The organism is Streptomyces sp. NPDC002577 (assembly GCF_053594815.1).
This window is the reverse complement of record NZ_JBSFWK010000047.1, coordinates 1-56,347: the sequence shown is the minus strand read 5'-3', so window position 1 is coordinate 56,347 and position 56,347 is coordinate 1. Positions and strand designations below refer to the sequence as shown.

Here is a 56,347-nt window from a genome sequence, read left to right as displayed (position 1 = left end):
CACGGGAGAGGGGACGCGCCATGCGCACGAGCCTGTGGGCTGCGGTGAAGGAGCGGGCTGACGCGACGCCGGACGCCGAGATGCTGGTCGACGAGCGCGGGCGCCGTATGACGTTCCGTCAGTACCGTGACGCCGCAGAGGAGGCCGCCGCTGGGCTGGCCGCTCTCGGCGTCGGTGAAGGCATCCGGGTCACCTGGCAGCTCCCCACCTGGATCGAGTCCGTCGTCCTGGTCGCCGCGCTCGCGCGCCTCGGCGCGGTGCAGAACCCGGTCATGCCCAGCTACCGGGAGCGGGAGCTGGCCTTCGTCACCCGGCAGACGAAGGCGCGCCTCCTGATCGTCCCGCCCGTCTGGCACGGGTTCGACCACCCCGCCCTGGCCCGTGCTGTCGCCGCGGGGCAGGACGGGCTGCAGATCCTGGTCGTCGACGGCGCGCTGCCCAAGGGCAACGCCGAAACCCTGCCACCGGCCCCGGAATCGACTGGTGTGCGCTGGCACTTCTACACCTCCGGCACCACGTCGGAGCCCAAGGGCGCCCGGCACACGGATGCCACGGTCATGGCCGCCGGCTACGGCATGGCCGAGCGGCTGGAGGCCCGCGGTGACGACCGCGCGGCCATGGTCTTCCCGTTCGCCCACATCGGCGGATGCACGACCTGGCTCACCACGTGTCTGGCGAGCGGCCTGACCATGATCCTCACTGAGGCATTCGACCCGGTGGCCACCGTCGAGCAACTCGGCCGCGAGGGCGTCACGCTGGCCGGCGCCGGCACCGTCTTCCAACTCGCCTACCTGGCCGCCCAGCGCCGGACCCCCGACAAGCCGGTGTTTCCCGCGATCCGCTACGGCCTGGCGGGCGCCGCGCCCAAACCCCCCACCCTGCACGCACAGTTCAAGGCCGAGATGGGCGGCGCAGGCGTGGTTTCCGGCTGGGGGCTGACCGAGGCCCCCATCCTCACCATGAGCAGTCCGCACGATCCCGACGACGTCCTCGCGCGCTGCGAGGGCCGCCCCACAGCCGGAGTGCGGCTGCGTGTGGTGCGAGCCGACGGCACCGAGGGCGGAGTGGGGGAGGAGGGCGAACTGCGCGCCAAAGGCCCTCAGGTCATGCTCGGCTACCTCGACGCGGCGCTCGACGCCGAGGCCTTCGACGCGGAGGGCTGGCTGCGCACCGGTGATCTCGGCCGCCTCGACGAACACGGGAACGTCACCATCACCGGCCGCCTCAAGGACGTCATCATCCGCAAGGGCGAGACCATCAGCGCCAAGGAGATCGAGGACCTCCTCGCCGAACACCCTGACGTCGCCGAGGTCAGCGTCATCGGCCTGCCCGACCCGGCCACCGGCGAACGCGCCTGCGCCGTCGTCGTCCCCGCCGACCCGGCCGCACCGCCGAGTCTGCGGAATCTGACCGACTATCTGCGCGGGCGCGGCCTGATGCCGCAAAAGCTCCCTGAGCAGGCCGAATCAGTCGCCGTGCTGCCGCGCAACCCGGCCGGCAAGGTCATCAAGACCGAGCTGCGCGACCGTTTCACCCCGCACTGATCCCACGTGGCCGACACGGCCACCCGGCAGGAAGGACACCCGTGCGCATCGGAGAGACGGCCAACCAGCAGGCCGCTGCCTGGGGCAAACCGCTGGACGGCGTTCGCGTCCTGGCCATGGAGCAGATGCAGGCGCTGCCCTACGCGACCCAGTTGCTCGCCCGGCTCGGCGCCGACGTCGTCAAAGTCGAGCCGCCGGTCACAGGTGAGTCCGGACGCGCATCCCTGCCCGCCATGCTCGACCCCGAGGGCCGCAAGGTCGGGGTCACCTTCACCCGCAACAACTTCGGCAAACGCAGCGTCGGGATCGACCTCAAATCCCCCGAGGGACGCGACCTGGTCCTGCGTCTGGCCCCTCGCTTCGACGTCATCGCGGAGAACTTCAAAGCCGGCACCGCGGACCGCCTCGGACTGGGCTATCGGGACATCGCGGCCGTCCACCCCGAGGCCGTCTATCTGTCCGTCTCCGGCTTCGGCGTCGGCGGGGACTCGCCGTACGCCGGTTGGCCCGCCTATGCGCCCATTGTGGAGGGCATGGCCGGACTGTACGACTTCAAGCGCGATCCCGAGACGCCCCCGGTCACCTCCCCGCTCGGTGCCCTTGGTGACACGGGGTCGGCGCTCTTCGCGGTCGTCGGAGTTCTGGCCGCGCTGCGCCACCGTGACCGGACGGGTGAAGGGCAGCATGTCGACATCGCCATGTACGACGCGATGGTCGCGTTCGGTGACGCCGGGATCAACTACTGGTCCATGGGCCTCGAGCGGCAGCCGGGCAACGCGCCAGGCATCAACCACTCCTTCCGGTGCGCCGACGGATTCTTCGTCCTCCAGTGCGGCCGCCCGCACATGTTCGCCGGCCTCGCTCGACTCGTCGGGCATGAAGAATGGCTCGAGGACGAGCGACTGACCGGTCCGCAGGAGTGGCTCGACCACGTGGAAGACGTCATTCGGCCCGGCGTCGAGGGGTGGGCGGCCGGACTCACCCGTCTCGAGGCCAGTGCCGCCCTCGGCACCGCCGGTGTCGCGGCCGGCCCCGTCCACTCCCCGGCCGACGTGGTCGCCGACGCGCATGTCCGTGAGCGCGCCATGCTCGTCGAGATGGCCCGTACCGACGGGGTGGAGCGGCCGATCCTGTCCCCGGGCAACCCGGTCAAGCTCTCCAAGGTGACGGAAGGCCCCGAGACGCGCATGCCCTGGGTGGGTGAGCACACCGCCGCGGTCCTCGGCGCCGAACTCGGCCTGGGCGACAGCGAACTCCGGCGTCTCGCCAAGACCGGGGTCATCACGCCCGCTGCTGAAGACCGCTGACCGGTTTCGTTTTCCGCCTCCGCGGCCCATGCCGACGCGTGCTGCCCGTGCTAAGGTCGAGTCATGTCTATCTATATAAAGATAGCATCTTTGTGTCGCCTGAGGACTCGGTGATGACGGCCGAACAGAGTGTCAAGAGACCTGCCCCACCGTTGACGGAGCGAACGGCCGGCTACTGGACTTCTGGTGCCGACGGCGTGCTGCGCATCGCCCGCTGCTCCGCCTGCGGCCACTACCAGCACCCGCCGCTCCCGTTGTGTCCTCGCTGCCACGGCAGCGAGACGCGCTTCGAACCGGTCGCCGGCCGGGGGACGGTCTATTCCTTCACGATCAACCGCTACCAGTGGAACCCCGACATGACACCTCCTTATGTTCTGGCCGAGGTCGAACTGCCCGAGCAGCAGAACCTGCGCGTCATGGCGGCGATCACCGGCTGCGAACCCGAAGAGGTGTACGTCGGCCAGCCCGTGACGGTCGCCTTCGAGCGCGCGGGCGAGACCTGGATCCCGGTGTTCCGCCCGTGAAGCGCCCCGTCGAGACCCAGGCCGTCATCACCGGTATCGGCGCCTCGCGCATCGGCCGCCGGTTGCACTGTGACCCGTGGACGCTCACCAGCGACGCCGCCCTGGCCGCCATCGCCGACGCCGGACTGGAACCCGCGGACATCGACGGGCTGTCCACGTATCCCGGCGCCACCGGCTCGACCCCCGGTATCACCGGAGCCGGAGTGGACGACGTGCGCGCCCTGCTCGGCCTGCGCCTGCGCTGGCACACCGGGGGAGCGGAGGTGCCCGGCCAGCTCGGGTCGATCGCCAACGCCGTCCTGGCCGTCGGCGCCGGGTTGGCCGAGCACGTCCTGTGCTTCCGCACGGTCTGGGAGTCCTCCGCTCAGGAACGACTCGGCGGACGCTCCGAGACCATGCGCAGCAGCACCGCCCGCGAGCGCACCCAGTGGACCGCGCCCTACGGCGCCGGCTATCCCACCTACGGCGGTCTCGCCATGCAGCGCTATCTGCACGAGAGCGGTTCCACCCGCGAGCAGATCGGCCAGATCGCGGTCACCGCCCGGGCCCATGCGGCACGCAACCCGTCGGCGGTCTACCGGAACCCGATGACCCTCGACGAGTACCTCACGGCTCGTATGATCTCCGACCCGCTCTGTATCTACGACTGCGACGTTCCCGTCGACGGCTCGATCGCCGTTGTCGTCTCCCGGGCCGGAAGCGGCACCGTCGACCCGCGGCGGGCCATCACCATCCAGGCCATGGGTACGGCCTCCGGTTTCGAAGCCTGTGCCGACATGATGTGGTCGCGTACGGACCTCGCTCCCGCCGATGTGGACGTCGCCGAGCTGTACGACGGCTTCTCGATTCTGGCGGTCCGCTGGCTGGAGGCGCTGGGTCTGTGCCCACGCCTGGAGGGCGGGCGGTTCATCGAGGGCGGCAAACGCATCGCCCTGGACGGGGAGCTGCCACTCAACACCGGCGGTGGACAGCTCTCCGCCGGCCGCCTGCACGGCTACGGCGCGCTGTACGAGGCGTGCCTGCAGCTGCGGGAAGTGGCGGAGGGCCGCCAGCTACATCCCCGCCCGCAGGTCGCCGTGGTCTCCAGCGGCGCCGAGAACTTCACCTCCTCCCTCTTGCTCGCGCGCTGAGCGCGAGTCGGCAGAAAGGAAAGGCGATGCTGCCTCCCGACACCAAACTCATCTCCGCCGACGACCACATCATCGAGCCGGCGAACCTGTGGGTGGACCGGGTGCCCGTCGGCTACCGAGACCGTGCCCCGCGCGTGATCGAGAAGGACGGCCGCCAGGCGTGGCTGTACAACGACGAGCTCACCTACATCCCCATGGGCAGCTGCCGCCCACTGCCCGGCCACCCCGAGAAGGGCTACCCGCCCGCCCCCGGGACCGCCCGTTTCGACGAGATCCGCCCCGGCTGCTACGACCCCGTCGAGCGGCTGAAGGACATGGACATCGACGGCGTGTGGGGCCAGCTGACGTTCCCGAACTACGCCCGGTTCGCCGGGCACCGCTTCTTCCTCGGCGTCCAGGACCTCGACGCGGGCCTGGTCTTCCTCAAGACCTACAACGACTACCTGATCGACGAGTGGTGCGCCACCGATCCTGCCCGCCTGTACGGCGCCGCGATCCTGCCCCTGTACGACATCGACCTGGCGGTCGCCGAGGCCGAGCGGGTCATCGACAACGGCGCCAAGGCCATCGCGTTCTCCGAGAACCCCACAGTCCTCGGGCTTCCTTCCTTGCACACCAGGCACTGGGACCCGCTCTGGGCGGTCATCGACGAGGCCGGCCTGCCGGTGTGCCAGCACATCGGCAGCTCCTCCCGCCTGGTGACCACCTCCGACGACGCCCCTCCCGGGGTGCTGGTCACGCTGAACGGCGTCAACTCGATGATGGCCGCGGCCGACTGGCTGATGTCCGACGTGCTGGAGCGCTTCACCAACCTGAAGGTCATCCTCTCCGAGGGCGGCGCGGGCTGGATCCCCTACCTGCTGGAGCGCGCCGAGAAGGCCTTCAACGACGCCCGTCTGGGCCGGGATCTGTCCATCGGCCAGGCCGGTATGGGCCGGCGCGCCCCGCGCGAGCTGTTCGCAGAGCACATGTACGCATGCCTCGTCGACGAGCAGTTCGCGCTGCGCTCGCTGGGCGACATCCCTGTGGACAACCTGCTGTGGGAGGGCGACTACCCGCACGGCGACGGCCGTTGGCCCAACAACCGCAAGGAGCTGTCCGAGGCCCTGGTCGACGTGCCCGACGCCGACGCGGTCAAGATCGCCGAGACCAACCTGAGCGGACTGCTGGGGATATGAGCTACGACGTACTGCAAGGCGTCAAGGTGGTCGAGGTGGCGATGTACGCGTTCGCCCCCTCGGCCGGCGCGGTGCTCGCCGACTGGGGCGCCGACGTGATCAAGATCGTGCCCCCCGGTACCGCCGACCCCATGAACGGCACCCCCGTGGCTGCCCTGCCGGCCAAGGACGTCGGGGTCAAGTTCATGTGGGAGATCCTCAACCGCGGCAAGCGCTGCATGGGCCTGGACGTCTCCACCGACGGAGGCCGAGAGGTCCTGTACGACCTCGTCCGCGAGGCCGACGTCTTCATCACCAACCTGCTGCCCAGCGCCCGGACACGCTTCGGACTCGACCTGGACGACCTCGACGCGGTCAACGACCGCCTGATCTACGCCCGTGCCACCGGTCACGGCGACCGCGGGCCGGAGCGCGAGCGCGGCGGCTACGACATGACCGACTTCTGGAGCAGGTCGGGCATCGGCCACGCGGCCAGTCAGGTCGCCGACGAGTTCGTCCCGCTGGTCTCCCCGGCCCTGGGCGACCTGACCTCCGGAACCTTCCTGGCCGGCGCCGTCGCCGCGGCCCTGTTCCGCCGCGAGCGCACGGGGCGCGGCGCGGTGGTCGACGTCTCGCTGCTGTCCTCGGGCCTGTGGGTGCTCTCCCCGGGCGTCGTGGCCGCCCAGTTGTACGGCGTCGAGGGCATCCCGCGGTTCCGGCATGCCCAGTCGCCCAACCCCACGGTCAGTGCGTACCGCACCCGCGACGGACGCTACATCAACCTGTCCGGCATCCTCACCGAGGGCAGCTTCGAGAGGTTCTGCGAGGTGATCGGCCGCCCGGAGCTGGGCGCGGATCCCCGTTTCAACAGCGGTGAGGCCCGACTGGCCAACGCCGCCGAATGCGTTGCGGCCCTCGACGCCGTCTTCGCCGAGCGGGATCTCGCCGAGTGGACCAAGATGCTGGCCGGCCTCCCCGTGCCGTGGAGCGTCGTGCAGTCCGCCCGCGAGGCAGGCGAGGACGTACAGGTGACGGCCAACCAGTACGTCACCCAGGTCCAGGGACCGGCCGGTCCCTACCCCCTCGTCGCCAGCCCGGCGCAGTTCGACGACACCCCGCCGAGTCTCACCCGCGCGCCCGAGCACGGCGAGCAGGGAGACGAGATCCTGCTGGAACTCGGCCGCGACTGGGACACCATCCTGCGGCTCAAAGCGGCGGGAGACGTGCTGTAACCACGCCCGGTCCTCGCGAGCCTCACCGCGCTGCGGGTGGCGCGGCGGGGGCACCGCGGCCGTTCACCACAACGGCCGCCCGACATCATCCAGGAGTCGAACCATGGGTCGAGTTGCCGGCAAGGTCGCTTTCATCACCGGCGCGGGCCGCGGACAGGGTCGCGCGCACGCGGTCCGCCTCGCCGAGGAGGGCGCCGACATCATCGCCACCGACATCTGCGGCCCGGTGAGCGACCGTGTGCTCTACCCGATGGCCACGCCGGACGATTTGGCGGAGACCAAGGAGCTGGTGGAGAAGCTGGGCCGCCGCTGCGCGACCGCCGTGGCCGACGTGCGCCGCATCGGCGAGCTGAAGGCCGCCGTGGCTGCCGGCCTGGAGGCGTTCGGGCACATCGACGTGGTCTGCGCCAACGCGGGCGTCATCACCTTCCACCCCAGCGCGCTGGAGATCCCTGAGGACGCGTACGACGCGGTCGTCGACACCAACCTCAAGGGCGTGTGGAACACCATCCAGGCGACCGCGCCCGCTATGATCGAGGCGGGGCACGGCGGTTCGATGATCCTCACCAGCTCCGCCGCCGGCATCCGAGGTCAGGTGCCCTACGCGCACTACGTCGCCTCCAAGCACGGTGTGGTGGGACTGATGAAGGCGTTCGCGAACGAGCTTGGGCAGCACCGGATTCGCGTGAACACGGTGCACCCGACCGGCGTGGCGACGCCGATGGGCAGCGACGGGAGCGCGCTGGAGATGGCCGCGGCGGTGCCGCTGTTCGTCTCCGGAGCGGCCAACATTCTTCCCGATCTGGACAGTCCGACGGACGCGGCGGCCCCCCTCGGCGTCGGAGTGATCCAGCCGCGGGACGTGTCGCAGGCCGTTCTGTGGCTGGCCTCGGACGAGTCCCGGTACGTCACAGGCCTCCAGCTGACCGTCGACGCGGGCAACACCAACAAGCCCTGACCGACCGCCGGGATGACATCGTCACCGACCCGAGGAGTCGCCATGCCGTTCGTGCCGAGGCCCGGCAGGCTCATTCCGGATCTCACGCCCGCCCAGGAGATCGTGCTACTGGCCCGTACGCTCTGGCGAGAGGGCTACGACGACCACCTCGCCGGACACATCACCTGCAACCTGGGCGACGGCACGCTGCTGTGCAACCCGTGGCTGCTGGCGTGGAACGAGATCCGGGCGAGTGACGTGATCCGTATCGACCTGGACGGCAACGTCGTGGCGGGGGACTGGCCGGCGCCGCTCGGTATTCCGCTCCACCTCGAACTGCACCGGATCCGCCCCGACGTGCAGGTCGCGCTGCACCATCACCCCAGGTACGGGACCACGTGGGCGGACATGGGGGAGATCCCGCCGGTCTATGACCAGAGTTCCAGCCTCGGCGGCGGCGACCTCGTGCTCGTCGACGAGTACGAGGGCGGCGTCGACGACTCGGCGGTCGCCGCGAAGGCGGTCGCGGCGATGGGTGGCGCCGAACTGGCTCTGCTGGCCGGACACGGCGTCTTCGTGCTGGGCTCGACCGTGCGGGCGGTCCACCAGCGCGCGGTCGCGTTGGAGCAGCGTTGCCGCAGTGCCTGGATGGTCCGGGCGGCCGGCTGCCAGGCGCCGAGCCGGGTGCCCGATTTCTGGCTCGAACGCTCCCGCCGCAGCGACGGCAACGGATTCCACGGCTTCTGGGAGGCGAGTGTGCGTGCGGAACTCGCCGCTGACGCAAGGGTGTTGGACTGACCGCGTGTCTCGGCGACCTGGCCGCTCGCGAGGGGGCCCGGGGGCCAAGAGCTGTACGGGCTGTCGCATTCAGCCTGTGCGGAAAGCCTGCTGAAGGGAGTCACCCGAGGACATGGAAAATACGGACAGCGAAACCACCCCGAAGGACCTGGCCGCCTGGCGTCTGCCCGCGCTGCGAGAGGGTCACGCGGCTCCGGCCGACCTGGTCGAGATGCGCCGGACGGCCGAGGCGGCCGCCGCTGTTCCGAACGGCGTCCCCTGGCATCGCGACAGCATCGGAGGCATCCCCTGCGTGGTGGTCGAGCCCGAGCACGGGGCTGTGGGCGGCTCGGCGGACGGGGCGCAGCCGCCGGTGCTGGTGCACCTGCACGGTGGCGGCTACCGCTTGGGCGCGCCGGTCATGTGGGTCGCCTTCGCACACCGCCTGGCCCGCTCCACCGGACACCGAGTGGTCGTCCCGGACTACCGGCTCGCGCCGGAGCACCCCTTCCCGGCGGCCCTGCACGACGCGGCTGCGGTCTGGCAGGCGCTGGCCCCGGAAGAAGGGGACGGGCCGGTGCTCTCCGGCGACTCGGCAGGCGGTGGACTCGCGGTGGCGCTGGCTCTGTGCGCACGGAGCGCCCCCGTGTCGCCACCGAGGCGGCTGGTGCTGTTCTCCCCGTGGCTGGACCTGACCGCGGCCTCGGCCTCCTTCGATTTCAACGCGCAGAGCGACGCTTTGTTCTCCCGCGAGTCCGCCCAGGCGGCCGCCGACGGGTACCTGCAGGGGCTGGCCGCGGCGACCCAGCCGCTGGCCTCGCCGCAGGAGGCCGACCCGACCGGCCTGCCGCCGGTGCTGCTCTTCGCCGGCACCGGCGAGGTGCTGCTCGACGACGCCGCCGTCTTCACCCGGCGGGCGGCCGGCGCCCAAGTGCCCGTACAGACGCACCTCGTTCCCGACCTGCCGCACGTGTGGCCGGTGGTGGTTCCGGACGACCCCCGGTCGGCCGCGGCGTTGCAGGCGGTTGCGCGCTTCGTCGGTGAGTGACGCGCCGCCACGTGGGAGGACGGGCACGGGCACGGCAGCGCGCGCCCGCACAGCCCGCGGCTCCCGGACGTAGCAGCGTCCGGGAGCCGCGGGCTGGGCGGCCCTTCCGTTACTGGTCGGAGGAGCCGAGTCGGAAGCGGGCGGTGCGGTGCACCGGGTCGGGGTCGATCACCGGGATCACGTGCTCACCGAGGAGCCGGATGGTGGTCAGCGTGTCCTCGACGGGCCCGCCCATGGGCAGCGACAAGGCCGCACCGACCTCGCTCGCCTGTACGGCGCCGCGATCCTGCCGCTACCGCAACCTTCCTGGCCGGCGCCGTCGCCGCGGCCCTGTTCCGCCGCGAGCGCACGGGGCGGGGCGCGGTGGTCGAGGTCTCGCTGCTGTCCTCGGGCCTGTGGGTGCTCTCCCCGGGCGTCGTGGCCGCCCAGTTGTACGGCGTCGAGGGCATCCCGCGGTTCCGGCATGCCCAGTCGCCCAACCCCACGGTCAGTGCGTACCGCACCCGCGACGGACGCTACATCAACCTGTCCGGCATCCTCACCGAGGGCAGCTTCGAGACGTTCTGCGAGGTGATCGGCCGCCCCGAGCCGGCCGCGAATCCCCGCTTCGCCGGTGGCGAGACCCGGCTGGCCCATGCAGCGGAATGCGTCGAGCTCCTCGACGCCGTCTTCGCCGGTCGTGATCTGGCGGAGTGGACCAAGGTGCTGATCAATTTCCCCGTCCCCTGGTCCGTCGTGCAGTCCGCCAGGGAGGCGGGCGACGACCCGCAGGTGACGGCCAATCAGTACGTCACCCAGGTCGAAGGGCCTGCCGGAGCCTATCCCCTCGTCGCCGGCCCGGCGCAGTTCGACGACACCCCGCCGAGCCTCGCCCGCGCGCCCGAGCACGGCGAGCAGGGAGACGAGATCCTGCAGGAGCTCGGGCGGGACTGGGACGCGAATCCTGCGCCTCAAGGCGGGAGGAGACGTGCTCTAGGCGAGTCGGCAGGTCTGGGACGGCCAGACGCAGTCCCAGACCTGCCTATGCCCTTGGCCGCATCGGCACCGGTGATCAGGGTCGGTTCGCCTTCGCATGACTCCCCGGCTGTCGAACGCCTGCCACTCGCGTCGCCGGTGTCTGCGGGCGGTCAGGCACTCAGCACGCGCAGGAGGAGCTCGGCGACGGCCTCGGGTTCGCTGATCATCAGGTCGTGGCCGGTGTCGATGTCCCAGACCTGGCCGATCCCGCGGGCCTTCGTCAGGCGCGCGGCGTCATGGTAGAGCGGGGAATCGGTGCAGATGATCTGGGTCTGAGGGATCTCTGACAGCTGTGCCTCGTTCGCAAGGCGCAGCTTCTGGACGAAGCACTTGCTGGGGTGGGGGGTCAGTTTGGGAGCCATCCAGGCGATGGCGTCGGGGTCGGTCACGCCGTAGTTCGGGGTCGGTTCCTGGCCGGGTTGGAGCAGGACCTCGACGCCGTTGACGAACTCGCCCTTGATACGGGTCTCTGCTATCTGCGACGGCCAGGCGTCGGCGAGGGACATGCCATTGATCGGCGTGACGGAGTCCAGGTATACGAGGTGGCCGATCCGGTCCGTGGCGCGGTCGGCGACGCCGGTGACGACCACGCCGCCATAGCTGTGGCCGGCCAGGACCACGTCGTGGAGGTCTTCGTACTTCAGGACCTGGAGGATGTCGTTGATGTGGAATTCGAGGTCGATGTCGTTGCTCAGCAGATGGGATCGCTCGCCGAGGCCGGTCAGGGTCGGGGTGTAGACGTCGTGTCCGGCCTGCCGCAGGATGCGGGCGACCCACTGGTAGCACCAGCCGCCGTGCGCGGCTCCGTGGACGAGGACGTACGTGGCCATTGTCGTTCTCCTCGACAGAAGTTCCTGCTCTTCAGTGGGGTCCCTGGTGGGGGTTTTGGGCGATGCAGGACGTACCGGGCGGGTGGGCGGTGTGAACCTCGGTCCACGGGCCCGGGCGGCGCTCGCGGACCGGGGACCGGGGACCATGCCGACCAGGTCCCGGAGTAGCCGTAGCAGGCCCAGGGCAGGCGGAGATCGCCGGCCACGGGTGGACCGGGTCGGCCGCCGTGCCGAGGCCGCCGACCAGGTCGAGGTGTCCGCCGGTGCGCGCCTGGGACTCCGGCACGAGCATCAGGGCCGGGCGGTGTCGGAACCCAGCCGGAAGCGGGCGGTGCGGTGCACCGGGTCGGGGTCGATCACCGGGATGACGTGCTCGCCGAGGAGCCGGATGGTGGTGAGCGCGTCGTCGACGGGCCCGCCCAGGGGTACCGACAGGGCCATCTGGTCGGCGCCCGCCTGGTCCCACCGCCGGCACTGTGCGACCACCTCGGAGGGGTCGCCGCACACCAGCGCGCCCTGGGCGATGGCCGCCTCGACGACCTCCGTCGTGTACTCGGGGAGGACCTCCGGCCAGGCGGGCACGTCACTGGGCCGCGGGAAGGTGTCGTGGTACCGGAAGACGAGTGACCGCACATAGCCCAGGCCGCTGCGGACCGCCATCTGCACCGCCTCCTCGTGGGTGGGCGCGCAGAAGGCGGGCATACAGACCAGGACGTTGTCGTTGACGTAGGCGCCGGCCGGGTCGGGATCGGCGATCGCTGCCCGATAGCCGTCGACGACCTTCTCCATGTCGCTGACGCGCGCGATGCTGAAGCCGAGCACGCCCAGCCCCTTGCGGCCCGCCATGGCGTACGAGGACGGCGATCCGGCGGCGTACCACATCGGCGGGTGGCTCGGGCCGTACGGCTTGGGCAGGATCCGGCGCGGGGGCAGGGACCAGTGCTTGCCTTGGAAGCCCTGGTACTCGTCCTGGAGCCACATCTTGGGGAACTCCGCGATGGTCTCCTCCCAGTACTCCCGAGTGATGTCCATGTCGGGGGCATCGGGCAGGAAGCCGAGGATCTCATGGCTGCCGGCGCCCCGGCCGGTGCCGAACTCGAAGCGGCCACCGGAGAGCTGGTCCAGCATGGCGGCCTTCTCGGCAACGACGGCCGGATGGTTGACCGGCGCGAGCGGGTTGAAGATGCCCGAACCCAGGTGGATCCTCTCGGTGGCGTGGGCGAGATAGCCGAGGAACACGCTGTTCGCCGACAGGTGCGAGTACTCCTGCAGGAAGTGGTGCTCCGAGGCCCAGGCGTACTTGAAGCCGCTGCGGTCGGCCTCGATCACGATGCGTGCCTCGTTGAGGAGTGCGTGGTGCTCGGCGAGCGGACCGCGCTCGGCCCGCATCTTGGGAACGTACCCCTGCACGAACAGTCCGAATTCCACGATGCCTTGCCCTCCTGACAGTCCGAGGCAGTGTCATCACGCGCGGCGCCACTGCCGGTTCCGGACTCCGTGGCGACGCCCTGCCTTCATCTGTAGCTAGTATTGCTATCCTGTAAAAGATGGCAATACTTGGCGGAGGGTTCTGCGGACCGCCACGGACCACTTCGAGAAGACCATGGCCGCCGTCTGGACGGAAGTGACCGATTCATGAGCCAGGATGAAGAGATCAGGCGCACTGCCGACGAACTGGCCGTGCGCAACACCATCGCCAAGGTGTCCCTGTACACCGACGGTGGCGACGTGGACTCCTATGTGGAGCTGTTCGCGAAGGACGCCGTCTGGGAGATGCCGGGCAACCAGCGGACCGGCCACGACGAGATCCGCGCCGGGAACGTCAGCGGGTATGCTGCCGGGCTTCTCGGCCCGGGCACGGGCAGTCGCCACATCGTGGGCACCACCGCCGTGGACATCCAGGGCGACACTGCCACGGCGGAGTCGCAGTGGGTGTTCGTCACCGGCGGGCCCGGCACCCCGGCCATCTCGGCGGCTGGTCACTACCTCGACACCTTCCGGCGTACGAGCGAGGGCTGGAAGATCACCCGCCGACAGCTCACCCCCGGCTGACCTGGGCACGGGCGGCGTCGCGCCGTCGGTCCTGCCATGCAGGCGGCGCGTCACGCGAGAGGAACAAGGCATGCCGACGAATCGTCCAGGCGGAGCGTTCGCCCTTCGTTTCGACTTCCGCAACCCGGAGCTCGCCGGGACGACCATGGCCGACCGCTATGCGGCCGCCCTGGACATGGTCGAGTGGGCCGACCGCCTCGGCTTCGTGAGCGTGACCGTGTCCGAGCACCATGGTTCTCCGGACGGCTATCTTCCGTGCCCGGTTCAGATGCTCGCGGCAATGGCGGCCCGTACGACGAACATCCGCTTCCTCATCGCAGCGCTGATAGCCCCGTTCCACGACCCGCTGCGCCTCGCCGAGGAAATGACCGTGCTCGACAACCTCAGCAGGGGGCGGGCCGACCTGGTCGTCGCCGGCGGCTATGTGGCGGACGAGTTCGCGATGTTCGACGTGCCGATGGACGAACGGGTAAGGCGCGTGACCGAGGTTGTCACCACCTTGAAGGCCGCATTCACCGGTGAGCCGTTCACCTACAGGGGCCGGACGGTACACGTCACGCCTGCCCCGTTCCGGCCCGGCGGCCCGACCATCCTGCTCGGCGGCAGCAGCGAACCGGCCGCACGCCGCGCCGCCCGCATCGCCGACGGCTTTCTCCCCTCGGTGCCCGCGCTCTGGGAGTTCTACCGGGACGAAGTCCGGAAACTCGGGCGGCCGGACCCCGGCCCGGGCTCCCTGGGCGACACCCGGGTCGTGGCGCTCGCCGAGGACCCCGACAAGGGCTGGGAGCAGATGGCGCCGTACTTCCTCCACGAGACGAACGCCTACGGCACCTGGCACGTTCCGGGCGACCTCACTGCCCCCTACCGCACTGTTGCCGACGTCGACGAACTGCGGGCGACCGGGCAATACAGGGTCCTGGCGCCTGAACAGTTCGCGGCAGAGCTGGCGGCATCGCCGTACCCGTTCGCCCAGTTCCATCCGTTGTGCGGCGGCATGCCGATCGAGCTGGCGTGGTCGAGCCTGCGCCTGTTCGAACGCGACGTGATGCCCTCGTTCGCCAGTTGACCAGTGGTCAAGGGGCACTACCGAAAGGAGGGTTTCCCGTGGACGACATCGAGGCCATCAAGCAGCTCAAGGCCAGGTACTTCCGCACGCTGGACACCAAGGACTGGGACGGCATGCGTCAGGTGTTCACAGACGACCTGGTGATGGACACAACCGAGTCGGGCGGCATCGTGACCACCGGCGGTGACACGTTCATCGCCTACGTCAGCGACCTCCTGGGCGACGTGTCGACCGTGCATCAAGGTCACACACCGGAGATCAGCCTGACCTCCCCGTCCAAGGCCACCGGAATCTGGGCCTTGGAGGACCGCCTCTGGTACCCCGACGGCCGGGAGGTGAGGGGCTTCGGCCACTATCACGAGACCTACGAGAAGGCCGAGGGCGTGTGGCGCATCAAGACCTCGAAGCTGACACGCCTCCGCATGGACACTTCGAAGAAGCCGTCCCCGGATGACCTCGCACCCGCCGAGCAGCTGACAGCCTCAACAGGGCGCAGCTGATGGATGAACCCGTCGGCCTGAGCGGCGACGATCTGGGGAGTCCCTACCTCCGGCTGGAGCGCAGGGGCCCGCTGGCGTGGTGTGTCGTCGACCGGCCGGACTCGCGAAACGCCCTTACCAGCTCGATGTAGTTCGGTCTGCGTCGGGCGGTGGATCTCGTCAACCGTGACCCGGACCTGGCGGCCCTGATCATCACGGGTACCGGCGATGTGTTCATCCCGGGCGGGGAACTGCGCGGCCGCGAACCGGACCGATGGATGGACTTCCCCGATCTGCTGGGCCTTGATGCGACGCCCTTCGAGTCGATCCGTCGATCCGCGAAACCGGTGGTCTCCGCGGTCAACGGCCTTGCGCAGGGCGGCGGCCTTCTCATCGCGATGCTGTCCGACGTTTCCGTCGCCGCACAGAGCGCCACCGTCCGAGCCCCCGAGCTCCTGCGCGGCATAGCGGACATGGGCTACGCCGCCTACCTGCCCACCCAGATCGGAGTCGCCCGCGCCCGCGACATGCTGCTCACGGGACGAGTCGTGACAGCTGAGGAGGCCGAGCGATGGGGCATCTTCACACGGGTGGTCCCGGGCAACCAAGTGCAGGACGTGGCAACGGAAGTCGCCACCCAGATCTGCCGAACGGCGCCGGAGGCGCGGTTCCAGGTCAAGCGGGTCATCAACGACCACTACGCGCCCGTCGACTGGATGACGTATGACGCCAGGCTCCAGTCCGAGGAAATGGCCGAAGGGCTACGTGCTTTCGCAGAGAGGCGCGAACCGTCCTGGGTCCCGAAGGAGTTCCGCACCGGCCGCAGGCTATGACCGCGGATCAGCACGCAGCCTCGGTGTCGGCGTCCGGGTACTTCGGGGCGAACAGGCCGCGCTCGGTGAACAGCCGCACCACCAGCTCGCCCTGTTGGCGGAGCATGCCTGCATACGCCTCGCTCGCCGCCTCGCCGTCGCGCCGGGACAGCGCTTCGACGATGGCCGCGCCGCCCGCGCGCTCCACCTCGATCGCGCCGGAGACGAGGGCGAAGAAGTTGCCGGGGATGAGGCCGACCATGGCGCGCAGCAGCGATCGCAATCGTGGGGAGCTGGCCGTCCCCCGCACCAGGCGGTCGAACTCGAGGCTCAGCCGGGCGAACGCCTCGGGGTCGTTCTCGGCGGCGAGCAGCCCGGAGAGCTCGCGCAGCCGGGCCAGGGACTGCGTGCTGATCCGGCCCGCCGCGCGGCGGGCCGCGAACCCGTGCATGAGCCCGTACAGCGCGTAATGGTCGGCGACGACGGTCTCGTCCAGCGGGGCGATGAACGCGCCGCGGTGCGGCCGGATGGCGACCCAGCCATCCTGCTCCAGGGACAGCAACGCCTCCCGTACCGGGAGGCGGCTGACGCCTAGTGCCCGCGCTATGTCGTTTTGGGGCACCCGGTCCCCCTGCCGCAGTCGGCCGTCGAAGATCAGCCGGCGGATGTACTGGGCGGTCTTCTCGCCGCTGCTCTGCCGGACGACCTCCATCTCCGGGGGCGGTAGCGGTCCCTCAGCGGCGGCGGCTTCGTCTTCGCTCAACAGAACCCCTTGGATCGGAGAAGAACTCTTCTCACAAGTTCTGACATGTGGTCAGCTCCGCCGTGCGGCCCGCTGGGCGTGACCGGCTTGACCGCTGCACATGAATGCCGGTCTGGTTCACGGACCACTCCTGGGCGGCTGATGCCGGACGGGTGCGCTGAACAGTCACTATCCCGCCGAGCCGCAGACCAAGCTAGTATTTTATCTAAAATAGAATCTCCAAATCGGCTCCCTGTACTCAGCGTCAGCCGGGGGCCACACCACCCCGAGGAGACCCCCTGCGCCCGCCGCCTGAAGAGCGGGCCGGCAGCGTGGCAGCGCTGGTCGGCCTGCTGCGTCATGAGGCCAGGGAGCCGGAGCGGAGTCTTCCGCGGAAACTCTAGGGAGTGAGACCGATTCCTCGCCGTCAGCAGTCTCTTGAGTCCCCGCTTCCGCCCGCGGAGCGGTCGAGCGTGTCTCTGCCGGGTGAGCAGTTGCATCGGCTGAGCAGTGGTGAGCAGGTTCGGCTGTACGTCCGGCGGTTGATATTCGCGGGCGTGCTGAAGCAGGGGCAGCGGGTGCCGCAGGATGCCATCGCGCAGACCTTGGGCGTCTCGCGGGTACCTGTCCGCGAGGCGCTGCTCACTCTGGAGCGCGAAGGCTGGATGACCATCGTCCCGCACCGCGGGGTCTTTGTGAACGGTCTCGACGAGCCTTCGGTACGGGACCACTACGAGCTGTACGGGTTGTTCTACGGGTTCGGGGTCAAGCGGGCGGTGGAGCGGCAGGGGCCGGAGCTGGCGCGGTTGCTCGAACCGATCCGGAAGGAGATCGCGCGGACCAAGGATCCGGTCAACCTCTACGAGTACACGCTCAGTTTCCACCGTACGGTCATCGACGCGGCGAGGTCACCGCGGCTGCGCACCATGCTGCGGCAGATGACGGACCTGGTGCCGGGCAACTTCTTCGAGCTGGTGCCGGGCACCGACGTCGTCGCCCGCGAGGGCGCCGCGGCGATCCTGGCGGCAATCGAGCGCAATGATGCCGCGGGTGCCGAGCGCGAGTACGCGGCCATGCTGCGCCGCCAGGGAAGCCTCGTGGTGGAGTTGTTCCGCGGCCGCCACATGTTCGACTCCGACGAGACCGTCTTGAATATTTTATAAAACATCACGTAGCCTGGATTCATGCATGGAATTCTGGCCTGGGGCGGCTACCTGCCCTACCGGAGACTGGACTTGGGTTCGATCACCGCCGTGGCCGGTACCGGCGGCGGCCGGGGCACCCGTACCGTCGCCTCATACGACGAGGACGCGACCACCCTCGGCGTCGCCGCGGCGTCGCTCGCGCTGCGCGAGGCGCCCATCATGCCGAGGGCCCTCTGGTTCGCCACCACCGACCCTCCCTACACGGACAAGACCAACGCCACCGCGCTGCACGCCGCCCTGCGGCTGGACCGGGACGTCCCGGCCTACGACGCGGCCGGGTCGGTGCGCTCGGCCGTCGGGGCGCTGCGCGCCGCGCTGGATGCGGCGATGCCGGTGCTGGTGGTGGCCGCCGACCTGCGCTCCGGCCGCCCGGGTTCCCCGGATGAGGCTGCCGGAGGCGACGCGGGCGCGGCGCTGCTGGTCGGCAGCGAGGCCGACGGCCCCGTGCTGGCCGAGCTGGTGGCCGCGGCCTCGGCGACCGAGGAGTTCCTGGACCGTTGGCGCATTCCAGGCGAGCCGGCGTCTCGGCTGTGGGAGGAGCGGTTCGGCGAGAGCCGGTACACCGCGCTCGGGACCGAGGCGCTCAAGCGGGCGCTCGGCGACGCCGGGGTGGACCCTGCCGAGGTCAGGGCCCTGGTGGTGGCGGGCTTGCACGGGCGCGCGGCGCGGGCGGTCGCGGCGGCCTCCGGGGTGCCGGCGGACCGGGTGGCCGATCGTTTGGAGAGCCGGGTCGGCAACCCCGGGGCCGCCCAACCCGCGCTGCTGCTGGGCGCGGCCCTGGAGCAGGAGGCCGCCACCGGCGAGGCAGGGCGCATCCTGGTGCTGCTCACCCTGTCCGACGGCGCGGACGCCGTGGTGCTGCGCACCACCGACGCCCTGGCCGCCAGCCGGCCCGCCCGCCCCCTGGCGGCGCAGCTGGCCACTGGCGGTCCGATCGACTATGGCCGCTTCCTGGCCTGGCGCGGCTTCCTCCCGGTGGAGCCACCCCGCCGTCCGGAGCCCGCGCGGCCGTCCGCCTCGGCCGCCAACCGCAACCGGGAGTGGAAGTACGGCTTCGTCGGCTCGTCCGGCACGGACGGCATGGTCCGACTGCCGCCGTCGCCGCTGGACGGCGCCGCGGCGCCGATGGCGGACACGCCGGGCACGATCGTGACCTTCACTGTGGACCGGCTGGCGTACTCGCCGAGTCCGCCGGTCGTCTTCGCCGTGGTCGACTTCGACGGCGGTGGACGCCTGCCCATCGAGCTGACCGATGTGGACGAGTCCGAGATCCGCATCGGGGGGCGGGTGGAGCCGACGTTCCGGCGGCTTTTCACCGCCGAGGGCGTGCACAACTACTTCTGGAAGGCCCGGCCGCTGCGGGAGCCGGAGAGGGGTGCGTGACATGGGTTCGCACGGCATCAAGGACCGGGTCGCCATCGTCGGCATGGGCTGCACCCGGTTCACCGCGCACTGGGACAAGGGCGTCGACGAGTTGCTGATCGACTCGACCGGTGAGGCGTTCACCTCGGCCGGGATCACCCAGGCCGACGTGGACGCCTACTGGCTGGGCACCGCCCAGTCGGGGATGGGGGGCCTGACCCTGGCAAAGCCGCTGCGCCTGCACGACAAGCCTGTGACCCGGGTGGAGAACTACTGCGCCACCGGCTCCGAGGCGCTGCGGCAGGCCGCCTACGCGGTTGCCGCCGGAGCCTACGACGTGGCCATGGCGGTCGGGGTGGAGAAGGTCAAGGATTCCGGCTACCAGGGCCTGAACGCCTTCCCCATCCCGAACGACGGCACCCAGCGCACGCTCACCGCGGCAGCCATGTTCTCCATGGTGGCCCCTGCCTACGCGCACCGGTACGGCGTCTCCGACGAGGAGATGCGCACCGTCCTGGCGCGCATCGCGTCGAAGAACCACGCCAACGGCGCCCGCAATCCGCGCGCGCAGTTCCGCAAGGAGATGCCGGTCGAGCAGCTCTGCACGATGCCGGCTGTGGCGGGCGGCCTGTCCGTGTTCGACTGCGCCGGCGTGGCCGACGGCTCGGCCGCGGCCATCGTCGTCCGGGCGGAGGACGCCCACCGCTACACCGACAAACCGCTCCTGATCAAGGCTCTTTCGCTCGTGGCCGGTGACGGCTCCGGCCTGATGGACCCCGCCTACGACTACACCACCTTCCCGGAGGTGGCCGCGTCGGCCCGCGACGCCTACGCCCAGGTGGGCATCACCTCACCCGCCGACGAACTCGCCATGGCCGAGGTGCACGACTGCTTCACCCCCACCGAGCTGGTACTCATGGAGGACCTCGGCCTCGCCGAACGCGGTACTGCCTGGAAGCGGGTGCTTGACGGCGACTTCGACCTCGACGGCCGCGTCCCGGTCAACCCCGACGGCGGCCTGAAGTCCTTCGGGCACCCGGTCGGCGCGTCCGGCCTGCGCATGATGTTCGAGGCGTGGCTCCAACTCCGCGGCGAGGCCCCGGCCGACCGCCGTATCTCCACCTACGGTTCCCGTTCCCTCGCCCTCACCCACAACCTCGGAGGTTATCCGGGCGAGATGGTCAGCTTCGTCTCCATCCTGGGTACTCCCTGAACCCGACCCGAGCACACAGGCGCCAACCGGGCTGCACCTCCTGCCCGTTGGGAGCGTCGCCGATATCCGTCTTTCAACTGTGAGGAAAGGTGGTGGATGCCCGTGGCCGATCAACCGAGCGAGTCGGAACTGCTGCGGACACAGAGCGCCGATGGGGTTGTCCGGCTCACGCTGAACCGCCCGCGCGCGGGCAACGCCCTGTCGCCCACGCTGCGGCAGGCGCTCATCGACCGTCTGGCCGAGGCCGGCCGTGACCCCCTCGTGCGGGTCGTCGTACTCACCGCCACCGGCGACCGGCATTTCTGCACCGGCGCTGACCTCGGCTCATCCGCGCCGGTGGCCGACGAACAACCGGAGGACCTGCCCCAGCAACCGGCCGGGTCGGTGGCGCGAGCCATCTCCGACGGGGCCCAGCGACTGATCAACGCGGTCCTTGACTGCGACAAACCGGTCATCGCGGCGGTCAACGGCGCCGCGGCGGGCATCGGCTGCCACCTCGCCTACGCCTGCGACTTGGTGCTGGCCGCGGAGTCCGCGAAGTTCATCGAGGTCTTCGCCCGCCGCGGCCTGGTGGTGGACGGTGCGGGTGCGTACCTGCTGACCAGGCGGATCGGTACTCACCGGGCGAAGGAACTGATCTTCTTCGGGGACGACCTGCAGGCGGCGGACGCCGAGCGCATCGGCCTGGTCAACCGGGTGGTGCCGGGGGAGAAGCTGGCGGAGACCGCCGCCGAGTGGGCGGCGCGGCTCGCCGCCGGGCCGACCGTGGCGCTGGGTCTGGGCAAGCGGCTGGTCAACCGGGCGCTCGACGTGGACCGGGCGACCGCACTGGCCGAAGAGGCGATGGCGGCGGAGATCAACATGACCAGCGCCGACGGCCAGGAAGGGCTGCGCGCCTTCCTGGAGCGCCGCCCCCCGCGATTCCGCGGCTGGTGAACCCCGGCGCCGGCCTCCCGGCGTGACGACAGGATCGGGCCGGGGCCGGCCCAGGAATACCGACAGGAGCCCGCGAGGACCCACGTGCTCGCGGACGAACTGTCGCATCAGGGTTTATCTGTGTCCGTCAGCGCGGCCGCCACCCGATGCGCCGCCCGGAGCGGAAGGCCCGCTGTCCCTCGGCGAGGGACTCCTGGTCGGTGCCGAGCATGACGAGGGTTCGGCCGACGTCCAGCGCCTGGCGGTAGCCCAGCTCCTGCGCGTACCAGATGGCACGTACGGTGGCCTGGACGGCCAGAGGTGGTTGAGAGGCGATGACCTCTGCCGCCCGCTGGGCGGCTTCGTGCAGTCGCTCGGCGGGAACGACCTCCTGGACCAGACCGACTTCGTAGGCCCGCTGCGCGGTCATGCGCTCGTGCGAGCCCATCAGGGACAGCCGCATGATCTCGCCGATGGGCATCCGCTGGAGCATCATCATCGGTTCCATCACCGCGGCCATGCCGAAGGTGGTGTGAGGGTCGAAGAATGTGGCGTGGTCGGCGGCGATGATGAACTCCGCCTCCCCCAGCAAATAGAAGGCGCCCCCACAGGCCATCCCGTTCACTGCCGCGATGACCGGCTTCCACAGGTCGGCGGCCGTCTTCGGCGGAAGGAATTCGTCCGGTTCGTTGTGGTGGAACGGTGTCGCACCGCGCTGTCCGATGTCGTTCAGCAGACCCGGTGCCCCGACGTGAGCCGCCTTGCGGTCCAGACCGGTGCAGAACGCCTCGTCTCCGGAGCCCGTGAGGACCACGACACGGACGTCGTCGTTGTCCCGCAGCTCCCGCCAGCAGGAATGCAGCTCCTGCATCATCGTGAGATCAAAGGCGTTGTGCACTTCCGGCCGCTGCAGAGTCACCCACGCCACCGGCCCGTGTTCCTCGTATTTGAGCGTCTTGTACGTGGACAACAGCTCACCTCCTGGCAGGCGGGACGATTTGTATCATGTATATTTAATTGCGTCCAGAGCGCTGAGACCAGCCTCGACGGTCAGCTGGCACCATGTCGTGCTCAGTGGTGCACTCCTGATGGGGCACGCTCACCGTTCCCGCCCCCGTGCCTCGCTCAGTCCGGTCTCGACGGCGGCCCACAGGGCCCGCTTGGTCGCAGCCACAGCTTGGGGATCGTTGTCCGCCAGCCGTTGTCCCAGTTCCTGAGCGGCGGCGCGCAGCCGGTCGGGGGCGACGACGTCGCTGACCCAGCCCAGACGCAGCGCGTCCGCAGCGCTGACACGTTCGTGCGACCCGGTCAGCGCCATACGGGCCACCGAGCCGAACGCGGCGCGGCGGACCATCCCGATCGGCTCGAAGGCGCTGGCCTGACCGATGCTCACATGAGGATCCAGGAACACCGCGTCGGTCGAGGCGATCACGATGTCGGAGTCGACCACGAAGTGCAAGCCGCCGCCTGCGCAGACGCCGTTGACCGCGGTGACCACTGGCTTGGCCACGCCGAGGTGCCACGCCGTCAGGCCTGGGTCGGCGCGGCGGGTGCGGCGGGACATCTCGCGCAGCGCCGCGGGATCGCGGCTGAGTTGCTGTACGTCGAGGCCGGTCTGAAAGGCCTGGCCGTTGCCGGTGACGACGATCGCGCGCACGTCCGCGTCGGTGTTCAGCTCGGTCCATGCCTCGGGTAGCGCGGTCATCATCTCCGCGTCCATGGCGTTGCCGACGTGGGGGCGGTTGAAGATCAACCAGCCGACCGGGCCGTGCCGTTCCAGATGAAGGACGCCACTCACGCCTCCCCCTAAGGTATTTATCATTTATTCAATATCTATCATAGTGGTCACGTGCAGACGAGGAGTCTCGCCGGCGAACAAGCCGTGCAGAGGGAGGCTTGATGGGTTACGAGACGTTGGAACTCTTGCGACGCGGCCACGTCGGCTGGCTGGTCTTCAACCGTCCCGAGCGCGGCAACGCGATGAACAACGCGATGCGCGACGAACTGCGCCTCGCCTGGACCGAGCTCGCCGAAGACCCCGAGGTACGGGTCATCGTCAACGCCGCCAACGGCCGGTCCTTCCAGACCGGGGCCGACGTCATGGAACTGGCCACAGACGGACTCGGCATGGAGCGGTACCGGGACTCGGTGCAGCGCTGGGACATGGGTTTCACCTCGTGGCAACTCGGCATCGACAAGCCGGTGGTCGCTGCGGTCAACGGCGTCTGCGCCGGCGGCGGCCTGCACTTCGTTGCTGACGCCGACATCGTGCTGGCCGCCGCGGACGCCACCTTCACCGACCCGCACGTGTCCGTGGGCCAGGTCAGCGCGATCGAGACGATCGGTCTCATGCGGCGCATGCCCGCCGAGGCGGTCCTGCGGATGGCACTGGTCGGCCGCTATGAGCGGATGAGCGCACAGCGGGCGTATGAGCTCGGCATGGTCAGCGAGGTCGTCGATCCGCCCGAGCGGCTGCACGAAGCGGCCCAGGAGCTCGCGGAGAAGATCGCCCGCAACTCCCCGGCTGCCCTGCGGGCGACCAAGCGGGCCCTGTGGGGCGCACTCGAGATGGGCCTGACCGATGCCTGCAAGGCCGGGGCGGCGGAGATGATCAGTGTGTGGGGCCACCCCGACCAGGCCGAGGGTCCCAGGGCCTTTGCCGAGAAGCGCGCACCGCGTTGGGCGGTGGACTGATCCGCTCCGCCGGCCCGTCACGTTTCGTCCGTACCAACAGGAGGGGTTTTTGTGTCCGACGCGCTGGAATTGGTGGGTGGCAGCCTCCTGCGGGGCCTGCGAGTGGTCGAGTGCTCGATGCTGGGTCCCGGCGCCGTCTCCACACCGCTGGCCGATCTCGGGGCCGACGTGATCAAGGTCGAGCCGCCGTCCGGTGACTACATCCGGTCCATGAGCTGGCCCATCGTCGAGGGGAGTTCACTCCTGCACCTGCACATCAGCCGGGGCAAGCGGAGCATCGCTCTCGATCTGCGCACGGAGGCGGGGCGCGAGGTGTTCCTGGACCTGGTGGCGGGCGCCGACGCGGTGATCGAAGCGATGCGTCCGGGAGGTCTTGACCGGCGCGGCGTCGGATACGAGCGTCTCCGCCAGGTGAACCGGGCCGTGGTGATGTTCACGATCAGCGGGTACGGGATGACCGGCCCCTACCGTGAGCTGCCCAGCCATGGAATCGCCTACGACGCCTGGGCAGGCACCGTGGCTCCCGTCGCCGGGCCGGACGGCCTGCCGTCGATCCCCGACCACACCTCGATCGGTATCGCGGCCGGCCCGCTCTTCGGGACCGCGGCGATCCTGGCAGCGGTACTGCGTGCGCGCGCAACCGGAGAGGGGTGCCATCTCGAAGTCGCGCAGTCAGACGCGGCCGCGGCTTTCGACTGGCTGCGCAGTGAAGGCCATCGCGCTTACGCGCGGCCGCAGAGCGAGGTCACCGGCAATGCGGCCGACGGCTACGAGCGGCGGCCCCCGGGTACGGCCGGCATGGCCGACAGCGTCCGCTACCAGTTCTACGCATCGGCGGACGGGCACGTTCTGTTCATGGCATCGGAACGGAAGTTCTGGCGCAACTTCTGCTCCGCCATCGGCCGGGACGACCTGTTCGAGGCGCACCCCGGCTCAGAAGTGGCGGACCACGCACGTGGCGATCTCGCACTGCGCCGCGAACTGGCGGCCGTCTTCCGTCGCCGTACCACTGAGGAATGGGTGGAGTTCGGCCTCGACCACGACGTGCCCCTCTGCCCGGTCAACACCCCGGCCACCATCGGGACCGACCGGCAGTTCGCGGACCGCATGCCATGGCAGCCCTCCGACCGTTTGGTCGCCGAGCAGCTGCCGTTCCCCGTACGGGTGGCGGGTGAGGCTCCGCCCGCCGCCGGGCGCCGGGCTCCCGCTGCCGGCGAGCACACCGAGGAGATCGCCCGCGAACTGCTCGGATATGACGAGGAGCGGTTCGAGCGCCTGCGGAAGGCCGGTGCGTTCGGCGGCTGACGTCGGGCGAGGCGGGCCGGTCAGCTCCCGTCGGGGGCGCCTGCGGCAGCGGCCAGCCGCTGCCGCAGCTCGTTCTTCAGCACCTTGCCCGATGCGTTGACCGGCAGGTCGTCGACCACGTGCACCTGGCGGGGCACCTTGTAGTTGGCCATGTGCCGGCGCGCCCAGGTGATCAGCTCGGCAGCGGCGATCGCGGCCCCGCGCCGCGGTACGACGAATGCGGCGCCCACCTCGCCCATGCGTACGTCCGGGACACCGATGACCGCGCTGCGCGCGACGAGCGGGTGGCTGTCGAGGATCTTCTCGATTTCGGCAGGGTAGGCGTTGAACCCGCCGACGATGAACATGTCCTTGAGGCGATCGGTGATCCGGATGCGGCCTTCCTCGTCGAGGACTCCGATGTCGCCTGTGTGCAGCCAGCCGTCCGCGTCGACGGTCGCAGCGGTCTCCTGCTCTTCGTCGAAGTAGCCTTTCATGACGGTGTAGCCGCGGACGACGATCTCTCCCTCGGTGTCCGTGGGTACGGGTTCGCCCGCCGGGTCCACGACGCGGACTTCCAGTCCCGGCAGCGGCCGGCCCGCCGTGGCGGCCACGACCTCCAGCGGGTCGTCGTAGCGGCACATCGACACGATCGCGCACGACTCGGTCAGCCCGTAGCCCGTCACGATGTGTTCAAAGCCCAGCTCCTCGCGGATGCGGTACAGCAGACTCGGGGGCACGTTCGCCGCGCCGGTCACGGCGAGGCGCAGGTGCGATACGCCGTCGGGGCTGAAAGCGGGGTGCTCCAGCATCGTCTGGTAGAGGGTCGGTGTGCCGGGCAGTACGGTCACCCGCTCATCCCGCACCACCTTCAGGACGTGCGGCACGTCGAGGGTCCGCTCGGGCAGCGCGGTGGCGCCCACGATGAACGAGGCCAGCCACCCCGATTTGTATCCGAATCCGTGGAAGAACGGGTTCACGATGAGGTAACGGTCGCCCTCGCGCAGCCCGACCACCTCGCACCACACGCTGTACGCCCGCAGCGTCTGCCCGTGGGTGCACATCGCGCCCTTCGGGTGGCCGGTGGTGCCGGACGTGAACAGCATGTCGGACAGGTCGTCGGGCCCCAAGCCGGCCGCCGCCTGTCGCAGATCCTCGTCACCGACCGCCGCTCCGGCAGCGACGAAGTCGTCCCACGCCGTCATACGAGGGCCGGGACTGCCCTCCAGCACGATCACATCCTCCAGATCCGGCAGTTCGGCGTAAGGACGGCCGTCGCCCGGGCCGCCGGCCCCGCTCTCCAGCGAAGCCGGGTAGTCGCGGCCCAGGAACTCACGGACCACGCACAGGACGCGGGCCTGGCTCTTGGCCAGGATGTAGGCCGCTTCGGCCCCTTGGAACCGGGTGTTCAGCGGCACCAGCACACCACCGGCGCGCTGAAGGCCAAGAGCCGCGACGATCCATCGCGCACTGTTGGGAGACCAGACGGCCACCCGATCGCCCTTGGTGACACCTGCTTTGACGAAGGCGCGGGCCGCCGCCGTCACCGCGGTGTCGAGGTCGGCGTAGCTCAGCCGCGTGTCGCCGTCGACGATCGCTTCGGCCGGCCCGAGGCGGGCGGCGGCGTCGGACAGCAGCGCGCTGGTGGTGCCCCAGCGCAGATCACCGCGCGGGTCTGTGAAGGCACGGGGGCCGGTGGCAGAGGATGAGGAAGCCATGAGTACCTCCAAGGGGAGAGCCTTACTCTGGCGAGGGCATTGATAATGTATATATTCTTCACTTGGGGTCGGGCCAGGTCCAGACCGCCGTAGCGTCCGATCGTCAGGGAGGGCTTGTGGAGCGTCTGCTGGAGGGCAAGATCGCCATCGTGACGGGCGCGGCCCACGGCATCGGCCGTGGGCATGCGTTCGAGCTGGCCAAGCACGGTGCCACGGTCGTGGTGGCCGACTTGGGCAGCGACGTGCGCGGCAAGGGTTCGGGTGGCGACGCGGACGAAGTCGCCGAGCTGATCACCAAGCGTGGGGGAACGGCGATCGCCGACTACGCCGATATCGCGGACGAGACGCAGGCCTCCGCGCTGGTCGAGCGGACGGTCAGCGAGTTCGGGCGCCTCGACATCCTCGTCAACAACGCCGGGATCGTTCGCGACAAGGTCATCTGGAACATGCCAGCCGAGGACTTCGACGCGGTCATGCGGGTGCACGTCCGTGGGACCTGGCTGATGACGCATCTGGCCGCGGTGGAGTGGCGCAGGCGGGCCAAGACGGGGGAGAGGTTCACCGGCCGGGTGATCAACACCACGTCGGGTGCGGGGCTGTTGGGCAACTTCGGCCAGTCCAACTATGCGACGGCGAAGGCGGCGATCGTCGGCCTGACCCTGACCACGAGCCTGGAGCTGTACAAACTCGGCATCACCGTGAATGCCGTCGGCCCCGGCGGCATGACCCGTCTGACGGCCACTTCGGGCAAGGACCTCAAGGCTTTCGAGCCCGACGAGCTGCCGGAAGGGCAGTACCACCCGATGGACCCCGCGGGCAGCTCCCCGCTGGTGGCCTGGCTCGCCAGTGACGAGGCGCAGCACGTGACGGGTCAGGTGCTGCGCGCGATCCACGACAAGATCTATCTGATGCGCGGCTGGCATGAGGCCGCCACCATCGGCAACGCCGAGAAGAAGTGGGACGCCACCGAGCTCGGCATGCGGATCGCGACCGGTCTCTACGGCACCCGTGCACCTGGACTCGGCGCCTGAGCCGTGCCCTCCGCAAAGGCTGTGTCCCAGTCCGTCCCGGGTGTCCCAGCCCGTCTCGGGCCGGTCGAAGGGAGTCACATCACCATGACCCAGGCAGCCGTGCCCGAGATGGTTCCGGGCCCCGATGACCGGGTCGGCGCTGTCGCCGACGAGTTGGCGATCCGCAATGTGATCGCCCGCATCGCCCACTACTCGGATGCGGGGGAGCTGGACGACTACGGAGCCCTCTTCGCCGAGGACGCCCGCTGGGAGATGCCGGGCGTGCCGGTCAAGCGAAGCCGCGACGAGATCGTTGCGGCGGGCGCCGAGCGGCGTGCCGCCGGAACCACCGGGCCCGGTAGCGCCACCCGCCACCTCGTGGGCACCACGGCGGTGACCGTACGAGGCGACACCGCCGTTGCGGACTCGTACTTCCAGTTCTACGGCGACACCGGAGGGACTCCGGTGCTGCAGCAGATGGGTGCCTACCGCGACTGCTTCCGGCGCACGCCCGACGGCTGGCAGCTGACGGAACGGCTGATCACGCCGGGCTGACGACGGGCTGGGAAACCACGCGCCCAGGCGGCGCATGAGACTCATGATCGAAGGAGGCCCTGATGACGGAGACCACGATCGGCCGCGACGTGCTCGACGAGCGGCTCGCGAAGATTCCGCAGCTGATCGACGTGGACGCCCATGTCGTCGAGCCCTCGGGGGTGTGGAGCGACCGGCTTCCCTCCCGGCTGCGTGACCGCGGACCGCACATACTGCATGCGCCTGCGGGCTCGGTGAAGCTGGTGGACGGCCGGTACATCGAGACGCCCGGCACCGACGGACCCGACGTCGCCTGGTGGGCCTACGAGGACACCTTGGCCCAGATCAAGCGCTACATCGCCGCTGCCGGTGTGCCCGCCGACGAGGTGACCAACGACGGCATCACGTACGCGGACATGCGCCCCGGGTGCTGGCAGCCCGCCGAGCGGATCCTCGACATGGACATCAACGGCGTCGAGGCGCAGATGTGCTTCCCGAACTATCCGAGGTTCTGCGGGCAGATCTTCCTCTGGGCCAAGGACAAGGAGCTCGCCCACCTGTGCGTGAAGGCGTACAACGACTGGATGGTAGAGGAGTGGTGCGGTGGCAGCGGCGGCCGCCTCATCCCGCTGTGTCTGGTCCCGCTCTGGGATGTCGAGCTGGCCGTGGCGGAGCTGCGGCGCAATGCCGCACGCGGCGTGCGTGCGGTCGCGTTCAGCGAGCTGCCCGGCTACCTGGGCTTGCCCAGCATCCACTCCGGTCACTGGGACCCGTTCTTCGCCGCCTGCGCCGAGACCGGGACCGTACTCGCCATGCACATCGGTTCCGGTACCAAGACGCCGCAGACCTCGCCCGATGCTCCGCCGGCGGTGGGATCGACGATCATCTTCGGCAACAGTGTCGCCAGCATGACCGACTTCATGTTCTCCGGTGTGCTCCACCGATTCCCGAACCTGAAGCTGCTGTACGCCGAGGCGCAGATCGGCTGGATCCCCTACCTGCTGGAGCGTATCGACGACGTCTGGGAGACCCACCGGGGCTGGGCGCGCGGTCAGCAGAACTGCCCCGAGCCGCCCTCCACGTACTACCACAGGCAGATCTTCAGCTGCTTCTTCAAGGACGCCGTGGGCGTGGAGCTCCTGGAGAAGGTCGGTCGCGGCAACGTGATGTTCGAGACCGATTACCCGCATCAGGACGGGACGTGGCCACGCTCACGTGAGGAGGCCGCCCTGCAGTTCGGTCACCTTGCTCAGGCGGACATCGACGGTATCGCGCGGGGCAACGCGATCGCGTTGCTGGGGCTCGAGATTCCGGAGCATTGAACGGGGTCAGCGCGGGAATGCTTGCCGTCTTCGGGGCCATCGGCGCCTCGGCGAGCACGGCGGTCCTCACCTCCATCCTGGTACGACACCCGTTCCAGGTCGCTACCCAGACGTCCGCCGGCAAGGTGGTGACCGACATCCCGCAGGTCTACGCCGACGCCGGCTACACCCAGGTGTACCTGTTCGTCGGCGGGATCGGTGCCGTCATGGCCCTGCTACTGGGCATCGCCCTGCGCTTCAGCAAGGCCCCCGCGATCGATCAGCCCGTCCCCGCTGGAGCGGCCGACGCGGCCGCGGCTTCGCCCACCGCGCTGGCCTGACGGCAGGTCAGGCCGTCAGGCCGGCGCCCAGCCTCGGGAACCGCGGGCACGGAGCGGCTCCTCCGGTCATCCACGCCCGCCCGAACCGCTCCGGCGCGGAAGGCAGGACGCGATGGTGAATCGAGCGGTGTGCATGCGAAGCCGACCCGTTCGCCGAGCTGTCACTCACCCCGCCAAATGGGCCGCCGCCGCTCGTTGAACGCCCGCGCTCCTTCCACCGCGTCCTTCGACTGCAGGACCGGGCCCGCGATCTCGTCCTGCTTGGCGAAGGCCTCCGCACGGCTCCAGTCCGCCGACTCCACGATGATCCGTTTGGCAGCGACGGTGGCCAAGGGCGCGTTTTGCGCAATGTCTGCGGCAAGCTGCTTCGCGGTCGCCAGCGCCTCTCCCGGCTCGGTCAACCGATTGACCAGGCCCAGGTGGTACGCCCGTTCCGCCTCGAGCGACCCGCCCGTCAGCACCAGTTCCATTGCCACCTGGTAGGGCAACCGTTCGGGGAGCCGCAGCAGACCACCTGACGCAGCGACAAGGCCCCGCCTGGTCTCGGGCAGACCGAACCGGGCGGACCGAGACGCGACGATGAGGTCGCAGGCGAGCGCGATCTCGAGACCGCCAGCGAGCGCATGCCCCTCGACGGCGGCGATCAGCGGCTTTTTGGGGGGCCGTTTGGCGATGCCGGCGAACCCCCGGCCACGTATATACGCGTTTTCACCGGCGACGAACGCTTTCAGGTCCATTCCCGCGCAGAAAGCCCCGTCTGCTCCGGTGAGGATACCCACTCGCAACTCCGGGTCCTTTTCGAGCAGTTCCATCGCGGCGGCGATTTGCTCGGCCATCGACCGGTTGACCGCGTTACGTACCTCTGGGCGGTTGAGGGTGGCGACGACAACGCCGTCCAAGACCTCGACGAGTACTTCGGCCTGGGTCATACGGGACTCCCGTTCTTGGGTATCTGCCGGGTTGGGCGCGGTGGCACCTTGAGTGTGCCGAGGGCCACGCCGGCGCGGGTGGCAACGTCGCGCATTTGGATCTGGTCGTACTCCTGCTCGTTGAGAGAGGCAGCGGCGGCGGAGACGATGCGTCGGCGAGATCAGAAACGTCGACTGTTGGGCACTTGGCCGGAGCCGCAGAGCGTCCCTGCGTGACTACGGCGCCCGAGCAGCACGTCGCCGCCGCTCTCGACGGAAGCACTCTCCGACTCGGCGAGCGCCATGGCCCTGCCCTGGGCGGCAACGCACGTCCGCCACCTCTTGACTGTAAAAACGTCATCATTTAAATGATAGATGAGATTCGTTAAAGGAGGTCTTCGAGTCGGCCGACGTTGGCAATCCTGAGTCGAGGCATGGCCGGTGGCGGTTCACGATCCGAAGGGCGCGCGGGGCGATGCGGTCAGCACGTACGTCAGGGAGGACCGTCAGATGGAAGCGCCGGAATCACGAATGGTGGAGTTCGATGTCAGTGAGCGTGTGGGGGAGCCGACACGGATCGCCGGCACGTATTTCCCGCCGGTCAATTCCGAGGTGGCCAAGGCCGTCCTGGTCTGCCTGCCAGGCGCCACTTACAACCGCGGCTACTTCGACCTGCAGGTCCCCGGCCACGCCGACTACAGCTTCGCCCGCCACGCCGCTGCCCGAGGTCACGGCGTTGTCGCGCTTGACCATTTGGGCACGGGGGACAGCTCCCGACCGGCGCGAGAGTTCGGCCGATCAGGGATCGGCGGCCGCGGCGGCTGTTGCACACATGCCCGAGGAGCTCGGGCAGGCCGGTCCGTACCTGGCCGTCGCCCACTCCATGGGCGGCTACGTCGCCATGTTGCAGCAGGCCGGCGACCGCAGCTACGCCGCCCTGGCCATCCTCGGGACCAGCAACCAGTTTGTGGCCCAGCTCCCGCCGTCACCGGAGGCAGCCGCCGCGGCGCAGACCCCGGAGGGACGGCCCGCCCTCGTCGACCAAGCCGCGGCAGCCTTTCCCGAACGCTTCCTGGCCTCAGACCGGGCCCCGATGCGCTCGTGGTTCTACCTCGACGACGTACCGGACACCGTCGTGGAGACGGACTGGGCCACCACCCTCACCGTCGTGCCCCGGCGGCCCGCGGCCCAAGGTGCCGTTCCGGGCATCGCCAGCGAGGCGGCAGCAGCCGTCGACGTGCCCGTCTTCCTCGGGTATGGCGACATCGACGTCTCACCCGGGCCACACCAGGAAGCGGCGTTCTTCGCCAACAGCCGTGACGTCACCCTCTACGTGCTCGCCGGAAGCGCTCACTGCCACAACATGGCCACCACCCGTCATCTCCTCTGGGACCGGCTCCTGCGCTGGTGCGACACCCTCATCACTGGGGCAGCTCCGTGACCGCAGCGACCGACGGAATGCCCCTGCCCATTGATGCCCTCGGAGCACAGAGCACGCTGGGCCGTCGCTGGACCGAATCGCCAGGTGGTCCTTGCGCGCCGGCCACGTATCGGCCCCCTCTGCGGAAGGAACCTCATCTCGTGCCAAGCGGTCTTTGGAGAAGGTATGCAAGGAGAACGACGGTTGACGGCGACGCCGCGGTGTCCGGCGTCGCGGGACTCACGGGCAGGCTGTCGTGACTGGGGCAGGAGGCGGTGGGGTGGTCCAAGTCGGCATCGTCGCCCCCAGTGACGCCGGAGAGGTGCGTGCCGCTGAGGATATGGGGGCGGATTCCCTCTGGGTGGGCGGACATATCTCCTCGGTGAACCCGGGGGCCGAGCCGGTGGTCTGGCTCTCCCGCCTGGTCGAACAGACGCGCGCGGTGCAGGTCGGCACAGCGGTCCTGCTGCTGCCGCTCTACCCTCCGGCGCTTGTCGCGAAGCAGTTCGCCGACCTGGATCGGGCCTCTGGCGGACGTCTCACGCTGGGGGTCGGAGTGGGAGGGGAGTACCCGCAGGAATTCTCCGCGCTCCACGTCCCGTTGGGCGAGCGCGGGCGCCGTACCGATGAGGCGATCCCGCTCGTCCGACGGCTGTGGACCACCGAGAGCGTCACGCACCCCGGTCCCTTCTTCCCGATGGAGAACGTGCGGATCCACCCCGGCCCGCGACGGAAGGGCGGGCCGCCGATCGTCGTGGCGGGCAGGCAGCCGGTGGCGATGCGCCGCGCCGCGATTCTCGGCGACGGTTGGATGCCTTATATGTACTCGCCGCGCCGGTACCGGGAGTCGGTGCGCAGGGTGCGGGAGTTCGCGGCCACCGTTGGCCGTGATCTCGCTGGGTTCTCGTGGATGGCGTACGTACCCGTCTGTGTGGACGACGACCCTGCCCGGGCGCGGCGGGAGGTGGCGGCTTTCCTCGGCGGCACGTATCGGCAGGACTTCGAGCAGTTGGTGGCGCATGTCGCCGCGGCGGGCACGGTCCACGACGTGGTGGCGCGATTGGCGGAGTACGTGGACGCGGGCGCACGCCAGCTTGTTCTGCTGCCGTGCAAGCGGACGGAACGGCACATGGCAGAGCTGCTCACGGAGGTCGCACCCCTGGTTCGTGCGCACAGTGTGTCGGCGTCCCGGGCTCCTTAGTGCTCCCCTTACGCCTCGCTACTTTCGCTGGCCAGAGCTGTTTTCTCGAGTGTGGCCAGCTGACGTGCTGATGTGCCGCCATGTGGCCGACCGGTTCGCCGGCCCGACCTGGCTGAAGGCGCGCTCGACCTCGTAACGGCGAGTTCAGCGGCGGGGCAGCGACCTGTGGGTGCGGTGGGCGACCTCGTCGGCGGCGGCCAGAGGCGCGGTCCAGGCGTGCACACATCTTCCCAAGCGTCGGATCCGGCAATAACTTACATATCAATCATAGGAAAGATACTCACTTCAGGGCTTCGCCGAGACAGTGCCGGTCCAGGCGCTGTCGCAGGCGTCTCCGCCCTCTGCATGCGTCTCCAGGCGGCAGAAGCACTGTCACGCAGCCGCCCTGCAGGAGGGCTCCCCATCCCGTCGCCAGAGGAGCACCAATGGCCGGCCACGAAGACCCGCTCATCCCGGACGAGGCCACCGGTCGTCTGCCTGAGTCCGCTCGCGTAAGAACGTTCGTCATCATCATCGTCACGACGCTGTTCGCCGAAACGGCAGCGCTCCAGTACACGATGGTCGCCCCTGCAGCCATCCGTATCGCACCGAGCTTCCCCGGCGTCGGTGCCAGCATCAGCTGGATGACCACGATCTTCGGTCTCGTGGGAGGCGTTGTCGCGCCCCTCGTCGGGAAGTCGTCCGATCTGTGGGGCAAGAAGAAGATGCTCGTCGTCAGCGGCATACTGTTCCTCATCGGGTCGTTGGTGTGCTGCTTCACCGACAGCTGGGGCGCCTTCCTGGTCGGCCGCGGACTCCAGGCTCTGGCGCTGGGCAACACCACTGTCACCTACGGCGTCTTCCGCGACATCCTGCCGCGCAAGTATGTCCCCACCGCGGTGGGACTGCTGGCAACGGGCTTCGGGCTCTCGGCGCTCGCCGCCCCCATCCTCAGCGGCTACCTGCTCGACCACTTCAGCTGGCGCTCCCTTTTCTGGTTCATGACGGGCTACGGTGTGGTGACCCTGATCGCTGTCATCCTCATCGTTCCCGAATCCCCGCTACGGGTCCGACAGCGTCTCGACATCCTCGGGGCTCTCATTCTCAGCGGCGGTCTGACGCTGTGCCTGCTGTATCTCAGCGAAGGGCACAGCTGGGGCTGGGCCGAGCCGATTTCCCTGGCTTGCCTGATCGGGGGCCTGCTCCTCCTCGTCTTCTTCGTTTTCGTCGGGCTGCGCACCGCGCAGCCCATCATCGATATGCGCCTGCTGCTGAACTCGAAGATGCTGTTCACCCTGGGCGCGACACTGTGCGGGGCAGTCGTCATCGGCATCTTCTCCTACGCGATGCCCCTGCTCCTGCAGACTCCCACTGCCGCACAGTTGACCGAGGGCGTGCGCGGCGCCGCGATGGAGAAGCAGAACCTCGACTCAGCGGCTGCGGCCCTCATCGACGTCGGTTTCAACGGCTCGCTCGCCTTCGCCGGCGGTCTGACGCTCATCAGTTTTGCCCTGCATGCTGCCGTCTTCCAGGGAGGCGTCGGCATGGCCGCCGGTCCGTGGGTCGGCTGGCTGTCAGGCCGGAAGGTGCCCCGGACCCTGCTGCTGGGCGCCCTGGCGGTCTACGTGGTGGCAGGCGTCTTGTTCCTCACGACCACCACCCACGGCGTCTGGTTCTACGCCCTGGCCGCGGGGGTCTACGGTCTGGGCTTCGGCGCGTTCCTTGCCATTGTCCCGAACCTCGTCATGGACGCCGTGCCACCGCAGCAACAGGGCGTGAGCACCGGCATGATGAACGTGTTCATCTCACTCGGCTCGGCCGTCGGGGCGGCCATCGTCACCGCGATCATCTACGCGAATCCGCTCATCATGACGGTGTCCTCCGGCGGGAAGGTCGTCAGCACGACCAACCTCGCCGAAAGCGCATCACTCACGAACTGGGACGGGGCGACCGCGATCTACTGGGCTGCCCTGATCGCAGGCGCACTTGGCCTTGTGATCGCTCTCGCGATGAAGCACGGGCGAGTCCCGGCAACGGGTGGTGCGGTCAGTGACGAGACCAAGCTGCCGGCTGTGGCCTCGGTGGCAAACTGACCTCGGTGGCGAACTGACCCCGATGGCCACCTGACCTCGGTGGCCGACTGAGTGGAACAGGGCACGGCAGGGTCTGCCGTTGCTCCCACCGATCCGGTGAAGGAGCAACGGCAGACCTCGTTCATGAGGCGCCAGGTGTCCGGGGATGACGGCGCGGGATCAGCCCGCGTCCTTGAGCAGAGCCTTGCCGATGATCAGCTTCTGGATCTCGCTGGTGCCCTCGTAGATACGGAACAGCCGAGCGTCCCGGAAGCAGCGTTCGACCGCCACCCCGCGCATATAGCCCATGCCGCCGTGGATCTGCACGCCGAGGTCGGCAACCCTGCCGACCATCTCGGAGCAGAACAGCTTGGCGGCCGACGGGCCGATCCGGCGGTCCTCGCCCGAGTCGTACTTCCTGGCGGCCTCAAGGACCATGGCCCGGCCCGCGTAGACCCCGGTCTGCATCTCCGCCAACATCGCCTGGACCAGCTGGAACTCCCCGATCGGACGCCCGCCTTGCTTGCTGGAGGCGGCATGGGCGACCGACTCGTCCAGGATGCGCTGCGCCATGCCGACGCACATCGCGGCGATGTGCACCCGACCGCGGACCAGCGACTTCATGGCCTCACCGAAGCCGGCGCCCGTCACGCCGCCGACCAGCGCCGAGTGCGGCACCCGGACCTGGTCGAAGAAGACCTCCGCGGTCCAGGCGCCCGCCTGACCGGTCTTGTGGTCCTTGGGACCCACGGTCACGCCGGGCCGGTCGGCTTCGACGAGGAAGACCGAGATGCCCTGGGTGCCGTGGCGGTCCGGGTCGGTGCGGGCGAAGACCACGAACACATCGGCGATCGGGGCGTTGGTGATGAAGCGCTTGGCGCCGGAGATGACGTACTCTCCGCCATTCCGTGGCCCGGACTCCCGTCCGTTCCACACCGCCTGCGTGGTCAGGCCGGAGGGGTCGGAACCGGCCTCGGCCTCGGTGAGCGCGAAGGAGGCCACGGCGCCGGCGGCGAGCCTGGGCAGCCAGTGCTTCTTCTGCTCCTCGGTACCGGCGTTGACCAGAACCTTGCCCGCGATGCCGTTGTTGGTGCCGAACATCGAGCGGAAGGCCGGGGTGGTGTACCCGAACTCGAAGGCGAGCCGGACGTCTTCGTGCAGTGTGGCGGCAAGTCCCCCGTACTCCTCGGGCAGGGTGTAGCCGAACAGGCCCATGGCTACGGCCTTGCGGCGGATGTCCTCCGGGATCGCGTCACCGGCCTCGATCTCCTCCTCCCGAGGTACGACGCCTTCGCGGACGAAGCGGCGCACCGCGTCCAGTACTGCCCGGAATTCGGCGGAATCCATGTCGCTCTCCCCTGGGGCTCGGATCAACGCTTTCTGGTCCCTGGGGTAGAAGGTCCTACCCCTTGGCGTCTATAAATAGTAAAGATAGCTATGAAGGCGGCTATGGGTGTCCTGTTGGTTGGGTCGGTTGCCACGGCTGCGTCCGCCCAGGGATCGAGACGGGACCTCGACACTGCTCAGCCCGGCGACCGGTACGGCCTGAAGTGGAGACGACATGACAGACCAGGCAGCAGTCGACGCCGACATCCTCGCGGAGCGTACGGCCCGGATCCCGGCGCTGGTCGACATGGACGCCCACGTGGTGGAGCCGCCGGACCTGTGGAGCAGCCGCCTGCCCGCACGCTTCCGCGACGCCGGCCCGCGCAGCGTCATCGCGCCCGCGGGCGAGGTCCGACTGGTGGACGGCAAGTACGTCGAGGCGCCGGGCACGTCGGGACCCGACGCCGCGTGGTGGTTCTACGAGGACACCCGCACGCAGGTCAAGCGGTACATCGCGTCGGCCGGCGTGCCCGCCGACGAGGTCACCAACGAGGGCATCACCTACGACGACATGCGGCCCGGCTGCTGGAAGCCGGCGGATCGCCTGGCGGACATGGACGTCAACGGTGTCCAGGCGCAGATGTGCTTCCCGAACTATCCGCGTTTCTGCGGTCAGATCTTCCTCTGGGGCAAGGACCGCGAGCTCGCCAGGCTGTGCGTGCAGGCCTACAACGACTGGATGGTCGAGGAATGGTGCGGCTCCTCCGGTGGCCGCCTGATCCCGCTGTGCATCGTGCCGCTGTGGGACGTCGACCTGGCCGTCGCCGAGGTGCGCCGCAACGCCGCCAGGGGAGTGCGCGCGGTCGCCTTCAGCGAGTTGCCCGCCTACCTGGACCTGCCCAGCCTGCACTCGCGCTACTGGGACCCGTTCTTCGCCGTTTGCGAGGAGACGGGGACGGTGCTGGCGATGCATATCGGCTCCGGCACGAAAACGCCGGGGACCTCCGCGGACGCGCCCGGCGCGGTCGGCGCGACCATCATCTTCGGCAACAGCGTCGCCAGCATGACCGACTACATCCTGGCCGGCGTGCTGCACCGCTTCCCGCGGCTGAAGCTGCTCTACGCCGAGGCTCAGATCGGCTGGATCCCCTACCTCCTGGAACGCCTCGACGACGTCTGGCAGACCCACCGCGGCTGGGCCCACGGGCAGGACAACTGCCCGGAGCCCCCGTCGACGTACTACTACCGGCAGATCACAAGCTGCTTCTTCAAGGACGCTGTCGGCATCGACCTGCTCGACAAGGTCGGAACCGCCAACGCCGTCTTCGAGACCGACTACCCCCACCAGGACGGCACCTGGCCGCGCTCCCGCGAGGAGGCGGCCCTCCAGTTCGGTCATCTCGACGAGCAGACCATCCACCGCATCGCCCGCGGCAACGCCATCGATCTGCTCGGACTCGACCTGCCCGAGCAGTGACGTTCCAGGCGCCGGCAACGGCGCCCGGCGTGCCGTCCGGTCACCTCCCGCCGCTTCGAACGAAGACCGCACCACCCATGCGGGCCCGCACCGGCCCGTGCCCGACCGCACCGACCACGGCCGCCACCGACGTGCTCCAGGAGGCCGCTCCGGACGGTGTGCCCGGTCGGACCGCAGCGTGCCGGGGACCCCGACCGAATCCCGCGTCCGACACCCGTCCGACACCCTGATGGAGCCGCCGTGGATCTGCGCCTCACCGCCCCGGAACGTGCCTTCCGGGACCGACTGCGGGCCTGGCTGGCCGACACCCTGCCCACCCTGGGCCCGGGACCCGACCGCGACGACTGGACCGCCCGCCGCCGCTACGACACCGCCTGGCAACGCACGCTCTTCGACGCCGGATACGCCGGCATCGACTGGCCTCGTGAGCACGGCGGCCTGGGCGCCACCCCCACCGAACAGCTCATCTTCCTGGAAGAGACATACCGGGCCCGCGCCCCGTACGTCGGCGTCAACTTCGTCGGCCTGCTCCACGCAGGGCCGACCCTCATCGCCGAGGGCACTTACGCGCAGCGTGCCCGGCACCTGCCGCGCATCCTGCGCGGCGAGGAGGTCTGGTGCCAGGGCTTCTCCGAACCCGACGCCGGCTCCGACCTCGCCTCCCTGCGCACCGAGGCCGTGCGCGACGGCGATCACTACATCGTCAACGGCCGCAAGATCTGGACGTCTAACGCCCACGTGGCCGACTATTGCGAACTGCTCGTGCGCACCGGCCCGCCCGGCTCCCGGCACGGCGGCATCACCTGGCTGATCCTGCCCATGGACACCCCCGGCGTGCAGGTGCACCCGTTGCGCACCGCCGTCGGCAGCAGCGAATTCGCCGAACTGGTCCTCGACTACGTCCGCGTTCCCGTCACCCACCGCGTCGGCGCCGAGAACGACGGCTGGCGCGTCGCCATGGTCACCTTCTCCTTCGAACGCGGCACCGCCTTCATCGGTGACCTCATCGAATCCCGCAATCTGCTGGAGGAGACCGCCGCCCTTGCCCGCGTCAGCGCGGCCCCCGGCGGCGGGACGCTGTGGGACGATGCCGCGCTGCGACGCGACCTCGGCCGACTTGCCGCCGAGGTCGCCGGTTTGTGGGCGCTGGTGCGCAAGAACGTCTCGGAGGCCACCGCCGGACGCGTGCCGGTCCAGGGCGCCTCGGTGTTCAAACTGCGCTTCGCCGAGAACCGCCAGCACATCGACGACCTCGCAGCCCGGGTGCTCGGCCGCGCCGGACTCGCCATGACGGACCTCTCGCCGAAGGGCGGCGGGCGCCTGGTCGAGGACCGGGTCAACACGCTGTCGTACACCATTGCCGCCGGCAGCTCGCAGGTCCAGAGGAACATCCTCGCCGAGCGGTCGCTCGGCCTGCCCAAGGAGCCGCGGTGGACCTGACGCTCACTGCAGAACAGCGTGACCTGCGCGACGGCCTGCGCGCCTACCTCAAGGACGCCTGGACACCGGACCGGCTGCGGGCCGCCTCCGACGCCCCCGGCCTGGATCGCCGGGAGTGGTCCGCCCTCGCCGACCTGGGGGTCTTCGCCGTGCTGGCCCCCGAGACCGACGGCGGTCTGGGCCTCGGCACGGTCGACGCCGCCATCGTCTTCGAGGAACTCGGCCGCGCACTGGTGCCGGGCCCCCTGACGGCCACCCTGCTGGCCGCCGACCACCTTCCGGCGGCCCGTACCGGCGAAGCCGTGGTCACAGCCGTCGATCTGCGCGACCACACGCTCCTTGCCGAGCACCCCGGCAGCTCCACCCACCTCGTCCTGGTGGATGACGACGGCCTGTTCCTACCGGCCGCGAACGCCCTGTCAACGCCCCCTGCGGCGCGGCCCCTCGACCCGCTCACTCCCGTTGCTGCCCTGTCCGGTGGCCTGGTCGCCTCCGAGTGCGGCGAGCGCATCGGTTCCGCAGCCGACGCACGGCGATGGCGGCTGCGCGGCGCGGTGCTGACCGCCGCCCTGCAGACCGGAATCGCTCAGGGCGCCCTCGACCTGGCTGTGCGGTACGTCAAGGAGCGCACGCAGTTCGGGCGGCCCGTGGGATCCTTCCAGGCGGTCAAGCACCTCCTGGCCGACTGCCTGGTCCGCACCGACCTGGCACGGGCCACCGTGCACGCCGCGGCCCTGACCATCGAGGCCCCCGAGACCGGGGATCCGCACGAGGCTGTCGCCGCTGCGAAGGTCCTCGCCGACGACGCCGCCGTGACCGGAGGCCGCACCTGCGTCCAGGTGCACGGCGGCATGGGCTTCACCTGGGAGGTACTCGCCCACCTCTACCTCAAGCGCGCATGGCTGCTGGAGACCGGTTATGGCTCTGCCCAGGAGCACGCCCTACGGCTGGCGGAGGCCCTGTGAACACCGCAACGCAGACGAGCCCGCCGATGCGCTGGTCCCTGGCCCTGCCCACCGACCTGGTCGACCGCGGCGATGAGTTCGGCAGCGCACAGGCCATCACCGAGATGGCGGCCGCCCTGGAAGCCGCAGGCGCCGACGCCTGCCACGTCAGCGATCACCCCTACCCGCCCGCGAGCTGGGTCGCCCAGGGCGGCCACCACACCCTCGACCCGCTCGTGACGCTCACCTGCGCGGCTGCCGCCACCCGGCGCCTGATCCTGCACACCAACATCCTCGTCCTCGGCTACCGTCACCCCGTCCTGGCCGCCCACTCCCTGGCCACCCTCGACGCACTCACCGGCGGCGGACGCCTCATCGTCGGCACCGCCGTCGGCTACCTGGAACCCGAATTCGACGCCCTCGGCGCCGACTTCCACCGCCGCGGGGCCCACCTCGACGAGGCGATCGCCACGATGAAGGACGCCTGGGCCGGCACGGAGGGCAAGCACGGCAACGTGCTGCGCCCGCTGCCCGCCACCCGGCCCCACCCGCCGCTGTGGCTGGGCGGCAATTCGAAAGCCGCCATACGACGCGCCGTCACCTCCGGCCAGGGCTGGATGCCCTTCCCCGCCCGAGGGCGCTTCGCCACCGCCGTGCGCACCGCCGAGCTCTCCGACCTCGACGACCTCCGGCACGGCATCGCCAACCTGCGCGCCGCGGCCGGCGCCGCAGGCCGCGAGGAGCCGATCGACATCTGCTGCGTCCCGTTCACCCACCCCCATCACCGAGACCGCTTCGAACCGCGGCTCCTTGTCGAGGAGGCCACGCGGATGCGCGAACTGGGCGTCACCTGGATGTCGCTGCGCCTGCCCGCGCCCAGCAGAGCCGGCTACCTGGAGAACGTCGAGCGCTTCGGTGCGGAGGTCCTGGGCCGTACGTGACCGTGACCGTCCGTCGACCACGCGGTGCACCTCCGCCGACTGCTGTGCGGCGCACACGAAGAAGGAGAACCGAACATGTCCTCATTGCGTGAGGCGGTCATCTGCGAGCCCGTACGCACGCCGGTGGGCCGGTACGGGGGCGTCTTCCGGGACGTCCCGGCGGTGGATCTGGCCACCGCTGTGATCCGGGCGGTGATCGCGCGCACTGGACTCGACCCGGCGCGCGTCGACGACGTGCTGCTGGGGCAGTGCTATGCGAACGGCGAGGCGCCGGCCATCGGGCGGGTCGCGGCGCTGGATGCCGGGCTGCCGCTGGAGGTGACCGGCGCGCAGATCGACCGGCGCTGCGGCTCCGGGCTGCAAGCCGTGATGACTGCGGCGATGCAGGTGCAGACCGGGGTGAGCGATGTGGTCCTGGCCGGGGGCGCGGAGAGCATGAGCCAGGCCGAGTTCTACGCGCTCACGCGCTGGGGGGCACAGGGCAGCGTGACCCTGCACGACCGCCTGGCGCGCGGACGCACCACGGCCGGCGGGCGCGAGCATCCGGTGCCCGGGGGGATGCTGGAGACGGCGGAGAACCTGCGGCGCCAGTACGCCATCCCGCGCGAGGAGCAGGACGCGCTGGCGCTGGAGTCGCACCGGCGTGCGGTGGCCGCCCAGCGGGAGGGGCGGTTCGCCCAGGAGATCGTGCCGGTCCAGGTGCGCGGCACGGCCGTGGCGGTCGACGAGCACCCTCGGGCGGACACCAGCCTGGAGCGGCTGGCGGCGCTGCGACCGGTTCGGCTGCGCGAGGACCCGGAAGCGACCGTGACCGCCGGCAACTCCAGTGGTCAGAACGACGGCGCGGCGGTGTGCGTGGTGGCCGAGCGGCAGACCGCCGAGCGGCTGGGGCTGCGGCCGCTGGTGCGCGTGGTGTCGTGGGCGGTGGCGGGCGTGGCGCCGGAGACGATGGGCATCGGTCCGGTGCCCGCCACCGCCAAGGCGCTGGAACGCGCGGGCCTGACGCTGGCGGACATGGACCTGATCGAGCTCAACGAGGCGTTCGCCGCGCAGGTACTGGCCTGTACACGGGAGTGGGGGCTGGGGGAGAAGGACTTCGAGCGGCTGAACGTCAACGGCTCGGGCATCTCCATCGGGCACCCGGTGGGGGCCAGCGGCGGACGCCTGCTGGCCACCCTGCTGCATGAGATGGAGCGCAGGGAGGCCCGTTACGGCCTGGAGACCCTGTGCATCGGGGGCGGCCAGGGCATCGCCGCCGTACTCGAGCGAGTCCCCGACTGACCCTCGGCCCTGGCGAGTCGTCACTGTTCTGGTGTTCAAGGGAGGTGGGGAGAGATGACCGGAATCATGGACGGCCGTGTGGTCGTCATCACCGGTGCGGCCCGTGGGATCGGTCGCGGCCATGCGGTGGAGTTCGCCCGGCAGGGTGCCAAGGTCGTGGTCAACGACCTCGGTGCCAAGGTGGACGGTAGCGGGTCCTCCGACGGACCCGCCGGGGAGGTCGTGGAGGAGATCCGTGCGCTCGGCGGTGAGGCGGTCGCCAACGGTGAGGATGTCTCCGACTTCGACGGTGCCGGGCGCCTGGTGCGTAGCGCGCTCGATGCCTTCGGCGACCTGCATGTCCTGGTCAACAATGCGGGCATCCTGCGTGACCGGATGCTGGTGAACATGTCGGCGGGGGAGTGGGACGCGGTGATCCGCGTGCATCTGCGCGGCACGTTCTCCCCGCTGCGCCAGGCTGCCGCGTACTGGCGGGAGCGTGCCAAGGCCGGCACACCGGTGCAGGCCGCGGTCGTCAATACGACCTCGTCCTCGGGTATCTACGGCAATCCGGGGCAGGGGAACTACGGTGCGGCGAAGGCCGGCATCGCGGCTTTGACGGTCATTGCCGCGCAGGAGCTGGGGCGTTACGGAGTGACGGTCAACGCGGTGGCGCCGGCGGCGCTGACCCGAATGACCGAGAACCTGGCGCGGTGGAGCGGGGAGCTCGCGGAGGATCGGTTCGAGCCGCGCGCCCCGGAGAACATCGCCCCGCTGGTGGTGTGGTTGGGGAGCCTGGAGGCCAGGGGAATCACTGGTCGGGTGTTCAACGTGCGTGGCGGGCACATCAGCGTCGCCGAGGGCTGGCGCGCCGGACCCGGTGTGGACAAGGACGCCCGTTGGGACCCGGCCGAGCTGGGCGGGGTGATCCCGGACCTGGTGGCCAAGGCCGCACCGAACGCCGGTACCGACGGTGTCGCACGGCCGTAGTGACGCGATGCCGCACGGGGGCCTGCAACATGTCGCACACCTCGTGTTGCGCAGGGCCGGCGGTGCCAGCCGACCGCGATATCGCGCTGGGCGCGGAGCCCGGCCGCGACGACTGAACCGGGGCGGCCGTGCGGTGCTGTGAGGCCTGCACTCGTTCGCTGCCGGGACCGAAGCGAAACGGAAGGCAGGAGGAACATGAAACTGGGGTTCGCCATGCCGCACCTCATGCGACTGAAGGCCACATGCCGGCCATGGGAAGCGGCGGTGACGGGCGCGGACCAGACGCGCCTGGCCAAGTGGGCCGAAAAGCTGGGCTACGCCATGATCAGTGTGCCCGAGCACCACATCATCCCGAAGGCCCATGTCGAGCTCTCCGGGCCGCGCTACTTCAGCGCGTATCCGACCATGGCCTATCTGGCCGGGGCCACAGAGAGGATCAGGGTCAACTCATGCATCGCGCTGCTGCCGTTGCAGCACCCCGTGATCACCGCCAAAGCGCTCTCGAGCATCGATCGGCTGTCGAGCGGCCGGGTCACCGTCACGTTCGGGGTCGGCTGGCTGGAGGACGAGTTCAAAGTCCTGGGCGTCCCCTTCCACGAACGCGGAGCGATGAGCGAGGAGTACATTCAGGCGATCATCGAGCTCTGGACGAAGGAGGAACCGGAGTTCGAGGGCAAGTACGTGTCCTTCCGGGACGTCGCGTTCGAACCCAAGCCCTTCCAGAAGCCGCACCCGCCGGTGTGGTTCGGCGGTGACGCCGACGCCGCGCTGAGGCGCATCGCCCGTTACGCATCGGGCTGGTGGCCCTTCCTCACCAAACCCGAGGACATCCCGGCGAGGATCGACTTCATCAAGTCGCAGCCCGACTACAGCGGCAAACTGACCGATGTGTTCTACGCCGTCGGCACCTCACGCGTCGGTGAGGGCCATGTCGTGCACGACGACCCGAGTGCTCGCCCGGGCATGACCAAACAGGAGATCATCGACCGCCTCGGCTGGTTCAAGGAACTGGGTGTCACCATGAGTTCGGTGCCGATCCCCAGCGTCAACCACATCCAGGACTACTGCGACTACACACAATGGGTGGCCGAGGAGATCATGCCCGCCGTTGCGTGACCCGTGCCGCGCGGCACGGGTCACGGAGCGTCATGGGAGCAGGCGGCGGCCCCCTTCGGTGATCAGCCGGCGAGTCGGGATCCACTGACGGTGCTGGCCTTGATGAGGGGCAGGTCCTTGGAGGCGAGCGTGCTGGCGCGGGTGGCGGTCAGGTGGGTACGGGCCAGAGTGACCGCCCGGGTGACATTGCCTGCCTCGATCGCCGCGATGAGCTTCTCGTGGTCGCGGATCGCCGCCCGGCGGGTGGAGGCGGACATCGGCGAACCGGGATCGTAGGTACGACCGTCCCCGGCCACCGCACCCCACACAGACGACTCGTGCGCCGACCAGATCGACTCCAGGGAACCGATCAGCACGATCATCGTCTCGTTGCCGCAGTGCTCGACGAGCTCCTCGTGGAACCGCCGCGCCAGCGGCGAATACCGCCCCGGGTCCTCGAAGGCGGCCTGCTGCGCCTCCACCGCGGTGCGCAGTGGGGGCAGCACCGTGCTCTCCCGGTCGGGCCGGGACGCACACATGCCCGCGCAGACCGGCTCCAGATGCAGCAGCGCGCCGCTGACATCGTCCAGCGAGGTAGCACGGGTCTGCAGCACCATCGAGACCATGTAGGCGATGCGGTCGGCGGTGGGCTCGTGCACCACCGCCCCGCCCACGTTGCCGCGGCGCACCGAGATCAGCCCCTCGGTCTCCAGGATCCGCATCGCCTCCCGAACGGCCGGCAGACTGACCTTGAACTCCGCGTACAGGTCCTCCTGGCGAGGCAGGCTGTCGCCCTCCTTCAACCGCCCGCTCAGGATGTCCTCACGCAGCTTGGCGGCCACCATCTCGGCCAAACGCGGCTGCCGCAGCTGTGGCATGCCATCTCCTCGTCCGCTCAGAGTCTTACGAATCATTTCTATGATAGCTAGCATAGAGGTCGTTCAGGCGAGTGAGACGGCCCACCAGTCACAGGGAGATCCCGTATATGGCGGTACGGCTTGAAGTCGACGACCACGTGGCGGTATTGACCCTTGATGACGCGGGCCGCCGCAATGCGGTCACCGCGGACCTGTCCCGCGCGGTGCGGACAGCCGTCGCACAGATCCGCGGCCGTCCAGAGGTCCGGGCAGTTGTGCTCACGGGTGCCGGCCCTGCCTTCTCCGCCGGAGGGGACGTCGACTCACTCGCCGCTCGCTCCGAACCGCTCTCCGTGTTCAGCGAGGGAGTCGCCGCCCTGGCAGAGCTCACGATCCCGACCGTCGCGGCCGTCAACGGCCCGGCGGTCGGCGCCGGCATGAACTGGGCCCTTGCCTGCGACGTGATCATCGCGGCCCGCTCGGCACGCTTCGACCCCTGCTTCCTGGACATCGGCATCCACCCCGGCGGCGGCCACCTGTGGCGACTGCAGAACCTGGTCGGCCGCCAGGCCACCGCGGCGATGGTGCTCTTCGGCGAGACTCTCGACGGCGAACAGGCCGCCGCCCTCGGTCTGGCCTGGCAGGTGGTCGACGACGACCAGCTGATGCCCGCCGCCCTGCGGCTGGCCCGCCGTGCCGCCGGACGCTCAGGCGAGTTGGTCCGCCGTACCAAGGAGACCCTGGCCGTCTCCACCACGCTCACCGACGCCCGCGCCGCCCTCGATCTGGAAACCGACGCTCAGCGGTGGTCCATGGACCGCCCCGCCTTCGCGGAGGGCGTCGCCCGGCTCCGCCGCCGCCTCCACAAGGAGAGTCGGAAGACGGCGCAGACCTGACAAGGAGTCCCATGAGCACGGTCGGATCCGAAGGCCCTGTCAACGACAAGCTCTACATCCACGAGTTCATCGACATCATCGGCCACAACCGGGCGAACTACATGTACCACATGACCGCCAACTGGAGCCCCATTGCCCAGGAGGAGCGTCATCAGCTCTGTTACGGGGTGTGGGGCATCGTCGGCTCCACCCGCAACTGGCCGTCCACGGTGAACATCTGGGAGGAGGACGGCTTCGACGGGATGGCGGAGTCGTTCCGGCACGAGGTGGGCCGGCCCGGCCTCCAGGACCCCAATCTGGAGAAGTGGTGGGCCCGCGCCGCCGACTTTCGCTCAGGGGGCTACGACCGCCTGCTCGTCCCCGCCCCCTGGACCCGCACCATCGAGCAGCTGTGCGCCGACGGCGTGCGCGGTGAGGCGTACGCCCACGAGATCATCACCACCCCGCCCGGCGGCATACTGGGTCTCCTGGACCGGATCGCCGAAGAGGGCGAGCCGCTCCTCAACGAGTTCGGCTGGGTGCTGGCCGGAGCCTGGGAGACGGCCATGGTCGGCGACAGCGAGGCGATCCTGGTCTGGGCGATCCCGACCTGGGAGCAGTGGTCCGAGGCGGAGAAGGCAGAGCGCGCGGACACCAAGCTCGGCCGCTGGCGCCGTACCTTCCAGTCCGGACTGACCTCCTTCCAGCGGTTCCTGATGGCTGATTCCGAGCTGAACCCGATGCGCCTGGGCCGCCAGCCCAGCCGTACCGACCGGCGGGCCGACTGGCAGGAGGAGCCCGGTCCGCGGCGGAGTGCCTGACGGCCCGGCCGCGCCGGGTGGCGGAAGCGGCGCCACCCCGGTTGGGGGAGCGCCGCATCGGGCCGGTGCGGTCAGCGGCCCTCGAAACGGGGCGGGCGGCGCTCAGCGAAAGCCGCCATGCCCTCGCCGAAGTCCCACGCCCGGGAGGACAGCTCCATCGCGAACGCCTCGCTCTCCAAATGGCCGCGCAACGGCTCCTGCAGCCCGTCGTTGAGCAGCTTCTTGGCCAGACCGAGGGCGACCGTCGGCCCCTCGGCAAGCCGTCGGGCGAGATCCTGCGCGGTTCCGTCGACGTCCTTGTCGTCGACGGCACGGTGCACAAGACCCCACCGCGCTGCGTCCTCGCCGTTGAAGCGTTCGCCGAGCAGCACCAGTTCGCGGGCGCGCACCGGGCCCACCAGCCGCGGCAGCAGCCACGTACCCGCGCTGTCCGGTGTGAAGCCGCGGGTGAGGAAAGGCTCCCAGAGTACGGCGTCCCGCGCGACGACGGTGAAGTCGCATGCCAGGGCGAGGTGCAGCCCCAGGCCGGCGGCCCAGCCGCGCACCGCGCACACCACCGGCAGCTGCAGCTCCATCAGTGCGGGGATGAGGCCGTGGGCCAACGACGGCAGCCGGCGCTGGATCGCGCCAGGCCTCGGACGGGGCCCGCCGCCGCTGTTCCGGGCGACGATGTCGGCGCCGGCACAGAAGTCCGGGCCGCTGGAGTCCAGCAGGACGGCGCGCACCCGCTCATCGTTCTGCGCCTGACCCAGGAGGGCGGTCAAGGCGCGGTTGACGGTGTCGGAGACGGCGTTCTTCTTCTCCGGGCGATCGAGGGTCAGCCGCAGCACCGCCCCTTCGACGCCGACACGGAGCCCGGCGACCTCGCCGTACTCCGGTGCCGGATGCGCCGCGGTCTCGCGGTCGGTCATAGGTCTCTCCCCTTCACAGGCGAGGGCGTCATAGCCCGATGAGGATTTTGACGTGGTGGTCCGGGTGAGCCAGCAGCTCCTCGAAGCCGTCGCGGACGGCGCGCTCCAGGGGTATGCGGTCGCTGACCAGCCCGTCGGGCTGGATCCGGCCGGTGCCGATGGCGGTGAGGACCGAGGGGAAGTCGTCGGCGTCGTACGCCAGGCTGCCGGTGTGCGTGATCTCGGTGACCATCAGCGTGTTCGGGTCGAACTCGTAGGGGCGTCCGGCGGCGACGGTGACAGCTCGGCCGCCCTTGCGCAGACTCGCGATCAAGGCCTGTGCTGCGGGCTTGCCGGCCCCCGAAGCCTCGAACGCCGCGTCGGCCCCACGACCCGCGGTGAGTTCACGCACGCGGGCCACCACATCATGCTCGCCGGGGTGCAGGGCGAGGTCGGCACCGAAGGCCAGCGCCGCCTTCCTGCGCGCCGAGCCTGGTTCGCTGACGACCACGAGCCCGGCGCCCTGGGCCTTGGCGGCGATGAGCACCCCCAGACCTATGGGGCCGGCGCCGACGACCAGGACGCTGTCGCCGGGGCGCAGCGCCGAGCGGCGTACCGCGTGCCAGGCCACCGCGAGCGGCTCGACCAGGGCGCCCGCCTGGGTGGAGGTCCCCTCGGGGAGCGGGTGGAGGCGGTCGGCGGGCAGCACGACGTAGTCCGACATCCCGCCGCCCCAGCCGTTGATGCCGACGAAGCCGCCGACGTCGCACAGGTTCGGCTCGCCGCGGCGGCAGGCCGGACACGTGGCGTCGAACAGCGTCGGCTCGACGGTCACAGCCGTCCCCAGAGGCAGTCCGGCCACGTCGTCGGCCGCGTCCACGACCCGCCCGGCGAACTCGTGCCCCATGGTGTGGGGGCCGGGTTCGTTGGTGATCGGGTGCAGATACGCGGATGGTATCGGCGCGTCGCGAAACAGGTGCAGGTCGCTGCCGCAGATTCCGCACCAGTCGACCTTGACCTTCACGGCCCCGGGCCGCAGTGCGGGCTCGGGTATGTCCTCGAGGCGCAGGTCCCGGGGGCCGTGCAGGCGCAGTGCGCGCATGAGGTGCCTTTCGCTCAGGACGAGCGCCCGTGGCCGAGGACCGCCGGCGCTTGTCGGGGGGACAGGCGGGGTAGCCGGGCACACCCTCCGCGGGGCGCCGTCGTCAGGTGCGGGGTCAGGGGGCCGAGGTGAAGAACGGCCGCAGGTCGGGATTTCCGGTCTGCGACCAGCCGCCGTCCACGACAAGGTCGTGGCCGGTGATGTAGGAGGCGTCGTCACTGGCCAGGAAGAGCGCCGCGGCGGCGATCTCCTCGGGCTGCGCCGGGCGCCGGAAGGGGATCCGCTCCAGGTACAGGTCGCGCATCTCGGGTGTCTCCAGGACCGGTGCGGTCAGAGGCGTGTGCACCATGCCCGGGGAGACGCTGTTGACGCGGATGGAGTGTTCCCCGAGTTCCAGAGCGGCTTGCCGGGAGATCATCACGGTCCCCGCCTTGGCGCTGGCGTAGCCGACGCCGCCGTGCATGGGCAGGCTCGCGTTGAGCGAGGCGATGTTCACGATGGAGCCCGGGGATGCCTGCTGCAGGAACTGGCGGGCCGCGTGCTGGGTGCCGTAGAAGGCGCTGTACATGTTCAGGCGGATGGTGGCGTCCCAGTGCTTGTCGGACACCTCGGTGAACCGGGCGGGACGTTGGCCGCCGGCAGCGTGGAACGCGCAGTCCAGGCGGCCGAAAGCGGAGATGGCCTCGGTGACCAGCCGCTGTGCGTCCTCCTCGAGGGTGGCGTCCATGTGCACGACGCGCGCCTGCGCGCCGTGGCGTTCGAGGATCGCGGGGAGCGCCGCTTCCTGGATGTCGCCGACGACGACGCGTGCCCCCTCGGCCACCAGACGCGCCGTGATGGCCGCGCCGATGCCGCTGGCCCCACCCGAGACCAGGGCCACTTTGTCTGCAAACCGTCGATCCATCGGTACTCCTGTCCTCGATCAGTGGTGCGGGGCAGCGGGTGCGCTGCGGGGCAGCGGGTCCGTGCGCGGCGACGGGTCCGTACGCAGCGACGGGTGCGTGTGGTGCCGACGGGCGCGCGGGACATGGCCGAGTACGGGGCGTGGCGGGTACGGGGGTGCCGGCTCAGGAAGGCGCGGCATGCCCTCGTGGAGTTCGGGCGGACTCGTAGTCCTTGACGGCCTGGCCGATCGCGCCGGCGGTCTGGTCGCGCCAGGTCTGCGAGAGGCTCGTCTGCCACGCCTGTGAGGCGAGCGGGCCTGCGGAGGCGCCCGTGAAATGGGGGATCACCTCACGCGCGATCAGCTCGTAGGAACGCTGCGTGGCCGCCGGGTCCGCGAAGTCGGCGGCCATGAACAGGTAGGTGCCGAAGCCCCCCGACTGCTGCCACAGCTGCTCGATCCTGGCGATGGCCATGTCGGGGGTGCCGCAGATGAAACTGCCCACCGTGTTGCCCTGCTCGATGCGCGCTTCCAGGGGCGCGTCGACGTCGAGCGGCACGGGCAACACCTCGGCCTGGTAGTTCTGGACATCGGCCAGGCCGTAGGCCACCTCGCGGCGGGCCTGCTCCTCGGTCTCGGCGATGTGCATCATGCCCATCAGCCGCCAGTTGCGCCGGTCCATCACCTGCCCGTGCTGCGCGGCGACCTCGGTGGCGATGCTCCAGTGGTCCCCGAGCAGGTCGAAGCCGCGCTTCTGACTGGCTCCGATCGACAGCAGCCCGGTGCCGAAACGTCCGGCAGCCTTCGGGCCTGCGGGCGAGAAGGTGCCCGCGACGGCGACCTCCAGACCCGAGAACTGATAGGGGCGCATCTGCAGTTGGGCGTCCTGCAGGGTGAACCAGTCGGTCTTGCGGGTGACGGGCTCGCCTCCTTCGAGCAGGGCGATGACCGCCTCCAGCGCCTCCTCCATCATCGGGCGCTGGCGGTTGGGGTCGATGCCGAGCATGTGGGCGTCGGAGGCGAGCTGTCCCGGGCCCACCCCGAGCATGACGCGGCCGCGGGTGAGGTGATCGAGCAGCACCATGCGGTCGGCCACGTGCAGGGGATGGTGGTACGGAAGGGATACGACCCCCGTGCCCAGGCGCAGGTGGCGGGTGCGGGCCGCCGCGGCGGCGATGAAGACTTCCGGGGAGGTGCAGATCTCCCAGCCTCCCGAGTGGTGTTCGCCGATCCACGCCTCGTGGTAGCCCAGGCGGTCCAGGTGTTCCAGCAGCGCCAGATCGTGTTCCAGGTTGAGCGTGGGATTGCGTCCGGCCTGGTGGAAGGGCGCGAGGAACACCCCGAACCGCAGCGGCGTACGTCGACCGGAGGCGACGGCGGCGGAGATGGCGGAGATGTCGTGCGGCGAGGCGTGGGTCATCCGGGTACTCCTCCGGCTCGTCGGGAGGTGGCGCAGGCGACTCCGGGCGCTGAACCCCGCCCGGAGTGCCCTCAGGGCCGGTCCGGCCATCCAGGCGTGCACGGCTTATGGACCATCAGGCGCCCACGGCTTACAGTTCTATCATTGATAAGCTAGCTGCTAAAGGCTGATGCAGCGTCGGCTCCCGACAGAAGGATTTCACCATCCCGGCGGTCGGTGATGAGAGCCGAGTGGAGTACCAACAGACCTTCCCCGTCGTTGAGAGCGAGTGCGATGGTGCTTCCTGTTGCGCGACGTATCGGTCGCAGTGTGCTCGTAGTGTTGCTGGTCACCCTGGCAGTGGTGGGGCTGCTGAGTCTGGCGCCCGGTTCGGCGGCATCGGTCATCCTGGGCGAGAACGCGACGCCTGAGGCCGTCGCGGAGCTGAACACGAAGCTGGGCCTGGATCAGCCCTTCTGGTCGCAGTACGCCGACTGGCTGGGCGGTGCGGTGCAGGGAGACCTGGGGACCTCGCCGGTGACGGGCCAGCCGGTGAGTACGGCGATCGCCGAGCGGCTGCCGGTGACGTTGCAACTGGCCGTGATGGCGCTCCTCATCGCGCTGATCGTCGCGGTCCTGCTGGCCGTGGTCTCCGCGGCGCGGCCGGGCAGTGCACTGGACCGGGCGATCAATGCGGTGTCGTCGGTGTGCCTGTCGGTGCCCGCGTTCATTGCCGGGCCGCTGCTGATCTACTTCTTCGCGCTCAAGCTGGGATGGTTCCCGGTGAACGGGTGGTCATGGATCAGCGAAGGCATCGGCCCCAACCTCAAGGGCGCTGTGCTGCCCGCGCGGGCGATCGCGTTGACGGAGATCGCCTCGTTCCACCGTCTGCTGCGGACGGATCTGATCGGGACGCTACGGGAGGACTTCGTCGGGGTCGCCCGGGCGAAGGGCATGAGCGCGGCCTACGTGATGTTCCGGCACGCGCTGCGGCCCTCGTCCTTCTCGCTGATCACGCTGGTCGGCATCAACCTCGGACGGCTGATCGGCGGAACGGTGATCGTGGAGTCCCTGTTCTCGCTGCCAGGCCTGGGGCAGCTGCTGGCGACCTCGATCATCTCCCGGGACGTGGTCATGGTGCAGGGCATCGTGGCGTTCATGGCGGTGGTCTACGTGGTGGTCAACATGGCGGTCGACGTGAGTTACCGGCTGATCGACCCGCGGGTCAGGAAGGCGGCCGGCGCATGACGCAATCGGATGTCGTGGTGGGCCGCGAAGAGAGTGCTCCACACGCTCCGGCGGCAGCGGAGCCGGTCGTCCCCCGAGTGCGCGCGACCCGCTCGGTTCTGGTGTACGTGTCCTACGCCTGGCTGATCGCGGTGATCGTGCTGGCGGCGGTGGCGGATCTGCTGCCGCTGGCGTCGTACGCCACACCCGTCGGTACGCCGCGACAGTCCCCGCAGTGGGGGTCGTGGAATCTGCTGCTGGGCACCGACACCCAGGGCCGGTCGATCCTGTCGCGGTGCATCCACGGGGCGCAGGTCTCGCTACTGGTCGGCACGGTCGCGGGCCTGGTGGGAGCCGCCATCGGCTCGGTCCTGGGCATGCTGGGCGGCTACTTCGGGAAACGGCTCGACTCGGGCGTGCGGCTGCTGGCCGACGCGATGCTGGCTTTTCCGCCGCTCATCCTGCTGCTGGCGCTGTCGTCGATCCTCACCCCGAGCGTACGGACCCTGCTGGTGGGCCTGACGCTAGTGATCATCCCGTCGTTCATCCGGCTGGCGCGGGCGAACACCCTGACGTGGTCGGCGCGGGAGTTCGTCCTGGCGGCGCGGAACATGGGTGCCGGGCACCGGCGGATCCTGGTGAAGGAGATCCTGCCCAATGTGCTGCCCGCACTGGGGGCTTACCTGCCGATCGTGATGGCGGCGTTGATCGTGGCCGAGGGATCGTTGAGCTTCCTGGGGCTGGGCATTCCGCCGCCCACTCCGAGTTGGGGCGGGATGATCTCCGACGGCAAGGACGCGATCGCCGACTCTCCGCACGTGGTGTTCGTCCCGTCGCTGGTCATCTTTCTCACCGTGTTCGCCCTGAACCAGGTCGGAGACCACCTGCGGCACCGGTTCGACCGCACCATGCACGACTGACCGTCTCCCTCCTCCTGGCTGGCCGTTCCGTCCCATCGTTTCTGGCCGGCCGCCGAGTTGCCCGCCATGCACAGAACGCCGATGAGAGGTCAACGATGATCCGAAACAGGCGCTTCCTCACGGTCGCGGCGGCGTGCGCCGCAGTCCTCTTCCTAGGGGCCTGCGGTGGTTCCAACGCCGGCACCTCGTCAGATTCAGCCTCGGGCGGTAAACCGGTGGCCGGTGGTACCGCACGCGTCATCCAGGTTGTCGAGCCCCAGAACCTGGACCCCGCAGTTTTGACCAACGTGTGGGCACTGACCGCGGTCGTGGGCAACGCGCTGTTCGGGACGTTGATGACCAACGACCCCGAGACGGGCAAGCTCAAGTTCACGATGGCCGAGGACTTCTCCAGCAGCGATGGCGGCGCCACGTTCACCCTCAAGCTGCGCCCGGGACTGAAGTTCTCCGACGGCAGCCCACTGGACGTCGAGGCCGTGAAGTTCAACTGGGACCGGATCAAGGCCCCGGCCACCGGGTCGCGCTCGATCCGGGAAGCGGCGGAGATCGCCTCGACCAAGGCCGTGGACGCCACCACGCTCAAGGTCACGCTGGTCCGGCCCAACCCGCACTACCCCCAGGCCGTGCCGTCCTCCTCGCTGAACTGGATCGCGTCGCCGAAGGCGCTGAAGGCCGGCCGGCAGGCGTTCGACGCGAAGCCGGTCGGCGCGGGCCCCTTCACGCTGAAGAAGTGGACCCGCCAGAACAGCATCGAGCTCGTGAAGAACCCCGGTTACTGGGACGCCCCCAAGCCCTACCTCGAGGGCCTCACCATCCGTACTGCCCCCGACTCCGGCCAGCGGCTCAACACCATGATGAGCGGTGGCGCCGACGTGGCGATGGAGTCGAGCTGGGCGACCGTGGACAAGGCCGAGGACGCGGGCCTGTTGACCTACAGCCCGTCGCTGAGCGGCGGACAGTACCTCTCCATGAACATGCGCAAGGCGCCGTTCGACGACGTGCGGGCGCGCAAGGCCATTGCCGCGGCAATCGACTTCGACGCGTACAACCTGGCGGTGAGCGAGGGGAAGGCGGAGAGCGTGCGGACGCTGTTCACCAAGTCGTCACCGTTCTACTCCGACACGGAGCTGCAGAAGACGGACAAGGCCACCGCGCAGAAGCTGTTCGACGAGCTGGCCGCCGAGGGCAAGCCGGTGTCCTTCACCTTCACAGCCACGGCCACCGCGCATAACAAGGCCACCGCGGAGAACATCCAGGCCCAACTCAGCGCGTTCAAGAATGTCGACGTCAAGGTCAAGATAGTCGACTCCGCGACATATCTCGGCCTGTACGCGCGCCACGACTTCGACATGATGGTCGAGGGCGGTTTCTTCGGGGACCCGGAGCCGCGGCTGTGGGGGGCCCTCGCAGGCAGTTCGGCCGGCAACTACTCCGGAGTCGACGACAAGGAGCTGAACGCGGCTTTGGACGCCGGCCGGACGGGAAAGACGACCGCGGAGCGCAAGGCGGCATACCAGAAGGTGCAGGAGCGACTGGCCGAACTGACCCCGATCATCTTCACCTACCGGACCGCGGCAACCACCATCACGAGCAAGAAGGTGCACGGCGTCGTGCAGTACGGCCTGGGCTCGCTCCTGCCCGAGGAACTGTGGATCCAGAAGTAGTCGGCACCGCCGGATGAGAGGACGCGGCAGACCATGAGTACTCAGCCCGTTCTGCAGGTGCGGAATCTGCGCGCCTACATCGGCACCCCCCGGGGCGTCGTACGCGCGGTGGATGACGTGTCCCTGGACGTCGATCACGCACAAGCGCTGGGAGTGGTGGGGGAGTCCGGATCCGGCAAGTCGGTGACGGCCCGGGCGATCATGGGTCTGCTGCCGCCGCGCTCGGGTTGCTCGGGGGAGGTGGTCTTCCAGGGCCGGGACCTTCTCTCCCTCTCCCGTAAGGAGAAGGCGGAGATCTGGGGCAAGCAGATCGCCATGGTGTTCCAGGATCCCGGCCGCTCCCTCAACCCGGTGGTGCGGGTCGAGCGCCAGCTGACCGAAGGGATGCGCCGGCTGCTGGGAATCGGCCGCTCCGAGGCCCGCGG

Annotated in this window: 53 protein-coding genes and 2 pseudogenes; 40 read left to right on the top strand and 15 right to left on the bottom strand. The window is 69.7% G+C overall.

Annotated features, from left to right (window positions below; genetic code table 11):
* The first annotated feature begins 20 nt into the window (after positions 1-20).
* The 9 genes from ACWD4J_RS36525 to ACWD4J_RS36485 all read left to right on the top strand — a co-directional run bounded on the left by ACWD4J_RS36525 (position 21) and on the right by ACWD4J_RS36485 (position 9,656).
* Positions 21-1,544, top strand: coding sequence for a class I adenylate-forming enzyme family protein (locus tag ACWD4J_RS36525; RefSeq protein ID WP_451399820.1), 1,524 nt, complete (start codon positions 21-23; stop codon positions 1,542-1,544).
* A gap of 41 nt (positions 1,545-1,585) precedes the next feature.
* Entirely contained in the window at positions 1,586-2,851 is a 1,266-nt protein-coding gene (locus ACWD4J_RS36520) for a CaiB/BaiF CoA transferase family protein (RefSeq protein WP_451399819.1), read from the top strand.
* 152 nt (positions 2,852-3,003) lie between these two features.
* The gene (locus tag ACWD4J_RS36515) at positions 3,004-3,375 is read left to right on the top strand and encodes a Zn-ribbon domain-containing OB-fold protein (protein ID WP_451399818.1); all 372 of its coding nucleotides are present in this window, start codon (positions 3,004-3,006) and stop codon (positions 3,373-3,375) included.
* Positions 3,372-4,505 (top strand): thiolase family protein, encoded by a 1,134-nt coding sequence (locus tag ACWD4J_RS36510; protein ID WP_451399817.1) that lies wholly within the window; start codon positions 3,372-3,374, stop codon positions 4,503-4,505. Before ACWD4J_RS36515 ends, ACWD4J_RS36510 begins: the two co-directional genes overlap by 4 nt.
* 26 nt (positions 4,506-4,531) lie before the next feature.
* Complete coding sequence (locus tag ACWD4J_RS36505) at positions 4,532-5,683, top strand: amidohydrolase family protein (RefSeq protein ID WP_451399816.1); 1,152 nt, start codon at positions 4,532-4,534, stop codon at positions 5,681-5,683.
* Positions 5,680-6,894: a CaiB/BaiF CoA transferase family protein gene (locus tag ACWD4J_RS36500; RefSeq protein ID WP_451399815.1), complete on the top strand. Its 1,215-nt coding sequence runs from the start codon at positions 5,680-5,682 to the stop codon at positions 6,892-6,894. The genes ACWD4J_RS36505 and ACWD4J_RS36500 overlap by 4 nt, the downstream gene beginning before the upstream one ends.
* A 103-nt stretch (positions 6,895-6,997) precedes the next feature.
* On the top strand, positions 6,998-7,852 hold the full coding sequence (locus tag ACWD4J_RS36495) for a mycofactocin-coupled SDR family oxidoreductase (protein ID WP_451399814.1): 855 nt from the start codon (positions 6,998-7,000) through the stop codon (positions 7,850-7,852).
* A gap of 42 nt (positions 7,853-7,894) precedes the next feature.
* Positions 7,895-8,629, top strand: a complete 735-nt coding sequence (locus tag ACWD4J_RS36490) for a class II aldolase/adducin family protein (RefSeq protein WP_451399813.1) — start codon at positions 7,895-7,897, stop codon at positions 8,627-8,629.
* Between the two features lie 112 nt (positions 8,630-8,741).
* A complete protein-coding gene (locus ACWD4J_RS36485; protein WP_451399812.1) occupies positions 8,742-9,656 on the top strand; it encodes an alpha/beta hydrolase in 915 nt (304 codons plus the stop codon).
* A 109-nt stretch (positions 9,657-9,765) separates the two neighbouring features.
* On the opposite strand, the pseudogene ACWD4J_RS36480 reads toward ACWD4J_RS36485, so the two are convergent.
* A pseudogene (locus ACWD4J_RS36480) lies at positions 9,766-9,897 on the bottom strand (LLM class flavin-dependent oxidoreductase); the annotation flags it as partial.
* A 53-nt stretch (positions 9,898-9,950) separates the two neighbouring features.
* On the opposite strand from ACWD4J_RS36480, the pseudogene ACWD4J_RS36475 reads away from it, so the two are divergent.
* Positions 9,951-10,538: pseudogene (locus ACWD4J_RS36475) on the top strand (CoA transferase); the annotation flags it as partial.
* A gap of 245 nt (positions 10,539-10,783) precedes the next feature.
* Here ACWD4J_RS36475 and ACWD4J_RS36470 read toward each other — a convergent pair.
* Positions 10,784-11,503 carry an alpha/beta fold hydrolase gene (locus tag ACWD4J_RS36470; protein WP_451399811.1) on the bottom strand — a complete coding sequence of 240 codons (720 nt, stop codon included), beginning with the start codon at positions 11,501-11,503 and terminating at the stop codon, positions 10,784-10,786.
* Between the two features lie 291 nt (positions 11,504-11,794).
* The gene (locus ACWD4J_RS36465; RefSeq protein WP_451399810.1) at positions 11,795-12,931 is read right to left on the bottom strand and encodes an LLM class flavin-dependent oxidoreductase; all 1,137 of its coding nucleotides are present in this window, start codon (positions 12,929-12,931) and stop codon (positions 11,795-11,797) included.
* Positions 12,932-13,138: 207 nt separating this feature from the next.
* Here ACWD4J_RS36465 and ACWD4J_RS36460 point away from each other — a divergent pair, with 207 nt between their 5' ends.
* From ACWD4J_RS36460 to ACWD4J_RS36445, 4 genes are all read left to right on the top strand, one after another.
* Positions 13,139-13,555: a nuclear transport factor 2 family protein gene (locus ACWD4J_RS36460; RefSeq protein WP_451399809.1), complete on the top strand. Its 417-nt coding sequence runs from the start codon at positions 13,139-13,141 to the stop codon at positions 13,553-13,555.
* Between the two features lie 70 nt (positions 13,556-13,625).
* On the top strand, positions 13,626-14,621 hold the full coding sequence (locus ACWD4J_RS36455; RefSeq protein ID WP_451399808.1) for an LLM class flavin-dependent oxidoreductase: 996 nt from the start codon (positions 13,626-13,628) through the stop codon (positions 14,619-14,621).
* Positions 14,622-14,659: 38 nt separating this feature from the next.
* A complete protein-coding gene (locus tag ACWD4J_RS36450) occupies positions 14,660-15,121 on the top strand; it encodes a nuclear transport factor 2 family protein (RefSeq protein ID WP_451399807.1) in 462 nt (153 codons plus the stop codon).
* Between the two features lie 149 nt (positions 15,122-15,270).
* Positions 15,271-15,933: an enoyl-CoA hydratase/isomerase family protein gene (locus ACWD4J_RS36445; RefSeq protein WP_451399806.1), complete on the top strand. Its 663-nt coding sequence runs from the start codon at positions 15,271-15,273 to the stop codon at positions 15,931-15,933.
* 7 nt (positions 15,934-15,940) lie between these two features.
* Here ACWD4J_RS36445 and ACWD4J_RS36440 read toward each other — a convergent pair whose 3' ends face one another.
* A complete protein-coding gene (locus tag ACWD4J_RS36440) occupies positions 15,941-16,675 on the bottom strand; it encodes a GntR family transcriptional regulator (protein ID WP_451399805.1) in 735 nt (244 codons plus the stop codon).
* A 452-nt stretch (positions 16,676-17,127) separates the two neighbouring features.
* Between ACWD4J_RS36440 and ACWD4J_RS36435 the strand changes: the two genes are divergently transcribed.
* The 4 genes from ACWD4J_RS36435 to ACWD4J_RS36420 all read left to right on the top strand — a co-directional run bounded on the left by ACWD4J_RS36435 (position 17,128) and on the right by ACWD4J_RS36420 (position 21,370).
* Complete coding sequence (locus ACWD4J_RS36435) at positions 17,128-17,817, top strand: GntR family transcriptional regulator (RefSeq protein ID WP_451399804.1); 690 nt, start codon at positions 17,128-17,130, stop codon at positions 17,815-17,817.
* Between the two features lie 21 nt (positions 17,818-17,838).
* Positions 17,839-19,242 (top strand): OB-fold domain-containing protein, encoded by a 1,404-nt coding sequence (locus ACWD4J_RS36430; RefSeq protein WP_451399803.1) that lies wholly within the window; start codon positions 17,839-17,841, stop codon positions 19,240-19,242.
* A gap of 1 nt (position 19,243) precedes the next feature.
* On the top strand, positions 19,244-20,434 hold the full coding sequence (locus tag ACWD4J_RS36425; protein ID WP_451399802.1) for an acetyl-CoA acetyltransferase: 1,191 nt from the start codon (positions 19,244-19,246) through the stop codon (positions 20,432-20,434).
* A gap of 96 nt (positions 20,435-20,530) precedes the next feature.
* Positions 20,531-21,370: an enoyl-CoA hydratase/isomerase family protein gene (locus ACWD4J_RS36420; RefSeq protein ID WP_451399801.1), complete on the top strand. Its 840-nt coding sequence runs from the start codon at positions 20,531-20,533 to the stop codon at positions 21,368-21,370.
* A 127-nt stretch (positions 21,371-21,497) separates the two neighbouring features.
* Here the strand turns inward: ACWD4J_RS36420 and ACWD4J_RS36415 are convergent, their stop codons facing one another.
* Together ACWD4J_RS36415 and ACWD4J_RS36410 are read right to left on the bottom strand one after the other, a co-directional pair.
* Positions 21,498-22,319, bottom strand: a complete 822-nt coding sequence (locus ACWD4J_RS36415; RefSeq protein WP_451399800.1) for an enoyl-CoA hydratase/isomerase family protein — start codon at positions 22,317-22,319, stop codon at positions 21,498-21,500.
* A gap of 129 nt (positions 22,320-22,448) precedes the next feature.
* Positions 22,449-23,147 (bottom strand): enoyl-CoA hydratase/isomerase family protein, encoded by a 699-nt coding sequence (locus tag ACWD4J_RS36410; RefSeq protein ID WP_451399799.1) that lies wholly within the window; start codon positions 23,145-23,147, stop codon positions 22,449-22,451.
* A gap of 101 nt (positions 23,148-23,248) precedes the next feature.
* Between ACWD4J_RS36410 and ACWD4J_RS36405 the strand changes: the two genes are divergently transcribed.
* Positions 23,249-24,043 carry an enoyl-CoA hydratase/isomerase family protein gene (locus tag ACWD4J_RS36405; RefSeq protein ID WP_451399798.1) on the top strand — a complete coding sequence of 265 codons (795 nt, stop codon included), beginning with the start codon at positions 23,249-23,251 and terminating at the stop codon, positions 24,041-24,043.
* Between the two features lie 51 nt (positions 24,044-24,094).
* A complete protein-coding gene (locus tag ACWD4J_RS36400) occupies positions 24,095-25,348 on the top strand; it encodes a CaiB/BaiF CoA transferase family protein (RefSeq protein ID WP_451399797.1) in 1,254 nt (417 codons plus the stop codon).
* Positions 25,349-25,368: 20 nt separating this feature from the next.
* Here ACWD4J_RS36400 and ACWD4J_RS36395 read toward each other — a convergent pair whose 3' ends face one another.
* Positions 25,369-27,045 carry a FadD3 family acyl-CoA ligase gene (locus ACWD4J_RS36395; protein ID WP_451399796.1) on the bottom strand — a complete coding sequence of 559 codons (1,677 nt, stop codon included), beginning with the start codon at positions 27,043-27,045 and terminating at the stop codon, positions 25,369-25,371.
* Positions 27,046-27,161: 116 nt separating this feature from the next.
* On the opposite strand from ACWD4J_RS36395, the gene ACWD4J_RS36390 reads away from it, so the two are divergent.
* The 4 genes from ACWD4J_RS36390 to ACWD4J_RS36375 all read left to right on the top strand — a co-directional run bounded on the left by ACWD4J_RS36390 (position 27,162) and on the right by ACWD4J_RS36375 (position 30,231).
* A complete protein-coding gene (locus ACWD4J_RS36390; protein ID WP_451399795.1) occupies positions 27,162-28,076 on the top strand; it encodes an SDR family NAD(P)-dependent oxidoreductase in 915 nt (304 codons plus the stop codon).
* Between the two features lie 84 nt (positions 28,077-28,160).
* Positions 28,161-28,610 carry a nuclear transport factor 2 family protein gene (locus tag ACWD4J_RS36385; protein ID WP_451399794.1) on the top strand — a complete coding sequence of 150 codons (450 nt, stop codon included), beginning with the start codon at positions 28,161-28,163 and terminating at the stop codon, positions 28,608-28,610.
* Between the two features lie 62 nt (positions 28,611-28,672).
* Complete coding sequence (locus tag ACWD4J_RS36380) at positions 28,673-29,911, top strand: amidohydrolase family protein (protein WP_451399793.1); 1,239 nt, start codon at positions 28,673-28,675, stop codon at positions 29,909-29,911.
* A gap of 17 nt (positions 29,912-29,928) precedes the next feature.
* The gene (locus tag ACWD4J_RS36375) at positions 29,929-30,231 is read left to right on the top strand and encodes a hypothetical protein (RefSeq protein WP_451399792.1); all 303 of its coding nucleotides are present in this window, start codon (positions 29,929-29,931) and stop codon (positions 30,229-30,231) included.
* 161 nt (positions 30,232-30,392) lie between these two features.
* Here the strand turns inward: ACWD4J_RS36375 and ACWD4J_RS36370 are convergent, their stop codons facing one another.
* Positions 30,393-31,160 carry a crotonase/enoyl-CoA hydratase family protein gene (locus tag ACWD4J_RS36370; protein ID WP_451399791.1) on the bottom strand — a complete coding sequence of 256 codons (768 nt, stop codon included), beginning with the start codon at positions 31,158-31,160 and terminating at the stop codon, positions 30,393-30,395.
* Positions 31,157-31,309, bottom strand: a complete 153-nt coding sequence (locus ACWD4J_RS36365) for a TetR family transcriptional regulator (RefSeq protein WP_451399833.1) — start codon at positions 31,307-31,309, stop codon at positions 31,157-31,159. The genes ACWD4J_RS36370 and ACWD4J_RS36365 overlap by 4 nt, the downstream gene beginning before the upstream one ends.
* A 662-nt stretch (positions 31,310-31,971) precedes the next feature.
* Between ACWD4J_RS36365 and ACWD4J_RS36360 the strand changes: the two genes are divergently transcribed.
* The 3 genes from ACWD4J_RS36360 to ACWD4J_RS36350 all read left to right on the top strand — a co-directional run bounded on the left by ACWD4J_RS36360 (position 31,972) and on the right by ACWD4J_RS36350 (position 35,832).
* Positions 31,972-32,580 carry an alpha/beta fold hydrolase gene (locus tag ACWD4J_RS36360; protein WP_451399790.1) on the top strand — a complete coding sequence of 203 codons (609 nt, stop codon included), beginning with the start codon at positions 31,972-31,974 and terminating at the stop codon, positions 32,578-32,580.
* Positions 32,581-32,839: 259 nt separating this feature from the next.
* Positions 32,840-33,760, top strand: coding sequence for an LLM class flavin-dependent oxidoreductase (locus ACWD4J_RS36355; protein WP_451399789.1), 921 nt, complete (start codon positions 32,840-32,842; stop codon positions 33,758-33,760).
* Positions 33,761-34,185: 425 nt separating this feature from the next.
* Complete coding sequence (locus tag ACWD4J_RS36350; RefSeq protein WP_451399788.1) at positions 34,186-35,832, top strand: MFS transporter; 1,647 nt, start codon at positions 34,186-34,188, stop codon at positions 35,830-35,832.
* A gap of 159 nt (positions 35,833-35,991) precedes the next feature.
* Here ACWD4J_RS36350 and ACWD4J_RS36345 read toward each other — a convergent pair whose 3' ends face one another.
* Positions 35,992-37,158, bottom strand: a complete 1,167-nt coding sequence (locus ACWD4J_RS36345; RefSeq protein ID WP_451399787.1) for an acyl-CoA dehydrogenase family protein — start codon at positions 37,156-37,158, stop codon at positions 35,992-35,994.
* Between the two features lie 214 nt (positions 37,159-37,372).
* Here ACWD4J_RS36345 and ACWD4J_RS36340 point away from each other — a divergent pair, with 214 nt between their 5' ends.
* The 7 genes from ACWD4J_RS36340 to ACWD4J_RS36310 all read left to right on the top strand — a co-directional run bounded on the left by ACWD4J_RS36340 (position 37,373) and on the right by ACWD4J_RS36310 (position 45,305).
* Entirely contained in the window at positions 37,373-38,614 is a 1,242-nt protein-coding gene (locus ACWD4J_RS36340) for an amidohydrolase family protein (RefSeq protein WP_451399786.1), read from the top strand.
* Between the two features lie 240 nt (positions 38,615-38,854).
* Positions 38,855-40,054, top strand: a complete 1,200-nt coding sequence (locus ACWD4J_RS36335) for an acyl-CoA dehydrogenase family protein (protein WP_451399785.1) — start codon at positions 38,855-38,857, stop codon at positions 40,052-40,054.
* On the top strand, positions 40,045-41,019 hold the full coding sequence (locus ACWD4J_RS36330; RefSeq protein ID WP_451399784.1) for an acyl-CoA dehydrogenase family protein: 975 nt from the start codon (positions 40,045-40,047) through the stop codon (positions 41,017-41,019). Before ACWD4J_RS36335 ends, ACWD4J_RS36330 begins: the two co-directional genes overlap by 10 nt.
* The gene (locus tag ACWD4J_RS36325; protein ID WP_451399783.1) at positions 41,016-41,939 is read left to right on the top strand and encodes a TIGR03619 family F420-dependent LLM class oxidoreductase; all 924 of its coding nucleotides are present in this window, start codon (positions 41,016-41,018) and stop codon (positions 41,937-41,939) included. The genes ACWD4J_RS36330 and ACWD4J_RS36325 overlap by 4 nt, the downstream gene beginning before the upstream one ends.
* Positions 41,940-42,014: 75 nt before the next feature.
* Complete coding sequence (locus tag ACWD4J_RS36320; protein ID WP_451399782.1) at positions 42,015-43,220, top strand: acetyl-CoA C-acetyltransferase; 1,206 nt, start codon at positions 42,015-42,017, stop codon at positions 43,218-43,220.
* 54 nt (positions 43,221-43,274) lie between these two features.
* Entirely contained in the window at positions 43,275-44,189 is a 915-nt protein-coding gene (locus tag ACWD4J_RS36315) for an SDR family oxidoreductase (RefSeq protein WP_451399781.1), read from the top strand.
* Between the two features lie 195 nt (positions 44,190-44,384).
* A complete protein-coding gene (locus ACWD4J_RS36310) occupies positions 44,385-45,305 on the top strand; it encodes a TIGR03619 family F420-dependent LLM class oxidoreductase (protein ID WP_451399780.1) in 921 nt (306 codons plus the stop codon).
* Between the two features lie 62 nt (positions 45,306-45,367).
* Here the strand turns inward: ACWD4J_RS36310 and ACWD4J_RS36305 are convergent, their stop codons facing one another.
* Positions 45,368-46,162, bottom strand: a complete 795-nt coding sequence (locus ACWD4J_RS36305) for a FadR/GntR family transcriptional regulator (protein WP_451399779.1) — start codon at positions 46,160-46,162, stop codon at positions 45,368-45,370.
* A gap of 107 nt (positions 46,163-46,269) precedes the next feature.
* Here ACWD4J_RS36305 and ACWD4J_RS36300 point away from each other — a divergent pair, with 107 nt between their 5' ends.
* Positions 46,270-47,037, top strand: coding sequence for an enoyl-CoA hydratase-related protein (locus tag ACWD4J_RS36300; RefSeq protein ID WP_451399778.1), 768 nt, complete (start codon positions 46,270-46,272; stop codon positions 47,035-47,037).
* An 11-nt stretch (positions 47,038-47,048) separates the two neighbouring features.
* Positions 47,049-47,837: a hypothetical protein gene (locus ACWD4J_RS36295; protein ID WP_451399777.1), complete on the top strand. Its 789-nt coding sequence runs from the start codon at positions 47,049-47,051 to the stop codon at positions 47,835-47,837.
* Between the two features lie 71 nt (positions 47,838-47,908).
* On the opposite strand, the gene ACWD4J_RS36290 is transcribed toward ACWD4J_RS36295, so the two are convergent.
* From ACWD4J_RS36290 to ACWD4J_RS36275, 4 genes are all read right to left on the bottom strand, one after another.
* Positions 47,909-48,748 (bottom strand): enoyl-CoA hydratase/isomerase family protein, encoded by an 840-nt coding sequence (locus ACWD4J_RS36290; RefSeq protein ID WP_451399776.1) that lies wholly within the window; start codon positions 48,746-48,748, stop codon positions 47,909-47,911.
* A 28-nt stretch (positions 48,749-48,776) separates the two neighbouring features.
* Entirely contained in the window at positions 48,777-49,829 is a 1,053-nt protein-coding gene (locus tag ACWD4J_RS36285; RefSeq protein WP_451399775.1) for a 2,3-butanediol dehydrogenase, read from the bottom strand.
* Between the two features lie 115 nt (positions 49,830-49,944).
* The gene (locus tag ACWD4J_RS36280; protein ID WP_451399774.1) at positions 49,945-50,733 is read right to left on the bottom strand and encodes an SDR family NAD(P)-dependent oxidoreductase; all 789 of its coding nucleotides are present in this window, start codon (positions 50,731-50,733) and stop codon (positions 49,945-49,947) included.
* 163 nt (positions 50,734-50,896) lie between these two features.
* Positions 50,897-52,132: an LLM class flavin-dependent oxidoreductase gene (locus tag ACWD4J_RS36275; RefSeq protein ID WP_451399773.1), complete on the bottom strand. Its 1,236-nt coding sequence runs from the start codon at positions 52,130-52,132 to the stop codon at positions 50,897-50,899.
* Positions 52,133-52,405: 273 nt separating this feature from the next.
* Here ACWD4J_RS36275 and ACWD4J_RS36270 point away from each other — a divergent pair, with 273 nt between their 5' ends.
* The 4 genes from ACWD4J_RS36270 to ACWD4J_RS36255 all read left to right on the top strand — a co-directional run.
* On the top strand, positions 52,406-53,359 hold the full coding sequence (locus ACWD4J_RS36270; RefSeq protein ID WP_451399772.1) for an ABC transporter permease: 954 nt from the start codon (positions 52,406-52,408) through the stop codon (positions 53,357-53,359).
* Positions 53,356-54,258 (top strand): ABC transporter permease, encoded by a 903-nt coding sequence (locus ACWD4J_RS36265; protein WP_451399771.1) that lies wholly within the window; start codon positions 53,356-53,358, stop codon positions 54,256-54,258. The genes ACWD4J_RS36270 and ACWD4J_RS36265 overlap by 4 nt, the downstream gene beginning before the upstream one ends.
* A 95-nt stretch (positions 54,259-54,353) precedes the next feature.
* On the top strand, positions 54,354-55,922 hold the full coding sequence (locus ACWD4J_RS36260; protein ID WP_451399770.1) for an ABC transporter substrate-binding protein: 1,569 nt from the start codon (positions 54,354-54,356) through the stop codon (positions 55,920-55,922).
* 33 nt (positions 55,923-55,955) lie between these two features.
* On the top strand, positions 55,956-56,347 hold a 392-nt coding region (locus ACWD4J_RS36255; protein ID WP_451399769.1), incomplete at its 3' end, for an ATP-binding cassette domain-containing protein.

Bases quoted from the DNA above. Each gene is read 5' to 3' on its own strand.
- ACWD4J_RS36420 (WP_451399801.1), top strand. From the start codon at position 20,531: ATGCCCGTGGCCGATCAACCGAGCGAGTCGGAACTGCTGCGGACACAG.
- ACWD4J_RS36345 (WP_451399787.1), bottom strand. From the start codon at position 37,158: ATGGATTCCGCCGAATTCCGGGCAGTACTGGACGCGGTGCGCCGCTTC.
- ACWD4J_RS36505 (WP_451399816.1), top strand. From the start codon at position 4,532: ATGCTGCCTCCCGACACCAAACTCATCTCCGCCGACGACCACATCATC.
- ACWD4J_RS36405 (WP_451399798.1), top strand. From the start codon at position 23,249: ATGGGTTACGAGACGTTGGAACTCTTGCGACGCGGCCACGTCGGCTGG.
- ACWD4J_RS36425 (WP_451399802.1), top strand. From the start codon at position 19,244: ATGGGTTCGCACGGCATCAAGGACCGGGTCGCCATCGTCGGCATGGGC.
- ACWD4J_RS36290 (WP_451399776.1), bottom strand. From the start codon at position 48,748: ATGACCGACCGCGAGACCGCGGCGCATCCGGCACCGGAGTACGGCGAG.
- ACWD4J_RS36470 (WP_451399811.1), bottom strand. From the start codon at position 11,503: ATGGCCACGTACGTCCTCGTCCACGGAGCCGCGCACGGCGGCTGGTGC.
- ACWD4J_RS36285 (WP_451399775.1), bottom strand. From the start codon at position 49,829: ATGCGCGCACTGCGCCTGCACGGCCCCCGGGACCTGCGCCTCGAGGAC.
- ACWD4J_RS36340 (WP_451399786.1), top strand. From the start codon at position 37,373: ATGACAGACCAGGCAGCAGTCGACGCCGACATCCTCGCGGAGCGTACG.
- ACWD4J_RS36315 (WP_451399781.1), top strand. From the start codon at position 43,275: ATGACCGGAATCATGGACGGCCGTGTGGTCGTCATCACCGGTGCGGCC.
- ACWD4J_RS36455 (WP_451399808.1), top strand. From the start codon at position 13,626: ATGCCGACGAATCGTCCAGGCGGAGCGTTCGCCCTTCGTTTCGACTTC.
- ACWD4J_RS36305 (WP_451399779.1), bottom strand. From the start codon at position 46,162: ATGCCACAGCTGCGGCAGCCGCGTTTGGCCGAGATGGTGGCCGCCAAG.
- ACWD4J_RS36295 (WP_451399777.1), top strand. From the start codon at position 47,049: ATGAGCACGGTCGGATCCGAAGGCCCTGTCAACGACAAGCTCTACATC.
- ACWD4J_RS36495 (WP_451399814.1), top strand. From the start codon at position 6,998: ATGGGTCGAGTTGCCGGCAAGGTCGCTTTCATCACCGGCGCGGGCCGC.
- ACWD4J_RS36370 (WP_451399791.1), bottom strand. From the start codon at position 31,160: ATGACCCAGGCCGAAGTACTCGTCGAGGTCTTGGACGGCGTTGTCGTC.
- ACWD4J_RS36300 (WP_451399778.1), top strand. From the start codon at position 46,270: ATGGCGGTACGGCTTGAAGTCGACGACCACGTGGCGGTATTGACCCTT.
- ACWD4J_RS36270 (WP_451399772.1), top strand. From the start codon at position 52,406: ATGGTGCTTCCTGTTGCGCGACGTATCGGTCGCAGTGTGCTCGTAGTG.
- ACWD4J_RS36275 (WP_451399773.1), bottom strand. From the start codon at position 52,132: ATGACCCACGCCTCGCCGCACGACATCTCCGCCATCTCCGCCGCCGTC.
- ACWD4J_RS36350 (WP_451399788.1), top strand. From the start codon at position 34,186: ATGGCCGGCCACGAAGACCCGCTCATCCCGGACGAGGCCACCGGTCGT.
- ACWD4J_RS36385 (WP_451399794.1), top strand. From the start codon at position 28,161: ATGACCCAGGCAGCCGTGCCCGAGATGGTTCCGGGCCCCGATGACCGG.
- ACWD4J_RS36320 (WP_451399782.1), top strand. From the start codon at position 42,015: ATGTCCTCATTGCGTGAGGCGGTCATCTGCGAGCCCGTACGCACGCCG.
- ACWD4J_RS36265 (WP_451399771.1), top strand. From the start codon at position 53,356: ATGACGCAATCGGATGTCGTGGTGGGCCGCGAAGAGAGTGCTCCACAC.
- ACWD4J_RS36525 (WP_451399820.1), top strand. From the start codon at position 21: ATGCGCACGAGCCTGTGGGCTGCGGTGAAGGAGCGGGCTGACGCGACG.
- ACWD4J_RS36460 (WP_451399809.1), top strand. From the start codon at position 13,139: ATGAGCCAGGATGAAGAGATCAGGCGCACTGCCGACGAACTGGCCGTG.
- ACWD4J_RS36485 (WP_451399812.1), top strand. From the start codon at position 8,742: ATGGAAAATACGGACAGCGAAACCACCCCGAAGGACCTGGCCGCCTGG.
- ACWD4J_RS36380 (WP_451399793.1), top strand. From the start codon at position 28,673: ATGACGGAGACCACGATCGGCCGCGACGTGCTCGACGAGCGGCTCGCG.
- ACWD4J_RS36375 (WP_451399792.1), top strand. From the start codon at position 29,929: ATGCTTGCCGTCTTCGGGGCCATCGGCGCCTCGGCGAGCACGGCGGTC.
- ACWD4J_RS36360 (WP_451399790.1), top strand. From the start codon at position 31,972: ATGCCCGAGGAGCTCGGGCAGGCCGGTCCGTACCTGGCCGTCGCCCAC.
- ACWD4J_RS36260 (WP_451399770.1), top strand. From the start codon at position 54,354: ATGATCCGAAACAGGCGCTTCCTCACGGTCGCGGCGGCGTGCGCCGCA.
- ACWD4J_RS36395 (WP_451399796.1), bottom strand. From the start codon at position 27,045: ATGGCTTCCTCATCCTCTGCCACCGGCCCCCGTGCCTTCACAGACCCG.
- ACWD4J_RS36500 (WP_451399815.1), top strand. From the start codon at position 5,680: ATGAGCTACGACGTACTGCAAGGCGTCAAGGTGGTCGAGGTGGCGATG.
- ACWD4J_RS36430 (WP_451399803.1), top strand. From the start codon at position 17,839: ATGCATGGAATTCTGGCCTGGGGCGGCTACCTGCCCTACCGGAGACTG.
- ACWD4J_RS36490 (WP_451399813.1), top strand. From the start codon at position 7,895: ATGCCGTTCGTGCCGAGGCCCGGCAGGCTCATTCCGGATCTCACGCCC.
- ACWD4J_RS36280 (WP_451399774.1), bottom strand. From the start codon at position 50,733: ATGGATCGACGGTTTGCAGACAAAGTGGCCCTGGTCTCGGGTGGGGCC.
- ACWD4J_RS36310 (WP_451399780.1), top strand. From the start codon at position 44,385: ATGAAACTGGGGTTCGCCATGCCGCACCTCATGCGACTGAAGGCCACA.